The sequence below is a fragment of the Cellulosimicrobium sp. BMG9.23 genome (genome assembly GCF_059159985.1).
On sequence record NZ_JBZGBZ010000004.1, the window covers coordinates 169452 to 226860 of the forward strand.

The 57409-nt window shown below is 73.8% G+C and carries 52 protein-coding genes (2 of these 52 only partly in view); 18 read left to right on the forward strand and 34 right to left on the reverse strand.

Translation table 11 applies throughout. The features are described from left to right. Together AC4H2G_RS07410 and AC4H2G_RS07415 are read left to right on the forward strand one after the other, a co-directional pair. A protein-coding gene (locus AC4H2G_RS07410; protein WP_494365116.1) for a LacI family DNA-binding transcriptional regulator crosses the window boundary here: on the forward strand, window positions 1–225 show its end. 840 nt of this gene lie to the left of the window's left edge; only the last 225 of its 1065 coding nucleotides appear in the window; its start codon lies beyond the left edge, outside the window; it ends in the stop codon at window positions 223–225. Between the two features lie 142 nt (window positions 226–367). Beyond that, window positions 368–2206, forward strand: a complete 1839-nt coding sequence (locus tag AC4H2G_RS07415; protein ID WP_494365117.1) for a glycoside hydrolase family 13 protein — start codon at window positions 368–370, stop codon at window positions 2204–2206. A gap of 55 nt (window positions 2207–2261) precedes the next feature. Here the strand turns inward: AC4H2G_RS07415 and AC4H2G_RS07420 are convergent, their stop codons facing one another. The 5 genes from AC4H2G_RS07420 to dusB all read right to left on the reverse strand — a co-directional run bounded on the left by AC4H2G_RS07420 (window position 2262) and on the right by dusB (window position 7080). After that, window positions 2262–2666 (reverse strand): hypothetical protein, encoded by a 405-nt coding sequence (locus AC4H2G_RS07420; protein WP_494365118.1) that lies wholly within the window; start codon window positions 2664–2666, stop codon window positions 2262–2264. After that, complete coding sequence (locus tag AC4H2G_RS07425) at window positions 2666–4156, reverse strand: PGAP1-like alpha/beta domain-containing protein (protein WP_494365119.1); 1491 nt, start codon at window positions 4154–4156, stop codon at window positions 2666–2668. The genes AC4H2G_RS07420 and AC4H2G_RS07425 overlap by 1 nt, the downstream gene beginning before the upstream one ends. 17 nt (window positions 4157–4173) lie before the next feature. Continuing rightward, window positions 4174–4965: a hypothetical protein gene (locus AC4H2G_RS07430; RefSeq protein ID WP_494365120.1), complete on the reverse strand. Its 792-nt coding sequence runs from the start codon at window positions 4963–4965 to the stop codon at window positions 4174–4176. Window positions 4966–5147: 182 nt separating this feature from the next. Next, on the reverse strand, window positions 5148–5837 hold the full coding sequence (locus AC4H2G_RS07435) for a hypothetical protein (protein ID WP_494365121.1): 690 nt from the start codon (window positions 5835–5837) through the stop codon (window positions 5148–5150). A gap of 7 nt (window positions 5838–5844) precedes the next feature. After that, window positions 5845–7080 (reverse strand): tRNA dihydrouridine synthase DusB, encoded by a 1236-nt coding sequence (dusB, locus tag AC4H2G_RS07440; RefSeq protein WP_494365122.1) that lies wholly within the window; start codon window positions 7078–7080, stop codon window positions 5845–5847. A gap of 150 nt (window positions 7081–7230) precedes the next feature. On the opposite strand from dusB, the gene AC4H2G_RS07445 reads away from it, so the two are divergent. Continuing rightward, complete coding sequence (locus AC4H2G_RS07445; protein ID WP_494365123.1) at window positions 7231–7395, forward strand: hypothetical protein; 165 nt, start codon at window positions 7231–7233, stop codon at window positions 7393–7395. A gap of 119 nt (window positions 7396–7514) precedes the next feature. Here AC4H2G_RS07445 and AC4H2G_RS07450 read toward each other — a convergent pair whose 3' ends face one another. Beyond that, window positions 7515–8918 carry a glycine--tRNA ligase gene (locus AC4H2G_RS07450; RefSeq protein WP_494365124.1) on the reverse strand — a complete coding sequence of 468 codons (1404 nt, stop codon included), beginning with the start codon at window positions 8916–8918 and terminating at the stop codon, window positions 7515–7517. Between the two features lie 154 nt (window positions 8919–9072). On the opposite strand from AC4H2G_RS07450, the gene AC4H2G_RS07455 reads away from it, so the two are divergent. From AC4H2G_RS07455 to AC4H2G_RS07480, 6 genes are read left to right on the forward strand one after another with little or no spacing between them, the layout of a single operon-like run. Continuing rightward, on the forward strand, window positions 9073–10107 hold the full coding sequence (locus tag AC4H2G_RS07455) for a metal ABC transporter substrate-binding protein (RefSeq protein WP_494365125.1): 1035 nt from the start codon (window positions 9073–9075) through the stop codon (window positions 10105–10107). After that, window positions 10098–10931, forward strand: coding sequence for a metal ABC transporter ATP-binding protein (locus AC4H2G_RS07460; protein ID WP_494365374.1), 834 nt, complete (start codon window positions 10098–10100; stop codon window positions 10929–10931). Before AC4H2G_RS07455 ends, AC4H2G_RS07460 begins: the two co-directional genes overlap by 10 nt. After that, the gene (locus AC4H2G_RS07465) at window positions 10928–11926 is read left to right on the forward strand and encodes a metal ABC transporter permease (protein WP_494365126.1); all 999 of its coding nucleotides are present in this window, start codon (window positions 10928–10930) and stop codon (window positions 11924–11926) included. The genes AC4H2G_RS07460 and AC4H2G_RS07465 overlap by 4 nt, the downstream gene beginning before the upstream one ends. Then, complete coding sequence (locus AC4H2G_RS07470; RefSeq protein WP_494365127.1) at window positions 11923–12315, forward strand: Fur family transcriptional regulator; 393 nt, start codon at window positions 11923–11925, stop codon at window positions 12313–12315. Before AC4H2G_RS07465 ends, AC4H2G_RS07470 begins: the two co-directional genes overlap by 4 nt. Before the next feature lie 3 nt (window positions 12316–12318). After that, window positions 12319–12870, forward strand: a complete 552-nt coding sequence (locus AC4H2G_RS07475) for a DedA family protein (RefSeq protein ID WP_494365128.1) — start codon at window positions 12319–12321, stop codon at window positions 12868–12870. A gap of 55 nt (window positions 12871–12925) precedes the next feature. After that, window positions 12926–13630 (forward strand): alpha/beta fold hydrolase, encoded by a 705-nt coding sequence (locus AC4H2G_RS07480; RefSeq protein WP_494365129.1) that lies wholly within the window; start codon window positions 12926–12928, stop codon window positions 13628–13630. Between the two features lie 12 nt (window positions 13631–13642). On the opposite strand, the gene AC4H2G_RS07485 is transcribed toward AC4H2G_RS07480, so the two are convergent. The 4 genes from AC4H2G_RS07485 to AC4H2G_RS07500 form a co-directional block, all read right to left on the reverse strand. Next, the gene (locus tag AC4H2G_RS07485; protein ID WP_494365130.1) at window positions 13643–14440 is read right to left on the reverse strand and encodes an isoprenyl transferase; all 798 of its coding nucleotides are present in this window, start codon (window positions 14438–14440) and stop codon (window positions 13643–13645) included. Continuing rightward, window positions 14440–15174, reverse strand: coding sequence for a DNA repair protein RecO (gene recO, locus AC4H2G_RS07490; RefSeq protein ID WP_494365131.1), 735 nt, complete (start codon window positions 15172–15174; stop codon window positions 14440–14442). The genes AC4H2G_RS07485 and recO overlap by 1 nt, the downstream gene beginning before the upstream one ends. 160 nt (window positions 15175–15334) lie before the next feature. Further along, window positions 15335–16018 carry an ATP/GTP-binding protein gene (locus tag AC4H2G_RS07495; protein WP_494365132.1) on the reverse strand — a complete coding sequence of 228 codons (684 nt, stop codon included), beginning with the start codon at window positions 16016–16018 and terminating at the stop codon, window positions 15335–15337. Beyond that, window positions 16018–17040 (reverse strand): AvrD family protein, encoded by a 1023-nt coding sequence (locus AC4H2G_RS07500; protein WP_494365133.1) that lies wholly within the window; start codon window positions 17038–17040, stop codon window positions 16018–16020. Before AC4H2G_RS07500 ends, AC4H2G_RS07495 begins: the two co-directional genes overlap by 1 nt. 124 nt (window positions 17041–17164) lie before the next feature. Here AC4H2G_RS07500 and AC4H2G_RS07505 point away from each other — a divergent pair, with 124 nt between their 5' ends. Next, window positions 17165–17614, forward strand: coding sequence for a MarR family winged helix-turn-helix transcriptional regulator (locus tag AC4H2G_RS07505; RefSeq protein WP_494365134.1), 450 nt, complete (start codon window positions 17165–17167; stop codon window positions 17612–17614). 36 nt (window positions 17615–17650) lie between these two features. Here AC4H2G_RS07505 and leuA read toward each other — a convergent pair whose 3' ends face one another. The 13 genes from leuA to AC4H2G_RS07570 form a co-directional block, all read right to left on the reverse strand. Beyond that, window positions 17651–19366, reverse strand: coding sequence for a 2-isopropylmalate synthase (gene leuA / locus AC4H2G_RS07510; protein ID WP_494365375.1), 1716 nt, complete (start codon window positions 19364–19366; stop codon window positions 17651–17653). Between the two features lie 320 nt (window positions 19367–19686). Continuing rightward, window positions 19687–21759 carry a DUF7937 domain-containing protein gene (locus tag AC4H2G_RS07515; protein ID WP_494365135.1) on the reverse strand — a complete coding sequence of 691 codons (2073 nt, stop codon included), beginning with the start codon at window positions 21757–21759 and terminating at the stop codon, window positions 19687–19689. Window positions 21760–21872: 113 nt separating this feature from the next. Further along, window positions 21873–23375, reverse strand: a complete 1503-nt coding sequence (locus tag AC4H2G_RS07520; RefSeq protein ID WP_494365136.1) for an outer membrane protein assembly factor BamB family protein — start codon at window positions 23373–23375, stop codon at window positions 21873–21875. Between the two features lie 82 nt (window positions 23376–23457). Continuing rightward, window positions 23458–25035, reverse strand: coding sequence for an alpha/beta hydrolase family protein (locus tag AC4H2G_RS07525; protein WP_494365137.1), 1578 nt, complete (start codon window positions 25033–25035; stop codon window positions 23458–23460). Between the two features lie 96 nt (window positions 25036–25131). Next, complete coding sequence (era, locus tag AC4H2G_RS07530) at window positions 25132–26082, reverse strand: GTPase Era (RefSeq protein WP_494365138.1); 951 nt, start codon at window positions 26080–26082, stop codon at window positions 25132–25134. Beyond that, the gene (locus AC4H2G_RS07535) at window positions 26079–27401 is read right to left on the reverse strand and encodes a hemolysin family protein (RefSeq protein WP_494365139.1); all 1323 of its coding nucleotides are present in this window, start codon (window positions 27399–27401) and stop codon (window positions 26079–26081) included. Before AC4H2G_RS07535 ends, era begins: the two co-directional genes overlap by 4 nt. Then, entirely contained in the window at window positions 27398–27850 is a 453-nt protein-coding gene (ybeY, locus tag AC4H2G_RS07540) for an rRNA maturation RNase YbeY (protein WP_494365140.1), read from the reverse strand. Before ybeY ends, AC4H2G_RS07535 begins: the two co-directional genes overlap by 4 nt. Then, window positions 27847–28944: a PhoH family protein gene (locus AC4H2G_RS07545; RefSeq protein WP_494365141.1), complete on the reverse strand. Its 1098-nt coding sequence runs from the start codon at window positions 28942–28944 to the stop codon at window positions 27847–27849. Before AC4H2G_RS07545 ends, ybeY begins: the two co-directional genes overlap by 4 nt. A 146-nt stretch (window positions 28945–29090) precedes the next feature. Beyond that, window positions 29091–29441 (reverse strand): HIT domain-containing protein, encoded by a 351-nt coding sequence (locus tag AC4H2G_RS07550; RefSeq protein WP_494365142.1) that lies wholly within the window; start codon window positions 29439–29441, stop codon window positions 29091–29093. A gap of 41 nt (window positions 29442–29482) precedes the next feature. Continuing rightward, on the reverse strand, window positions 29483–30283 hold the full coding sequence (locus AC4H2G_RS07555) for a 16S rRNA (uracil(1498)-N(3))-methyltransferase (protein WP_494365143.1): 801 nt from the start codon (window positions 30281–30283) through the stop codon (window positions 29483–29485). Between the two features lie 26 nt (window positions 30284–30309). Continuing rightward, window positions 30310–31434, reverse strand: a complete 1125-nt coding sequence (dnaJ, locus tag AC4H2G_RS07560; RefSeq protein ID WP_494365144.1) for a molecular chaperone DnaJ — start codon at window positions 31432–31434, stop codon at window positions 30310–30312. A 126-nt stretch (window positions 31435–31560) separates the two neighbouring features. After that, complete coding sequence (gene hrcA / locus AC4H2G_RS07565; protein ID WP_494365145.1) at window positions 31561–32577, reverse strand: heat-inducible transcriptional repressor HrcA; 1017 nt, start codon at window positions 32575–32577, stop codon at window positions 31561–31563. Window positions 32578–32670: 93 nt separating this feature from the next. Then, a complete protein-coding gene (locus tag AC4H2G_RS07570; RefSeq protein WP_494365146.1) occupies window positions 32671–34116 on the reverse strand; it encodes an MFS transporter in 1446 nt (481 codons plus the stop codon). Window positions 34117–34217: 101 nt separating this feature from the next. On the opposite strand from AC4H2G_RS07570, the gene AC4H2G_RS07575 reads away from it, so the two are divergent. Further along, complete coding sequence (locus AC4H2G_RS07575) at window positions 34218–35078, forward strand: DUF3097 domain-containing protein (RefSeq protein ID WP_494365147.1); 861 nt, start codon at window positions 34218–34220, stop codon at window positions 35076–35078. Between the two features lie 76 nt (window positions 35079–35154). Here AC4H2G_RS07575 and AC4H2G_RS07580 read toward each other — a convergent pair whose 3' ends face one another. The 4 genes from AC4H2G_RS07580 to lepA all read right to left on the reverse strand — a co-directional run bounded on the left by AC4H2G_RS07580 (window position 35155) and on the right by lepA (window position 40786). Beyond that, complete coding sequence (locus AC4H2G_RS07580; RefSeq protein WP_494365148.1) at window positions 35155–36198, reverse strand: DUF2189 domain-containing protein; 1044 nt, start codon at window positions 36196–36198, stop codon at window positions 35155–35157. 161 nt (window positions 36199–36359) lie between these two features. Beyond that, window positions 36360–37355 (reverse strand): DUF2189 domain-containing protein, encoded by a 996-nt coding sequence (locus AC4H2G_RS07585; protein WP_494365149.1) that lies wholly within the window; start codon window positions 37353–37355, stop codon window positions 36360–36362. Window positions 37356–37551: 196 nt separating this feature from the next. Further along, complete coding sequence (hemW, locus tag AC4H2G_RS07590; RefSeq protein ID WP_494365150.1) at window positions 37552–38883, reverse strand: radical SAM family heme chaperone HemW; 1332 nt, start codon at window positions 38881–38883, stop codon at window positions 37552–37554. A gap of 7 nt (window positions 38884–38890) precedes the next feature. Beyond that, on the reverse strand, window positions 38891–40786 hold the full coding sequence (gene lepA, locus AC4H2G_RS07595; protein ID WP_494365151.1) for a translation elongation factor 4: 1896 nt from the start codon (window positions 40784–40786) through the stop codon (window positions 38891–38893). Between the two features lie 228 nt (window positions 40787–41014). On the opposite strand from lepA, the gene AC4H2G_RS07600 reads away from it, so the two are divergent. From AC4H2G_RS07600 to rpsT, 4 genes are all read left to right on the forward strand, one after another. Continuing rightward, entirely contained in the window at window positions 41015–41575 is a 561-nt protein-coding gene (locus tag AC4H2G_RS07600) for a type 1 glutamine amidotransferase domain-containing protein (RefSeq protein WP_494365152.1), read from the forward strand. A 75-nt stretch (window positions 41576–41650) separates the two neighbouring features. Next, entirely contained in the window at window positions 41651–42364 is a 714-nt protein-coding gene (locus AC4H2G_RS07605; RefSeq protein ID WP_494365153.1) for a maleylpyruvate isomerase family mycothiol-dependent enzyme, read from the forward strand. 138 nt (window positions 42365–42502) lie between these two features. Continuing rightward, window positions 42503–43096 carry a type II toxin-antitoxin system PemK/MazF family toxin gene (locus AC4H2G_RS07610; RefSeq protein WP_494365154.1) on the forward strand — a complete coding sequence of 198 codons (594 nt, stop codon included), beginning with the start codon at window positions 42503–42505 and terminating at the stop codon, window positions 43094–43096. A gap of 192 nt (window positions 43097–43288) precedes the next feature. Beyond that, window positions 43289–43549 carry a 30S ribosomal protein S20 gene (rpsT, locus tag AC4H2G_RS07615; RefSeq protein ID WP_454043497.1) on the forward strand — a complete coding sequence of 87 codons (261 nt, stop codon included), beginning with the start codon at window positions 43289–43291 and terminating at the stop codon, window positions 43547–43549. A gap of 78 nt (window positions 43550–43627) precedes the next feature. Here the strand turns inward: rpsT and holA are convergent, their stop codons facing one another. From holA to AC4H2G_RS07635, 4 genes are all read right to left on the reverse strand, one after another. After that, complete coding sequence (holA, locus tag AC4H2G_RS07620; protein ID WP_494365155.1) at window positions 43628–44635, reverse strand: DNA polymerase III subunit delta; 1008 nt, start codon at window positions 44633–44635, stop codon at window positions 43628–43630. A 53-nt stretch (window positions 44636–44688) separates the two neighbouring features. After that, entirely contained in the window at window positions 44689–47295 is a 2607-nt protein-coding gene (locus AC4H2G_RS07625) for a ComEC/Rec2 family competence protein (RefSeq protein WP_494365156.1), read from the reverse strand. Next, window positions 47292–48524, reverse strand: coding sequence for a ComEA family DNA-binding protein (locus AC4H2G_RS07630; protein ID WP_494365157.1), 1233 nt, complete (start codon window positions 48522–48524; stop codon window positions 47292–47294). Before AC4H2G_RS07630 ends, AC4H2G_RS07625 begins: the two co-directional genes overlap by 4 nt. A gap of 126 nt (window positions 48525–48650) precedes the next feature. Continuing rightward, entirely contained in the window at window positions 48651–49499 is an 849-nt protein-coding gene (locus AC4H2G_RS07635) for a DegV family protein (RefSeq protein WP_494365158.1), read from the reverse strand. Between the two features lie 85 nt (window positions 49500–49584). Between AC4H2G_RS07635 and AC4H2G_RS07640 the strand changes: the two genes are divergently transcribed. Together AC4H2G_RS07640 and AC4H2G_RS07645 are read left to right on the forward strand one after the other, a co-directional pair. After that, complete coding sequence (locus AC4H2G_RS07640; RefSeq protein WP_494365159.1) at window positions 49585–51552, forward strand: helicase HerA-like domain-containing protein; 1968 nt, start codon at window positions 49585–49587, stop codon at window positions 51550–51552. A 131-nt stretch (window positions 51553–51683) separates the two neighbouring features. Further along, complete coding sequence (locus AC4H2G_RS07645) at window positions 51684–52565, forward strand: putative endonuclease domain-containing protein (protein WP_494365160.1); 882 nt, start codon at window positions 51684–51686, stop codon at window positions 52563–52565. A gap of 72 nt (window positions 52566–52637) precedes the next feature. Here AC4H2G_RS07645 and leuS read toward each other — a convergent pair whose 3' ends face one another. Further along, window positions 52638–55688: a leucine--tRNA ligase gene (leuS, locus tag AC4H2G_RS07650; RefSeq protein WP_494365161.1), complete on the reverse strand. Its 3051-nt coding sequence runs from the start codon at window positions 55686–55688 to the stop codon at window positions 52638–52640. Between the two features lie 74 nt (window positions 55689–55762). Between leuS and AC4H2G_RS07655 the strand changes: the two genes are divergently transcribed. Then, window positions 55763–56203, forward strand: a complete 441-nt coding sequence (locus AC4H2G_RS07655; RefSeq protein WP_494365162.1) for a YbjQ family protein — start codon at window positions 55763–55765, stop codon at window positions 56201–56203. A gap of 7 nt (window positions 56204–56210) precedes the next feature. On the opposite strand, the gene AC4H2G_RS07660 is transcribed toward AC4H2G_RS07655, so the two are convergent. Together AC4H2G_RS07660 and AC4H2G_RS07665 are read right to left on the reverse strand one after the other, a co-directional pair. Then, window positions 56211–56870, reverse strand: a complete 660-nt coding sequence (locus AC4H2G_RS07660) for a vitamin K epoxide reductase family protein (RefSeq protein ID WP_494365163.1) — start codon at window positions 56868–56870, stop codon at window positions 56211–56213. Window positions 56871–57035: 165 nt separating this feature from the next. Then, on the reverse strand, window positions 57036–57409 hold the 3' portion of the coding sequence (locus tag AC4H2G_RS07665; RefSeq protein WP_494365164.1) for an MFS transporter. Its footprint extends 871 nt past the window's final position; only the last 374 of its 1245 coding nucleotides appear in the window; its start codon lies beyond the right edge, outside the window; its stop codon occupies window positions 57036–57038.

Sequence of the window (57409 nt, forward strand, 5' to 3'; positions counted from 1 at the left end):
CCGCTCATCGCGTTCACCGACCCGCCGCTCACGACCGTGCGCCAGCCCGTCACGGCCATGGCTCACGCGGCGATCAGCGCGCTGCTCACGGAGATCGCCGGCGAGCGGGCGCCCCGTTCGGAGCTGCTGTTCCAGCCCGAGCTCATCGTGCGCGACTCCACGGGCGCGGCCCCGTCGCGCCCGGCGCCCGGCACCGCGCCTCCTGCGGGGGCCCCGACCGTCTGACCGGCCTCGCGCCGTCGCACCTCGACCCGCCCGGACCGCAAGCGCTTACACTCGATGGCGGGTCGACGCGACCACGCCTCCGACGTCCCTCGACGCACCACGACCCCGACGCACGACCACTCACGTGAGGATCCACAGCTCGATGACTCGTATCGATTCGACGACGCCGACCACCACCGCCACCGTGCAGCCGCTCGCCGCGGGCGCGCTCGTGCACGCGGGCGCCGGCGAGGCACCCGAGTGGTGGCGTGACGCCGTGATCTACCAGGTCTACCCCCGCTCGTTCGCGGACGGCGACGGCGACGGCATCGGCGACCTGCCGGGCGTCACGTCGAAGCTCGACCACCTCGCCGAGCTGGGCGTCGACGCGGTGTGGCTCAGCCCGTTCTACCGCTCGCCCCAGAAGGACGCGGGGTACGACGTGGCGGACTACCGCGACGTCGACCCGCTTTTCGGCTCGCTCGCCGACTTCGACGAGCTCCTCGCGCAGGCCCACGTGCGCGGCATCCGCGTGATCGTCGACCTCGTGCCCAACCACACGTCCGACCAGCACGCCTGGTTCCAGGCCGCGCTCGCCGCCCCCGAGGGGTCCGCGGAGCGCGCCCGGTACGTGTTCCGCGAGGGCGAGGGCGAGCACGGCGAGCTGCCCCCGAACAACTGGCAGTCGATCTTCGGCGGACCGGCGTGGACCCGCGTCACCGCCGGCGCCGGGGCACGTCCCCTGACCGGAGCGGCCGACGAGGTGCCGGGCCAGTGGTACCTGCACCTCTTCGACTCCTCCCAGCCGGACCTCGACTGGGAGAACCCCGAGGTGCGCTCGGAGTTCGAGGACGTGCTGCGCTTCTGGCTCGACAAGGGCGTGGACGGCTTCCGCATCGACGTCGCGCACGGCATGGTCAAGGCCCCGGGTCTGCCCGACTGGGACGGCACCGTCTCGATGGTCGAGGGCACCGAGGGCGGCGGCGCGTCCGACGAGGCCGTCGACCCGGGCGCGCCCGAGGACGGCTCGACCGGCGCCGGCAACTCCGGGCCGATGTTCGACCAGGACGGCGTGCACGAGATCTACCGCGCCTGGCACCAGGTCCTCGCCGGGTACGACGGCGACCGCGCGCTCGTCGCCGAGGCCTGGGTCGAGCCGCTGTCCCGGCTCGCGCGGTACGTGCGTCCGGACGAGATGCACCAGGCGTTCAACTTCTCGTTCCTCACGACCCCGTGGTCCGCCGCGCCGCTGCGCACGGTCATCGCCGCGTCGCTGCACGCGAACGACGAGGTCGGCGCCCCCACGACGTGGGTCCTGTCGAACCACGACGTCGTGCGCCACGCGTCGCGCCTCGGTCTCGCCGAGCCGGGACTGCGGCCCAACGGGATCTTCGCCCACGAGCCGCAGCCGGACGAGGAGCTCGGCCTGCGCCGCGCCCGCGCCGCCTCGCTGCTCATGCTGGGCCTGCCCGGGTCGTCGTACCTCTACCAGGGCGAGGAGCTCGGTCTGCCGGAGCACACCGCGCTCCCGGACGACGTGCGCGAGGACCCCGCGTTCTTCCGCACGCAGGGTGCCGAGGCCGGCCGCGACGGCTGCCGCGTCCCGCTGCCGTGGCACGCCGACGCGCCCGGCCACGGGTTCGGCCCGACCGGCAAGACGTGGCTCCCCCAGCCCGAGTCCTACGCGCGCTACGCCGCCGACGTCCAGCGCGGCGTCGCGGGCTCGACGTACGAGACGTACCGTGCCGCGCTCGCGACGCGCCGCGCCGAGCGCCTCGGCACGGGCACGCTGGCGTGGGTCGAGGAGTACGCCGGCTCCGACGACGTCATCGCGCTGCGCAACCGCGACGTCGTCGTGCTGGCCAACCTCGGGAGCGACCCCGTGGTGCTGCCGCACGGCGTCAAGGTGCTCGTCGCGTCCGGTCCGGTCAGCACCGACCGGTCGGCCGACCCGCAGGTGCGCGTGCCGTCCGACACGACGGTCTGGCTGCGCGCGCTCTGACCTGACCCACGACCGGCCGGGTCCCGCCAGCGCGGGCCCGGCCGGTCGCCCGGCATCAGCCCGACGCGCCGTACAGGTCGCGCATCTCCCGCACGCTCGGCGTGCCGTTGAAGCCGAGCTCGTTCGTGTCGACGACGCCCGCCCCGCCACCGAGTCGGTAGACGGTCGCCGGCATCCACGCGGGCTCGATCTCCTGCTCCGCAGCGAAGGCCCGCAGCACCGCCTCGGTGACCTCCAGGCCCTCCGACGGGTCCGACGTCTCGAGCTGGACCTCGCCCTCCTGCAGCGACCCCTCGAGCTGGGACTCGCACGAGAACTGCGCCGACTCGACCCCGTCGACCCCTTCGGCCGTCCTGGTCAGCAGGTCCGCGCAGGACGAGTCGTCGCCCGAGCACCCGGCGAGCGCGAGGGCGAGCGCACCGACGAGGAACGGCACCGATCGCCGCGTGATCTGTCGCATCAGTCTCTCCTCCCGACGGTGACGTCAACCGCCGACGCAGACCCGCCGTCCTGCACGAAGAACCTCTGGGTCGAGGGGAGGTTCTGGTACTGGAGCAGGGAAGGGTCCGTGCTGGTGCGGATGGAGTCGGTGTAGTTCTGGTGGTCGTGGTTCGTGAGCGCCTCGGAGACACCGTACGGGACCGGCCCGAGATGTCCCCACCACGGCGTGGACTCGCGCGGGTTGTCGAGGGCGACGCTCGTGAAGTTCGGCTGGACGGGGTCGTTGAGACCCGATCCCAGCCGACCGAGCTGCTCGTCGCCCAGGTCGAGACGAGGCACGGCGTCCCCGGAGTGCTGGATCTCGAGAAGCTGCGTCCCGGGGGCGACGTCCACGCTGTCCACCGGCGAGCCGAAGGTCAGGACGTTCGAGACGTCGTACCGCGACGTGATCGACGGGTCGGACGCGAGCGCCGCGGCCGTCATCCCGCCCTGCGAGTGGCCGACGAGCATCACCGGAGCGCCTGCGGGTATGCCCGCGTTCTCCATGGCGAGCGCCACCGACTGCGTCATCGTCGACTCCCCGCCGCCGGCCGTCACCAGGTTCCCGGTGAGGTCCATCGGGTTCTCGTTCGTACCCGGCGCCCATCGCTCGGTGCCCGGGATCGAGACGATGTACGACGTCTCCTGGCCCGGGTTGTCCACCGCCGTGATCCGTACGGTCCCGTCGGTGCCGTAAGCGTCGGTCACGCTCGCCGTGAGGTCGCTCAGCTCGTGCGGCTCGCGCATCGCGTGCCCGCTCTCGGCGGCCGGCCGCGGTCGACCGGCATACGGCTCACCGTCGTCGAAGACGTCGAACTCGGTCGACCCGAGGGACTGGGTCGTCAGCAGCGCCCCGATCGTGGTGCCCCCGAGCAGCAGTCCGGACGCGATGACCTCGGTCGTGCGAGGCATGCGACCGTCCAGGATCGACCCTCCGGTCGCGTCCCAGAGCTGGCCGAGCCCGTCCCCGACGTTGAGCCAGTCGTCCGAGATCGCGTCCCACCGGTTCCCGACCTCGTCGAGAACGTCCGCGCCACGATCGCCCAGCCAGTCGACCGCGTCTCCGCCCGCGTCCCAGAGATCCTCTCCTCGGTCGCGCAGCCAGTCGAGGGGCCCGCCGCCACCGCCGTCGCCGTCGCCGTCGCCTCCGCCGTCGCCGTCCCCGCCACCGCCGTCCCCGCGGCCGCCGCCGTCCGGTCCGCGCCCGCCGCCGGACCCGCCGTCCGTTGACGCCGTGTCCTGCTGGTCCGCGTCGAGGCGAACGGCCCGCGCAGCCTCACGGAGGGTCGCGCACACGCGCGAGAGCGACGGCGCGAGCTCGGAGCTCCACCGACCGCGGAACTCGTCCATGTCGGGCCCGAAGCCGAACGACAGCGCCATCCGGGCCCCGACCTGGTCCCGGGCCGACTCGAGGTCGTCGGCCGCGCGCTCGAGGTCCGTGCCGAGCCGTCGCACCGCGGCGACGTCCATCCCCCACATCCCGGCGGTCACTGCTCGCCCCCCTCGCCGACCACGGCCCGGAGCGCTCCGGCGGTGACGTCGATCGCGCCCGCGAGGGCCCAGCGCAGCTCGGCCGCGACGGCACCCGGCGCGCGCTCGACGAGACGTACGCCGTCGTCGCGGAGCTGCACGTCCAGCAACCGGTCGCCCGCCACCGACCACCATCGCGACCACACGACGCTCGGCCCGGCCACCGTGGGCCAGGCCTCGACGACGACGGCGAGGCTCGCCTGCTCGTCCTCCACGACCGCACGCGCGGCGGCCGGGAGGGCGCCGACGTCGGTGCCCGTGCGCAGGCTCTCCACCTGAGCCCGGTCGAGCGGCGTCGTCGGGAGCGACGACGAGCGTCCCGACGGCCGTGCACCGGCGGTCAGCTGGTGGAGCGGCGGGAGGAAGCGCGTGATCGCGGGCCACAGGTCGTCGACGCGTACCAGGACGACGTCCACGTGCCGCGAGACCGCCGTGACCTCAGGCTCGTGCGGCCCCGGGTCGCGCCGGACGGCGTCGTGGACGAGCAGGACGCGGTCGTCGACGATCGTCAGGCCGGTCGTCGCGCCGACCGTTCCCGTGCTCGCCCGGAGCGTCGCCCGGACCGGCGACAGAAGGTGCTGCCCGATCGCGGCCGCCCACGCGGCCTCGACGTCCCCGTGCACGTCGCTGATCCCCAGCTCACGCAGCTCCGCCTCGACGTCGTCCGCGGACTCGGTGGGGGCGGCCGGCACGCGCACGCCGTCGGCCTCGATCCCCTCGGCGGCGAGCCGTTCCCGCACCCGTGCCACGGCCACAGCCCAGGCCTCTCGTGTCACGCTCAGCGCACGCATCGTCCCCCCGGTCCCGTCTTTGGTGGGGCAACCGTGCCGTCACCGTTCGGGAGGCTAGCACCGCACGACGCGGTGCGGACATGGGGACCGCTCCCCGACGACCGTCCGCACCACCTCGCGCTGCCCTGGCACCGGTGGTGTCAGACGCCGAGGCCCGACTCGAACGCGGCACGCAGCACGGCCTCCGCCCGGCTCCGGTCGAGCACGTCGGCGGAGCAGGCGACCGCTCCCGGGGCGACGGGCCGCCACCACGGCCCGTCGACGTCGAGCACGAGGACGGCACCGCGCAGCACTCCGGGCGCGACGCCGTGCTCGGCTGCGACCGCAGCGACGACGTCGCGGGCGGCGCCGGCGTACGACGGCACCGCCTGCCGCGAGCGGACGCTGCGCTCGCGCCGTTCGAGCTGGTCACGTGCCTCGCGGTACAGGCGTGCCGCGGCGCGCTGCAGCGCCGGGACGTCCCCGAGGCCGTCGTACTCCGGCGGTGCACCGAGTGCCTGGCGTTCGTCGTGCCGAGCTCCGACCCAGGCGCGGAACGCGTCGGGAGCCGAGGGCGCCTCGGCGAGACGGCCGGCCGCCTCGGACCGGAGGAGGTCGCGCCACCACGTGAGCCATCGCCGCGCCACGGCGGGGCGGTCTGCCGCGGGGACGAGGTCGGAACGGTCCGGCGGCGGATCCAGGAGCCGCGGCGGCACGTCGTCGGCCGCGTCGTCGACGGACCGGCCGAGGGTCAGGTCGAGCGACAACGCGTCCCGGAACCACAGGGCCTCGTCGAGCGGGCCACCGTCGGAGACCGACAGGCGCCAGGAGTCGTCCCCCGCGGTGCGCACGGCGCGGTCAGCCGCCGGAGACGCTCAGCTCCGCCTCGCGCAGCCGTTCGGCGAACTCGCCGTCGAGCTCGCGCGAGTCGAGCCAGCCGTAGGGCAGGTGCGGCTGCTTGGGCGACCCCGCGCGCCCGCGCGGTCCCTCCACCGCCTCCCCGGGGTACGGGGAGTCGAGGTCGAGCGCGTCGAGCAGTCCGCGCAGCTCGTCGAGGGTGGAGATCATGGCGAGAGAGCGACGCGCGTCGCCGCCCACGGGATAGCCCTTGAGGTACCAGGCCATGTGCTTGCGCAGGTCGCGCATGCCCTTGCCCTCGTCGCCGTCGAAGAAGTCGATCATGGCCTCGCCGTGCCGGTAGATCGTGTCGGCGACCTCGCGCAGGCCGGGCCGCACCCGCTCCGGCCGCCCGGCGAAGGCCGCGGCGAGGTCCGCGAACAGCCACGGCCGGCCCTGGCAGCCGCGCCCGACGACGACGCCGTCGCACCCGGTCTCGTCCACCATCCGCAGCGCGTCCTCGGCGGACCAGATGTCGCCGTTGCCCAGCACGGGCACGTGCTTGACCGTCTCCTTGAGCCGCGCGATCGCCGACCAGTCGGCCGTGCCCGAGTAGTGCTGGGCCGCGGTGCGCGCGTGCAGCGCGATCGACGCGACGCCCGCGTCCTGCGCGATGAGCGCCGCCTCGAGGTACGTCAGGTGGTCGTCGTCGATGCCCTTGCGCATCTTCACCGTCACTGGCACCCCGTACGGCCGGGCGGCCGCGACGGCCTCGCGCACGATCGCGGTGAACAGGTCGCGCTTCCACGGGAGCGCCGCTCCCCCGCCCTTGCGCGTCACCTTGGGCACGGGGCAGCCGAAGTTGAGGTCGACGTGGTCCGCGCGGTCCTCGGCGGCGATGATCCGCACGGCCTCGCGCACCGTCGCCGGGTCGACGCCGTACACCTGCGCAGAGCGGGGTCGCTCGTCCTCGCCGAACGTCACGATCCGCAGCGCCTCGGGGTTGCGCTCCACGAGCGCACGGCTGGTCACCATCTCCGCGACGTACAGGCCGGGGTGCTCGCCCGTGCTCGCCCCGGCCTCGCGGCACAGCGTGCGGAACGCGGTGTTGGTGACGCCCGCCATGGGCGCCAGCTCGACCGGGGTGTCGATCGTGTGCGGGCCGAGCTGCAGGGGCGGCAGGACGGGGGCGGGGAGGTTCGCCGTCGGGTCGACGGCGGTCGAGGGGTCCAGGGTCGCGGCACTCACGCGCTCCATTGTCCCATCCGTGCGGGACCGCGTGCTCCCGCAGCCCTCCGGACAGCCGTCCGACATCTGCTCGGCGCTCCGTCGCCGCGCGAGGAAGAGGGAGGTGTGGGAGGGTTCCCGGGTCGGCATTTCGGCCGACAACAGGACGAAAGGAACTCCATGCCTCTCTGGCTGATCCTCGTCATCGTCGGCGCCGTGCTGCTCATCCTGGGCGTGGCGATCGAGGCCGCGCAGGTGCTGCTCTGGATCGGTGTCGCGATCCTCGTCGTGAGCCTGGTGCTCGCGGTGCTCAACAGGGGCAAGGGCGCGGCGAAGAAGATCTAGCTCGACGGCAGGGGGCGGGTGCGCCGCCAAGGCGCACGACGACGGGGCGGGACCTTCACGGTCCCGCCCCGTCGTCGTCTGTCGTCGTCTGTCGTCGTCTGTCGTCGGCTGTCGCCGTGTCAGGCGCCGAGCAGGTGCCCGCCCAGGTACTCGGTCACCTTGTCGAGCGCGACGCGCTCCTGCGCCATCGAGTCGCGGTGGCGGATGGTCACGGCCTGGTCGTCGAGCGTGTCGAAGTCGACCGTGATGCAGAACGGCGTGCCGATCTCGTCCTGGCGGCGGTAGCGACGGCCGATCGCGCCGGCGTCGTCGAAGTCGACGTTCCAGTACTTCCGCAGCTCCGTGGCGAGGTCCTTCGCCTTGGGCGAGAGTTGCTCGTTGCGGCTCAGCGGCAGCACGGCGGCCTTGACCGGCGCCAGCCGGTGGTCCAGGCGCAGCACGGTGCGCTTGTCGACGCCACCCTTCGCGTTGGGTGCCTCGTCCTCCGTGTACGCCTCGACGAGGAACGCCATGAGCGAGCGGGTCAGGCCCGCGGCCGGCTCGATGACGTACGGGACCCAGCGCTCGTTCTTCGTCTGGTCGAAGTACGACAGGTCCTTCCCGGAGTGCTCGGCGTGGGTCTTGAGGTCGAAGTCGGTGCGGTTCGCGATGCCCTCGAGCTCGCCCCACTCGGAGCCCTGGAAGCCGAACCGGTACTCGATGTCGACCGTGCGCGTCGAGTAGTGCGACAGCTTCTCCTGCGGGTGCTCGAACAGGCGCAGGTTGTCGCGCGAGATGCCGAGGTCCACGTACCACTCGGTGCGCGCGTCGATCCAGTACTGGTGCCACTCGGCGTCCGTCCCGGGCTCGACGAAGAACTCCATCTCCATCTGCTCGAACTCGCGCGTGCGGAAGATGAAGTTGCCCGGCGTGATCTCGTTGCGGAACGACTTGCCGATCTGGCCGATGCCGAAAGGCGGCTTCTTGCGGCTCGCGCCCATGACGTTGGCGAAGTTCACGAAGATGCCCTGGGCGGTCTCGGGGCGCAGGTAGTGCAGCCCGGACTCGTCCTCGACGGGGCCGAGGTGCGTCTTGAGCATCATGTTGAAGTCGCGCGGCTCGGTCCACTGCCCGCGCGTGCCGCAGTTCGGGCAGGCGATCTCGGCGAGGCCGCCCTCGGGCGCGCGGCCCTTCTTCTCCTCGAACTCCTCGATCATCTGGTCCTCGCGGAACCGCTTGTGGCACGAGAGGCACTCGGTGAGCGGGTCGGTGAAGACGCCGACGTGGCCCGAGGCGACCCACACCTGGCGCGGCAGGATGACGGACGAGTCGAGGCCCACGACGTCGTCACGGCTCGTGACGGTCGAGCGCCACCACTGCTTCTTGATGTTCTCCTTGAGCTCGGTGCCGAGCGGCCCGTAGTCCCACGCGGAGCGCGTGCCTCCGTAGATCTCGCCCGACGGGAAGACGAACCCGCGCCGCTTGGCGAGGGACACGACGGCGTCGAGACGGGCGGTCGGTGAGGGCGCAGCGGCCACGGTCATCACTCCTGGAGATCGGCCCCGCACGTGGCTCGTGGAGGCTGGACGGGTGGGCGGACGCCCTCGCGGGCGCCGACCGACCAGCGTACCCCGGGCGTGAGCCGCCTCACCGTGAACGGTTTTGACATCCATTTTCACTAAGGAGGACACTGGAGGCATGCGCCCCTCCCCCCGCCTGCGCCGCCGCGCGCTCGCCGCCACCGCAGCCCTCGTCGCCACGGCGCTCGTCGCCGCCTGCTCGTCGGGCACGGGCGGGGCCGACGGCGCGTCGGAGGACGGGCGGGTCCAGGTCCTCGCGTCGTTCTACCCGCTCCAGTACGTCGCCGAGCAGGTGGGCGGGGACCTCGTGTCGGTCGACAACCTCACGCCCCCCGCCGCCGAGCCGCACGACCTCGAGCTCGCCCCCGCGCAGGTGCGCCTGATCGGCGACGCGGACCTCGTGGTCTACCAGTCGGGATTCCAGCCCGCGGTCGACGAGGGCGTCGCGCAGCGCGACCCCGAGCACGTCGTCGACGCCACCGAGGCGGCCGGTCTCGAGGAGCACCCGGGGTCCGGCACGGCAGCGGGCCACGAGGACGGTCATGAGGACGGTCACGAGGGAGAGAGCGCCGAGGAGCACGCCGAGCACACGGACGCCGACTCGGGCGAGGCCGCCGACGACGGGCACGACCACGGCACGCTGGACCCGCACTTCTGGCTCGACCCGACGCGCCTCGCGGCCGTCGGCGACCAGGTCGCGGCCGAGCTGTCGGCGATCGACCCGGAGCATGCCGAGGAGTACGAGGCGGGCGCCGCAGCCCTGACGGCCGACCTCGACGCGCTCGACGCCGAGTACGCCGACGCCCTCGCCCCGTGCGCCGGCGCGACGCTCGTCACGTCCCACGAGGCGTTCGGGTACCTCGCGGAGCGCTACGACCTCGTGCAGGTCGGCATCTCGGGCCTCGACCCCGAGGCCGAGCCGTCCCCCGCGCGGCTGCGCGAGGTGGGCGAGGTCGTGCGCGACAACGACGTGACGACGCTCTTCTTCGAGACCCTGACCAGCCCGAAGGTGACCCAGACGCTCGCCGACGACCTCGGCGTCGCCACCGCGGTCCTCGACCCGCTCGAGGGTCTGGCCGACGACACGACGGACTACCGTGGGGTCATGGAGTCCAACCTCGAGGCGCTCACGTCCGGGCTGGTCTGCTCGTGACGTCCACCGCCCCGCTCGTCGCCGCGCACGGCGTGCACGTGAGCCTCGGCGGCAGCGAGATCCTCCGGGGCATCGACCTCGTCGTGCCGTCGGGCGACGTCGTCGCGCTCCTCGGCGCGAACGGCTCGGGGAAGTCCACGCTCGTGCGCGCGCTCGTCGGCATCGTCCCCGTCTCCGCGGGCTCCGTCGACCTGTTCGGCGCGCCGCTCGGTCCGCGCGTCCCGTGGCGACGGCTCGGGTACGTCCCCCAGCGCGTCGCCGCGCCGTCGGGGATGCCGTCGACGGCCGCCGAGGTCGTCGCCTCGGGCCTGCTCGGCGGCGGGCGCCTGCGCCTGCCGCGCGACTGGCGTGCACGTGCCGTCGGGGCGCTCGACCAGGTGGGGCTCGCCGACCGCGCCGCGGACTCGACGGCCGAGCTCTCGGGCGGTCAGCAGCAGCGCGTCCTCATCGCCCGCGCGCTCGTCCGCCGACCCGACCTGCTGGTCCTCGACGAGCCCGTCGCGGGCGTCGACAAGTCGAGCCAGGAGTCGTTCGCCGCGACCATGACGCGGCTCGTCGGCGACGGCCTGACCGTGCTCGTCGTCCTGCACGAGCTCGGCGCCCTGGCGCCGCTCATCCGCCGCGCGGTCGTCCTGCGGCACGGGCGCGTGGTGCACGACGGCGCCCCGCCCCGCCCGTCCTCCACGCACGCCGGCACGACGCACCAGCACCAGCACCCCCACGAGCCCGCGCCCGACGGCGCCCCCACCGGTCCGACGACCGGGCTCGGCGACACCCTGTACCCCGACCCCGCCGCGGGTCACGCACCGAGGACGGCGTCATGACCGGGTCGATCACCTCCGAGCTCGCCGCGATGCTCACCGACCCGCTCATGCAGCGCGCCCTCGTCGCGGCCTTCCTCGTGGGCGTGAGCGCGCCCGTCGTCGGGACCTACCTCGTGCAGCGCAAGCTCTCGCTCCTCGGTGACGGCATCGGTCACGTCGCGCTCACGGGCGTGGCGCTCGGCTGGCTCGTCGGGTCCGCGATGGGCCTCGTCCCGAACGACGCCCTCGCGATCCCCGGGGCCGTCGTCGCCGCGGTGATCGGTTCCGTCGCCATCGAGCTCGTGCGCGAGCGCGGCCGCACGAGCGGGGACCTCGCGCTCGCCCTGCTCTTCTACGGCGGCATCGCGGGCGGCGTGCTGCTCATCGGGCTCGCGGGCGGCTCCGCGGGGAGCCTCATGCAGTACCTGTTCGGCTCGATCTCCACCGTGACGTCGTCCGACCTCGTCCTCACCGTCGTCCTGAGCGCCGTGATCCTGCTCGTCGGCCTCGGGCTGCGCGCCGCGCTGTTCTCCGTGAGCCACGACGAGGAGTTCGCGCGTGCCTCCGGCCTGCCGGTGCGTGCGCTCAACATCGCGGTCGCCGTCGTCGCCGCGCTCACGGTGACGGTGTCGATGCGCGTCGTCGGGCTGCTGCTCGTCAGCGCGCTGATGATCGTCCCCGTCGCGGTCGCCCAGCTCGTCACGCGGTCCTTCCGCCGCACGATGCTCGTCGCAAGCGTCGTCGGCGTCGTCGTGTGCGTCGTCGGGCTGTCGATCACGTACTGGAAGCTCCTGTCGCCGGGTGCGACGATCGTCGTCCTGGCGATCGCGACCTACCTCGTCGTGGCCCTCCTGCGCCCCCTGTGGGTGCGCCGTCGGCCGCGCGTCGCCCGCGACCCGCACCCTGACATCCCGGACGACGTCGACCTCCCCGAGGCCCGGCCCGTCCCCGCCGGCGCTCGCGGCCCAGCCGGCGCCGACCGCCCCACCACAGGAGGTGACACGTGCAGCGCATGACGCGCCAGCGCGCCGCGGTATCCGACGCCCTCGAGGACGTCGAGGACTTCCGCTCCGCCCAGCAGCTCCACGAGATCCTGCGCTCGCGCGGCGACTCCGTGGGCCTCGCGACCGTCTACCGCACGCTGCAGAGCCTCGCCGACGGCGGTGAGGTCGACGTCCTGCGCACCGAGGAGGGCGAGAACCTCTACCGTCGGTGCGAACGCCGCGAGCACCACCACCACCTCGTGTGCCGCACGTGCGGGCGGACCGTGGAGATCGACGGGCCCACCGTCGAGGCCTGGGCGACGCAGGTCGGCGCGACGCACGGGTTCGTCGACATCCAGCACACGATCGAGCTCTTCGGGACGTGCGAGAGCTGCTCGGCCCGCGGGTCCGAGCAGGGCTGAACCGTGCCCGACGCGCTGGACGGCGCACCGTTCGCAGCGCTGTTCGCCTTCTTCTTCGCCGTCGTCCTCGTGCGGACGCAGGCGACGTACTGGGTCGCGCGGCTCGTCACGGTCTGGACGCTCGACCGCACGCGGCCCGTGCGGCCCTGGGTCGCACGGGTCCACGCCTGGCTGTCGGGAAGCTCCACCGCGCGCGGTGTCGAGCTCCTGCGCCGCTGGGGTCTCGTCGCCGTCCCGGCGTCGTTCCTCGCGACGGGGACCAAGACGGTCGTCAACGCGGCCGCGGGCGTCGTCCGCATGCCGTTCGGCCGCTACCTGCCCGCCATGCTGGTCGGGTGCGCCCTGCACGCGACGATCTACGCGACCGTCGGCTGGGCCGCGTGGTCGGCCGCCCTCGCGGTCGCCGCGGGGTCGCCCTGGGGCGCCGTCGCGCTGCTCCTCCTCGTGGCCGGCGCGGTGGCCGTGGTCGTCGTCGCGGTCCGACGGCGCGCAGCGCGGTCGGTCGCCCACGTGTCGCCCGCCGCGGTCGAGGACGGGACGAGCCCGCAGCACTGAGCCGGAGAGGCGGCCGGTCCCGATGAGTCCCGGGCGGACCGGCGGTCTTCCCCCCATGACGACCTTCCTCCTCCTGCCCGGCGCCGGCGGTCACCCGGGGTACTGGCAGCGGCTCGTCCCCGAGCTCGCCGCGCGCGGGCACCACGCCGTACCGGTCGACCTCCCCCAGCACGACGAGGGCTACGGCTGGGAAGCACTCACGGACGTGGCGCTCGCGACGCTCCGCGCCTCATCCCCGCCCGACGACGCGCCGGTCGACGACGCGCTCGTCGTCGTCGCGCAGTCGATGGGTGCCTACGTCGGAGGGCTCGTCGCGGACCGGGTCCCCGTCGGCCTCCTCGTCCTGCTCAACCCGATGATCCCCGGCCCCGGAGAGACGGCCGGCGACTGGTGGGCGGCGACCGGGCACGAGGCCGCACGCGCCGCCGCAGGTCTCGGACCGTTCGACGGGGTCGAGGACTTCTTCCACGACGTCCCTGCCGACGTCACCGGCCGGGTCCTGGCCGGCGAGGACCGCGCACCGTCGACGCGATCGTTCGCGGAGCCGTGGCCGGCGACCGCCTGGCCTGCCGTGCCGACCGTCGTCCTGCAGGGTCGCGACGACCGCCTCTTCCCGCTCGCGTTCCAGCGCGCCGTGGCCCGGGACCGGCTCGGGCTCGGCGTCGAGGAGATGCCCGGAGGTCACCTCGTCGCGCTGAGCCGCCCCGCGCAGCTCGCGGACCGGCTCGAGGCGCTCACCGCGGCGGCGGCTCCCGCCTGAGGCGGCCTACCGTCAGGAACCCGTACCGACCGCGTCGACCGCGCCCCCGTACCGGCGGTCGCGCCGCGCGAACTCCTCGACCGCTCGCCACAAGTGGCGCCTGTCGACGTCCGGCCACGGCTCGGGGAGGAACACGAGCTCCGCGTAGGCGGCCTGCCACAGCATGAAGTTCGACGTGCGCTGCTCGCCGGAGCTGCGCAGGAACAGGTCCACGTCGGGCAGGTCGGGCTCGTCGAGGTACTTCTGGACGGTGCGCTCCGTGACCTTCGACGGGTCGAGACGCCCGGCCGCCGCCTCGCGGGCGATCGCTGCCGCGGCGTCCGCGATCTCGGCACGCCCGCCGTAGTTGACGCACATCGTGAGCGTGCACACGTCGTTGCCCCGGGTCTGCTCCTCGGCGACCTCGAGCTCCCTGATCACCGAGCCCCACAGCCGCGGTCGACGCCCCGCCCACCGCACGCGCACGCCCCACGAGTCCATCTCGTCACGACGACGACGGATGACGTCGCGGTTGAAGCCCATGAGGAAGCGCACCTCGTCGGGCGAGCGCTTCCAGTTCTCGGTGGAGAACGCGTACGCCGAGACGTGCTTCACGCCGATCTCGACGGCGCCCGCGACGACGTCGAGCAGCGCCGCCTCCCCCGCCTCGTGGCCCGCGGTGCGGGGCAGGCCGCGCGCGTTCGCCCACCGGCCGTTGCCGTCCATGACGACGGCGACGTGGTTCGGCACGAACTGCTGCGGGATCGCCGGGGGGCGTGCGCCCGAGGGGTGGGCGAACGGCGGGACGACGGGACGCGTGCGGCGCGCCATCAGGCGTCCCGCTCGACCATGCGCAGGGATCGCAACGTTCTCTCCAGGTGGTATTGGCCGTAGGCGGCGACGAGGCCGCTCGCCTCCTTGCGGTGCCGCGCCGTGGAGGCGTCGGCGGTCTCCCACTCCCCGGCCAGCAGCGCGGCGAGGAGGGCGAAGGTCTCGGGGGCGGGCGACGTCGAGCCCGGCGGGCGGCACCGCCCGCACACCGCCCCGCCCTGCGCGACGGCGAACGCGTGGTGCGGCCCCGGCTCGCCGCACCGCGCGCAGTCCGTGAACGACGGCGCCCAGCCGGCGACCGCGAGCGCCCGCAGAAGGTAGGAGTCGAGCACGAGGTTCGGGTCGTGCGCGCGCTCCGAGAGCGCGCGCAGCGCCCCGGCGAGGAGCCAGTACTGCTGCACCGCCGGCTCGCGCTCGTCGGCGACGAGCCGCTCGGCGGTCTCGAGCATGACCGTCCCGGCGGTGTACAGCGCGTAGTCCTCGCAGATGCGCCGCGCGTACGGTCCCACGGTCTCCGCCTGGGTCACGGTGTCGAGCGAGCGCCCGGCGTGGAGCTGGAGGTCGACGACCATGAACGGCTCGAGGCGTGCACCGAACCGCGACGACGTGCGCCGCACCCCCTTGCCGACCGCGCGCACCTTCCCGTGCTCGCGCGTCAGCAGGGTGATGATGCGGTCCGCCTCACCCAGCTTCTGGGTGCGCAGGACGATCGCGTCGTCTCGGTAGAGGACCACGCGCCCATTCTCCCGCATGCCACCGACGTCGCGGTCGTCGCACCCGCCGGGCACCAGACGAGCATGGACAGCACCGACGACGAGGGCCGCACGAGAGGGACCGTGCCGGAACAGGGTCGTGGGCGGTCTCCCCCTGCGCGACCGCCCACGACCCGACGGCTCAGAGGCGAGCCGTCTCCACGCGCACGTCCATCGCGGCGAGGTCCGCGTACGCCCTCGCCGCCGCGGCGGCGACCGAGGTGACGCGCGGCAGGCCGAGCTCGTCGACGATCCGCTCGAGCCGGTGCTCGAGGGTCCCCCCGACGACGATGCACGGGATGCCGAGCGAGCCCAGCGTCGTGCGCAGCATGGTGTCGGACCGTTCACGGAACCGCTCCGACACCGGTCGGTGCCCGTCTATGACGAGCGGGAACTCGACCGGCAGGTGGACGAAGAGGTCGTACGACCGCAGCGCGTGCCGTCGCACGACACCCCCGAACGCCGCCATCGCGGACGCGAGGAACTCGCGCTCCGCGGTCCGGGCGTCGTCCTGGCCGTGGTCGCTCGGGACGATGCCCGTCTCCGCGCGGACCGCCCCGTACACCCACTCGTGCAGGGACGACCCGTCCGAGAGGAACGCGTCCCCGGCGTGGCTCTCGTGCACCGCCCGCTCGGTGTACCGAACGATCCCGAGCTCGACCAGCTCGACCGCGGTGCAGTCCTCCAGCCGACGCCCCGGAAAGACCTCCGGAAGGATCTCGCGCATCGAGCGCGCGTGCGTGCGCGGCAGACCGGTGAGGTGGCTCAGGGCGAGCGACGTCGTGGTCTTCCCCGCGGAGTAGGTCCCCGAGACCGCGATGCGCATCAGGCGGCCGCGCCCGGAGCGACGGGGGGACGCACGACGGTCCGGTCGTCGTCCGTCGGCAGCTCGTGGGCGAGCGCGTAGCGCGCCGAGAAGGCGTGGTAGGTGGCCGACATCTCGACCGCGCGCCACGTGGCGCCGTGCAGAGGCACCAGACGCGCGGTCCGGAGGTCGGCGTGCGTGCGGAACGGCTCGCGCGGCACGTCGGGGACGGGTGTCTCGAGCCGGACGCGGCGCATCCACATCGTGTGCGAGCGGGCACGGTCGACCGCGTCGAGCGCGTAGAGGAGCACCTCGGAGACCTGGGCGAGACCGACGATCGCGTCGATGAACGTCACGCCCGGCCGGTACGACCCGCCGAGGTCGCACCAGTGCGGCGCGGCGCGGTCCGCCGACGGGACGACGACGGCACGGACGCCGCGTGCGTCGTCCACCTCGACGTCGACGATCTCCTGCGACGACGCGGTGTACCCGCCCGCGTGGAACCTCTCGGGCGCGGGGCCGAGGAGGTCGTCGAGGACCACCGGGCCGTCCACGGGACGGCCGCGTGCGCCGGGCGGGTGCGCCACGACCAGGACGGTCGTGAGCGTGCCCACCCTCGCCTCGACGGTCGAGACCGCCTCCCGAGAACCGCTCGAGGTGGCGACGACCCGAGCGCTCAGCGGGATGGCCTCCAGGTCCTCCTGCGGCTGCGTGCCCGACCGCAGGTCCACCGAGCGCACCCACGCGCGCGTGCGTTCCTCGTCGCGGAGCCCGAGCGACAGGGCGAGCAGGACCTCGGCGAGCTGGGCGGCGAGGACGAACGCGTCGATCGACGACACGTGCGGGACGAGTGCGCGCCCGGCCTTGCTGGACCAGGACCGCGGGTAGCTGAGAGCGGCGGACCCGCGCACCTCGGACGCTCCCGTCGGACCGCTCCCGTGCACGAGGTCGCGGACCTCGTGACGCACCGCGCGGTACCCCGACCCGAAGAAGCGCGCCGAGGCCGGACCCAGCAGGTCGTCGATCGACGCAGCGGTGCTCATGCGGCTCCTCCGGGCGGGCGTCGTGCCGGTCGGCACGTCAGGTCTCGCAGTCTAGCGCTGCCACTGCACGATCTGACCACCTTTCACCCGTACTCCCGCGCAGGTGGGGGACTACGATGCCGTCATGGTCCGTTCCCACGACCGCGACGACCGCACGCGGGATGTACGCATCCTGCTCGATGCGGTAGCGGAACAGTCGGAGCGGGCGATCAGGGGGATGTACGAGCCGTACGGGCTCACGTGCACGCAGGCGTGCGCCGTCCGCGACCTGGTCGACCCGCTCACGCCCAGCCAGCTCGCCGTGCTCCTCGAGTGCGAGCCGTCCAACGTGACGTTCGTCGTCTCCAGGCTCGTGTCGCTCGGCTATGCCGAACGCCGACCGCACCCGACCGACCGCCGTTCCAAGCTCGTCGCGCTCACCCCGCGAGGACAGGAGGTACGCCGGGCGATGCTCGACCGGCTGAGCGCCGAGTCGCCCCTGGAACGCCTCGACGACGAGGACCTCGCGCAGCTCCAGGTGCTGCTGGAACGCGTGACGGCGCACGACCGGGCCGCGGCACCCACGGTGGTGTGAGCACCGCGACCCGGTGGTCGTGGATCGTCCGGACGCTCAGCCTGCGGTGCGCTCCGCGCGGTTGACCGCCGACACGATCGCCTTGAGCGAGGCCGTCGTGATCGAGGGGTCGATGCCGACGCCCCACAGGACGTCGTCGCCCACCTGGCACTCGACGTAGGCCGCCGCCGTCGCGTCGCCGCCCTCGGACAGCGCGTGCTCCGCGTAGTCCAGGACCCGGACGTCGACCCCCACCTGGGCGACCGCGTCGACGAACGCGGCCACCGGCCCGTTGCCGGTGCCCTCGAGCGTGAGCTCCTCGCCACGGTCGACGACGTCGACGCTCAGCGTGTCCGGACCGTGCTCGCTCGAGGACGCACGCGTCGCGCGCAGCTTGAGGCGTCCCCACGGCTCCAGGCCGGAGCCCGGCTCGACAGGCAGGTACTCGTCGGAGAAGATCCGCCAGATGTCCTCGCCCGTGACCTCGGAGCCGTGCTCGTCGGTGTGGGTCTGGACCGACTTCGAGAACTCGATCTGCAGCCGGCGGGGCAGGTCCAGGTGGCGCTCGGTCTTCAGCAGGTACGCGATGCCGCCCTTGCCCGACTGCGAGTTGACCCGGATCACGGCCTCGTACGAGCGCCCGACGTCCTTCGGGTCGATCGGCAGGTACGGCACCGCCCAGACCAGGTCGTCGACGGTCGTGCCCTCCGCCTCGGCGTGGACCGCCATGGCGTCGAAGCCCTTCTTGATCGCGTCCTGGTGGGAGCCGGAGAACGCCGTGAAGACGAGGTCGCCCGCGTAGGGGTGACGCTCCGGGACGCCGAGCTGGTTGCAGTGCTCGACCGTGCGGCGCACGTGGTCGATGTCGGAGAAGTCGATCTGCGGGTCGATGCCCTGGCTGAACAGGTTCATCCCGAGCGTGACCAGGCAGACGTTCCCGGTGCGCTCGCCGTTGCCGAACAGGCAGCCCTCGATGCGGTCAGCACCGGCCTGGTACCCCAGCTCGGCGGCAGCCACCGCCGTGCCGCGGTCGTTGTGCGGGTGCAGCGACAGGACGACGTTCTCGCGGTGGTTCAGGTGCCGGTTCATCCACTCGATCGAGTCCGCGTAGACGTTCGGCGTCGCCATCTCGACCGTCGCGGGCAGGTTGATGATGACCTTGCGCTCGGGCGTGGGCTCGAAGACCTCGAGCACCTCGTTGCAGATGCGGGCGGCGAACTCGAGTTCGGTGCCCGTGTAGGACTCGGGCGAGTACTCGTAGTACACCGTGGTCCCGGGGACCGTCTCCTCGAACTTCCGGCACAGCTTCGCGCCGTCCACGGCGATGCCCACGATGCCGTCGGGGTCCGAGCGGAACACCACCTCGCGCTGCAGGACCGACGTGGAGTTGTACAGGTGCACGATCGCCTGCTTGGCGCCCTGGATCGCCTCGTACGTCCGCGCGATGAGGTGCTCGCGGGACTGCGTCAGCACCTGGATGACGACGTCGTCCGGGATGCGGTCCTCCTCGATGAGCATCCGCACGAAGTCGAAGTCGGTCTGCGAGGCGGAGGGGAAACCGACCTCGATCTCCTTGTAGCCCATCTCGACGAGCAGCTCGAACATGCGCAGCTTGCGCTCGGGGTTCATCGGCTCGATGAGGGCCTGGTTGCCGTCCCGCAGGTCGACGGCGCACCAGCGCGGCGCCTGCGTGATGCGCCGGTCGGGCCAGGTCCGGTCCGGGACCGTGACGTCGAACTGGCGGTGGAACGGCAGGTACTTGTGGATCGGCATGCCCGACGGCTGCTGCGGGTTCGCCTGCGCGGCGGCTGCGACGGCTGCGGCGGCGGCGGCGGCGGTGGTGGTGGTGGTGGTGGTGCTGCTGGTGCTGGTCGAGGCGTTCATCATGGGTCCTTCAGGTCGTCCTGATCGGTGTCAGCCGGCACACCAACCACCGCGACGAGGGACCGGCTAGAGGGCCTCGCCGCGGCAACGAAGGAGGAGCCGCCGCATCAGGTGCACGCGTTCACTGTACCCCGACCGCGTGCGGGTGGCCGGGACGTCCACGCCCCGGGCACCCGCACGCTCGGCGAGAGCTCCGCTCTCCGCGACGGTCAGCCCCGCCGGGAGCGGAGCGCGGCGTCCACCGCGGGGTCGCCGAGGTTCCCGAGCCACTCGAGCAGGGCGGGGTACGTCGACGGGTTGGCCGCGACCTGCGGACGCAGGTGGGGGGCGTCCTGCACGATCTGGGCGAGCACCTCGAGCGGGGTCGACGGGTCGAGCGCCTGCTGGGGCGTGAAGCCCGGCTGGGGCGCGTACGCCTGCTGGCCCTGCTGACCCTGCTGGCCGTAACCCTGCTGGCCCTGCTGGGCGTAGCCCTGCGGCGTCTGCTGACCGTACCCCTGCTGCTGCGCGTAGCCCTGCTGCGCCTGCTGGCCGTAGCCCTGCTGCGCCGTCTGCCCGGGAGCGGCGTTGTGCTGCTGCGGGTCGCCGCCCTGCTGAGGCGTCGCGTAGCCCTGCTGCGCGGTCTGGCCCGGGACGTCGCGCGAGCCGTCGGTGACCGCCGGCATCACCGCGGTCGTCTGGGAGTCCACGGGCGTGAGACCCGGGCGGGCGGCGTACCCGCTGCGCTCGGGCTGCACGGTCTGGACCGGCAGGACCTCGGTCCCGCCGGCAGCTGCCGACCACGTGGCCGGCCCCTGGTGCTCCGCGGTCGCCGGAGGCCCGGCGACGGGCGCGGGGGCAGGCTTCGCCGGGCGCGGCGCCTTGGGCGCGGCAGGCTGCCAGACGTAGGCGGCGGTCGCGGCGGCACCGGCAGCCGCCGGGTCGGGCCGGTGCTCGGCGAAGTAGTCCCGGACCTCCTGCGGGACCGTCAGCGCGTACACGACGAGGAGCGGGAGCCCGAAGGCGAGGAGCAGGTGCTCGACGCTGCCGCCGTAGGCCACGCGGCTCGCGGTCACGACGAGCAGCACGATGCCGAGCAGCGCCACGACGCCCGTGGCCCCGAGTGCGAGCGGGCGCCCCGTCGCCGCGTCGCGGGCGAGCGAGCGGCGCGCGACGAGGGCGACGCCCGCGACGAGCAGGCCGATGACGACGGCGAGGACCACGGGGACGCCCCGCATGCCGTCCGCCAGCCCGAGGACACCGTGCAGGGCGAGGAAGGCACCGACGACGACCACGAGGTCCAGGCCGCGGGCCGCGACCCCCAGCCACGCCTCGACGGGCGGGACCGCGGCCATGGCACGCCGCACCGCGGGTGAGGACGCCACCGCCGCGAGCGCGGGCACGAGCACGAGGCCGAAGCGGCCGAGGTGCGTCCCCTCCATCGTGAGGATGCCGTTGTCGCCGGAACCGAGGACGAACGCCGCGGCCACGATGATGCCCAGGCCGACGAGCGTGAGCCGCGCGGCCTCGGAGCGACGCCAGGTGCCGAGCGCGGGGAGGCCCGCGAGGGCGACGACGAAGGCCGCGATGGCCAGCAGGTCGATCACCTCGACCGGACCGACCTCGGACGCGCTGAGCACCGTGAGGATCACGGTCAGGAGCGCGCCGACGGCGAGGACGGCCGACAGCACGAGATGGACCCGCAGCCACTGCCCCGTCACGGCGCGGTCGAGGTCCTCCGGGCCGAGCTCGCTCTGGCGTGGCTGTGCCGCGAGCAGTGCACCGGCGAGCCCGAGGGCGACCGCCGATCCGATGCCGCCCCATCCGTCCGACAGGTCGCCACCGCCCACGACGTCGACGACGAGGTAGACGACGACGAGCAGCGCGTAGGGCGCGTTGGCGAGCAGGCGCACCTGACGCGTCGTGTGGACCGTCCAGGTCGCGGGCAGCACCCCGGTCCGGGCGAGGTACGGCAGAGCGAGCGACAGCAGGGACAGGATCGTCAGCAGGACGACCTCGACCTTGTCGGACGCGCGGTGGGCGACGTCCCAGGGCAGCGCCAGCGAGACGAGGAGCAGGAAGGCTGCCACGCCGTCGCGCACGAAGTCGCTCACCGGGATGCCGGCGAAGGGCGAGAGCCCGGCCGGCTCCGACGCCTCGGCGGCCTGCTCGCCGGCACCCGCGCCCCGCGGACGCGGCTCGGAGGTCGCCGCCTCGTCGCCGGACGTCCCCGGCGTCTCCCCGGTCACGGGCCCCGGATCGTCGGTCTGCGGCTCGCCGACCGCTGGGCTCTCGTTGGTCATCGTGGCTCCCTACGCTGTCGCGCGGTGCAGGACGCACCCCGCCGGGGCCCGGAAAGGCCCCGACCGTTTCTACCGTTTCCTCACGCCGCGCTCAACCTGCCACGCGGCGCCGCTCAGGACACCGCCGTCAGACGGTCGGTGCCGAGCAGGAACAGCCGCCCCTCGGACGTGAACGCGTGGTAGGTGCGTTCCGGGATCGGCCACCGCCACTCGACGGTACCGTCCGCGAGCGCGATCGAGACGAGGTGCTGGCGTCGTCCGCCCTCCCCCTCGGCCACGAGCAGCGAGCGGCCGTCGGTGAGCGCGGGCCACGTCGCCCCGTCCGTGAGGGGCGTCTCCCAGCGCAGCGCGCCCGACGCGACGTCGATCCCGTGCAGGGTCGTGTCCGTCCGCAGCACGACCAGGCCCTCGATGCGCACGACGGGACGGGAGCCGGCGCTCGCGAGCGTCCAGAGCGGGGCGCCGGTGACGGCGTCGACGCCGGCGACACCGCGGAACGTGTTCATCAGGAGGACCCCGGGGAACGACCCGTCGCTCAGGGGTGCCTCGACGGCCCTCCCCCGGACCTCGACCCGCGGGTCGCCCGCCGCCGTGAACACGGTCGTCGTCCCGCTCCCGTACTCGTTGCCGACGTACCGCCCGTCGGGCAGGCGCACGACGGACCACACGTCGCCCTCCTTCAGCACCGTCCCGTCCTCGGTGAGGGTCGCGACGACGCCCGGGGCCACGAGGGTCACGACCCCGCGGTTCACGTCCAGCAGGATCCCGCTCCCCGACGAGCGCACCACGAGACCGAGGCTGCCCGACCGTTCGCGCTCGACGCGCCGCTCCCACCGCACGGCGCCCGTGGCGGCCTCCTCGCGCACGAGGACGACGTCGCCGTCGGCCCACCGTGCGCGCACGACGTCGGCGTCGCCCACCGGCGCGACCGCCTGCCCCGCCACCTCGACGTCGCGCTCCCCGAGGGTCCGGCCCGACGCGGCCTGCACGACGGTGAGCCGGGCTCCCGGGCCGCCTCGCGGCGTCAGGCACACGACGACCTCGGTCGGGGACCGGTCTGCCCGGGGGACGCACGTCGCGAGCTCGCCCACCGCGTCGGAGCGCCACACGGGAGTGCCGTCGTCGACCGCGTACGCGGTCAGCCCGTCGCCGTGCGTCACGACGACGCCCGGCCCGGCGATCACCGCCCCGCCCGGGTCGACCGGCACCGACCAGCTCACCTCCAGGGGCGCCTCGATCGGCCGCAGACCGCCCTCGAGCGCCGCGACCTCGACGCGCTGGGCCGCCTCGAGGGCGCGCGTCGCGAGGAACGACCCGCCGAGCGCGACGACGACCACCGCCGCGACCCACGGGACGGGGTGCGCGTACCAGCGCCGCCGCGGGCGCGGGTCGTCGTCTCTGCCCGGTATCGGGACGACGGCGTGCGCGCGCGGCCTCGCGGGGGGCCCGTCATCCGCGCGGTGCTCGTCCACGGGTCCGTCGTCCGCGAGGTCGTCGTCCGCGACGAGCTCGAACCGCAGCGGGGCGTGCTCGTCGGCCGCAGCGGCGCCCGGCGGACCGCCCGCCCGACCTCGGACGTGGCCCGCTCCGTCGTGGCCGCGCCGACGAGGCCTCACCCGTCCACGGTAGGCGTACCGGCTCGGCGGCGCCGCTCAGGTGCCCGCCAGTGGTCACTCAGATGCCCGCACAGATGCCCGTTCAGATGCCGAGCTGGTACACGCCCCAGTACGCGAGGACGACGAGGAGGATCGTCGCGCCGGTGAGCACGCTCCAGAGCATCAGGTGCGCCGTGACGCCCTCCGCGACGCGCACCGCAGCGCCGCGCTCGGCCGGACCGTCGGCGGGCACGCTGCCGGCGAAGCCCTTGCGCGCCGCCCGGACCTCGGCCCAGCGGTTGATGAGCAGCGCAGCAGCCACCAGGGTCGCGAGCCCCGCGAGCCGCACCGCGACCCAGCCGCCCTGCACGACCCACGCGTCCTTCTCGTAGTCGAGCGCGAGCCGCGCGACCGCCACGAGGTAGACGACGAGCCCGACGACCGTCGCCAGAGCGCCGACACCGAGCCCGGTCAGCGGCCCGCGGAAGCCCGGGGCGAGCCCCGCCGGGCGGGCGCTGCGCCCGACGACCTGGCGCAGCCGCGAGACGAGGCTCGCGACGAGCCGGATCGTCGGCCCGACGACGAGCAGGCCGACGGCGACGAGGACGAGCGCGACCGAGAGGTCGCCGTTGCCGAACCAGCGCGGCGTGGGGACGGGCCCGGCGAGGTACTGCTGGTTCGGCCGGGCACCGGCGACCTGGGGCGACGCGTCGGCGCTGTCCGGGAGCGACGTCACCCACGCGGCCGTGTCCCGGGGGAAGTCGGGAACCAGGACGTCGTCGATCTTGATGCCGTGGTTCGCGCCGTCGTAGAAGCGGACCGTCGTGCCGGCCCCGGGCTGTTCCGCGGTCGCATCGAGGACCTGCTGCGCGCCCTGCTCGACCGGCATCGACGGGTCGGCGGTCCCGTAGACGACGAGCACGGGTTGCGTCAGCCGCTCGAGGAAGGGCTCGACGTCGAAGTCCGCGTACTCGAACCCACCACCGGGGATGGCCATGCCGACGGCCCGGGGGATGGCGCGGAAGACACCGTGCGGGACGTCGGTGTTGCGCAGGTAGCTGTCGACCGCGAACGCGGCCTGCTGCCGCGGCGGGACGACGGGCGCGGAGACGAGCACGGAGAAGGCGATGCCGGTGTCGCCCGCGGCCATGACGGGCACGATCCACGTGCCCTCCGACTCGCCGTAGAGCCCGACGGCGTCGGGGTCCACGCCGGGCCGCGCGCGCAGGAGGTCGACGGAGTGCGCGTAGTCGCGCGCCATCGCCTCGTAGTCGCGGTGGCGCGTCGTGTAGGTGTCGAGCCGCTTGTCCGGCACGAGCGTCACCACGCCGGCGCTCGCAAGATCGCTCGCGACGTCGACGAACGCCTCGGAGGCCAGACCGGTGCCCGCGCCGTGGACGAACACCACGCCGGGTCGGTCCCCCGGCGCGTCGACGGGCTCGCGCAGGACGCCGCCCACGGACGCGCCGTCGAGCCGCACCGTGACGTCGGTCGCGCGCACGTCGTAGGTGCCGACCGGGTCGGCGCCGCCCGGAGGCTGGCCGCCGATCGTCGTGTCCGACGTCTCCGGCTCGAGGTGCTCGGACACAGGTACCGGGTCCCACTGCGGCCCGGTGACCGCGCCGAGGACCGCGAGCACGATCGCGAGAGCGGCCGTCGTCGCCGCGGTCCGGAAGATCACCGAAGGATCGTACGCCGCGGCGTGCGCCGGGCTCCCTGGGACGAACCCGCCGGCCGGGCGGGGGTGCTCCCCCGCCCCCGCGTCGCGGGCACGCCCTCAGAACCCGAGACGGTGCAGCTGCTTGGGGTCGCGCTGCCAGTCCTTCGCGACCTTGACGTGCAGGTCGAGGTAGACACGCGTGCCGAGCAGCGCCTCGATGCCGTGCCGGGCCCGGGTGCCGACGTCGCGCAGCCGCGAGCCGCCGCGGCCGATGATGATCGCCTTCTGGCTGTCGCGCTCGACGAAGAGGTTGACGCGCACGTCGAGCAGCGGGGGCTTGCCCGAGGCCTCGTCCCCGGAGCCCTCGCGCGGGAGGATCTCCTCCACCTGGACCGCGAGAGAGTGGGGCAGCTCGTCGCGCACGCCCTCGAGCGCCGCCTCGCGCACGAGCTCGGCGACCATGACGGCCTCGGGCTCGTCCGTGAGCTCACCCCCGGGGTAGAGGTCGGGCCCCTCGGGCAGGTGGGTGACGAGCACGTCCGTGAGGACGTCGACCTGGTAGCCGTCCTGCGCGGAGACCGGGACGATGTCCGCCCAGCCACCCGCCTGCTCCCCGAGGCGGTCGACGGCGAGCAGGTGCGCGGCGAGCGTCCCCCGGTCCACGAGGTCGGCCTTCGTCACGACGGCGACGACCGGCGTGCGGTGGCGCCCGTGCCGGACCTCGGCGAGCTCGTTCGCGATGTACCGGTCGCCCGGGCCGATCTTCTGGTCCGCGGGCAGGCAGAACGCGATGACGTCGACCTCCGTCAGCGTGCCGCGCACGAGGTCGTTGAGCCGTTCGCCCAGCAGCGTGCGCGGGCGGTGCAGCCCCGGGGTGTCCACGAGGACGAGCTGGGCGTCGGCGCGGTGCACGATGCCGCGGATCGTGTGCCGCGTCGTCTGCGGCCGACCGGAGGTGATCGCGACCTTCTGGCCGACGAGCGCGTTCGTCAGCGTCGACTTGCCGGCGTTGGGCCGTCCCACGAGGCAGGCGAACCCGGAACGGTGCTCGGGCAGGGGGGTGCTCATGGGGTGTCCTTCGTGGTGGGGGATGCGTGGTCGAGGGAGGCGACCCGGGAGCCGGCACGGGTGTCGGAACGAGTGCGGGCTCGTGTGTCGGCCCGGGAGGCGACGAGCGTCGCGAGCTGCTTGCGGCGGCCCTGCACGCGGTCGGCCTCGAGGTGCAGGCCGTGCACGTCGGCCGAGGAGCCGGGCAGCGGGACCTTGCCGAGCGCCTTGGCGAGCAGACCGCCCGCAGTGTCGACGTCGTCGTCGTCGAGGTCGAGGTCGAACAGCTCGCCGAGCTCGGTGACCCCGAGACGCGCCGGCACGCGGAGCCGTCCCTCGCCGAGGTCCTCGACCTCGGGCTCGGGACGGTCGTGCTCGTCGGTGAGCTCGCCGACGATCTCCTCGAGCGCGTCCTCGATCGTCACGAGACCGGCGATGCCGCCGTACTCGTCGACGACCATGGCCATGTGCGACGACGACGCCTGCATCTCGCGCAGGAGGTCGTCCGCGGGCTTGGACTCGGGGACGAAGATCGCGGGGCGCGCGACCTCCCCCACCGGTCGCGCGCCGTCGCCCGGTGCGGTCTCCAGGACGCGCACGACGTCCTTGAAGTACGCGACGCCCACGAGGTCGTCGGCCGACGTCCCCGTGACGGGGATGCGCGAGAAGCCCGAGCGCAGGAAGAGCGACAGCGCCTTGCGCAGGGAGGTGTCGCGCGAGGTCGTCACCATGTCCGTGCGCGGCACCATGACCTCGCGCGCGAGCGTGCTGCCGAGCTCGAAGACCGACCGGATGAGCTCGCGCTCCTCGTCCTCGATGACCTCGGACTCGTTGACGCGGTCCACCATGTCCTGCAGCTCGCGCTCGTGCGCCCCCGCGTCCGGAGCCGGCGCGAGCCGGGTGAGCCAGCGCGTCGCGGCGACGACCGCCGCCAGGACCCCCGACAGCGCGAGCAGCACCCGCACGGCGTGACGCCGCCCGAGCGAGCGCGGGCTCACCCGCACCACGACGAGCCCGACGACGACGCTCGCCGCGAGCGCGACGAGCAGGACCTGCCACCACGGCTCGAGCCACGCCGCGACGAGGAGGGTCAGGCACGTGACGGCCACCATCTCGACGACGACGCGCGCGAACCCGACGGACCGCGCCGTCGCGGCCGGGTCGGCGAGCAGCGCGAGCGCGCGTCGCGCGCGCGGGGACGCGACGCCGGGCTCGCCCTCCTCGGCGACCGCGGCGCGCGTGACGCGCGGGACCGCGGCCTCGGCCGCGCTGAGCGCGGCAGCGAGCAGGACCGCCACGACGGTCAGCGCCGCGAGGAGCGCGACGGGTTCGCCGCTCACCGGCCCGCGAGGAACGTCAGGAGAAGCTTGCGCTGCAGCGCGAACATCTCCTTCTCCTCCTCGGGCTCCACGTGGTCGTAGCCGAGCAGGTGGAGGATGCCGTGCGTCGTGAGGAGCAGCATCTCCTCCGCGGTCGAGTGCCCCGCGACGCGCGCCTGCTGCGCCGCGACGTCCGGGCACAGCACGACGTCGCCCAGCTGACCGGGGCCCGAGACCTCGCCGTCGCGACCGGGCCGCAGCTCGTCCATGGGGAACGACAGCACGTCGGTGGGCCCCGGCTCGTCCATCCACCGCACGTGCAGCTCGGTCATGACGTCGGTGTCGACGAAGAGGATCGACACCTCGCTCTGCGGGTGCACGCGCATCGCGTCGAGCACGTACCGCGCGAGCGCGGCGAACTCGGCCTCGTCGACCTGCGTCTCGGTCTCGTTGTTGACCTCGATGCTCATCGTCCGCCTGCCCGTCCGTCGTTCCGCTGGTGGTCCGCCTGGCGGCCGCCGCGCGGTGCCTCACGGTCCCGTGCGGGCGCCGTCGCGACGTCCCAGCGGGCGTACGCGTCGATGATGTCGCTCACGAGCCGGTGCCGCACGACGTCGGACGACGTCAGCCGGCAGAACTCGACGTCGTCGACACCCGTGAGGACGTCCTCGATGACCCGCAGGCCCGACGCCGTGCCGCCCGGGAGGTCGACCTGCGTCGAGTCCCCCGTGATGACCATCCGTGAGGCGAACCCGAGGCGCGTGAGGAACATCTTCATCTGCTCGGAGGTCGTGTTCTGGGCCTCGTCGAGGATGATGAACGAGTCGTTGAGCGAGCGCCCCCGCATGAATGCCAGGGGCGCGACCTCGATGGTGCCGGCGTCGATGAGCTTGGGGATCGCGTCCGGGTCCATCATGTCGTGGAGCGCGTCGTAGAGCGGGCGCAGGTACGGGTCGATCTTCTCCGTGAGCGAGCCGGGGAGGAAGCCCAGGCGCTCGCCCGCCTCGACGGCCGGTCGCGTGAGGATGATCCGGTTGACCTGCTTCGACTGCAGCGCCTGCACGGCCTTGGCCATCGCAAGGTACGTCTTGCCCGTGCCCGCCGGACCGATGCCGAACGTGATGGTGTTCGCGTCGATCGCGTCGACGTAGCGCTTCTGGCCGACGGTCTTCGGACGGATGGTGCGCCCGCGGCTGGACAGGATGTTGAACGTGAGCACCTCGGCCGGTCGCGACGCCGTCGCCGCGGTGAGCATGCGGATCGACCGTCGGACGACGTCGCCCGTGAGCTGGGTACCAGCCTCGACGACCTCGACGAGCTCGTCGAGCAGCCGGGACGCGAGGGCGACGTCGCCGGCCGGCCCGGTGACGGCGATCTCGTTGCCGCGGACATGGACGTCCACGGCGGGGAACCCGTCCTCGACGGCGCGGAGCACGGAGTCGCCGCTGCCGAGGAGCGCGACCATCGGGACGTGGCCCGGGATGACGATGCGGTGCTCGACCCGGTGTTCGGAGGTTCCTCCGTCCGGCGAGCCGGGTGCGGTGTCTCGTGGCAGGGATGTCATGAGCCGGCTTGCGCCGCTGTGCTCCTTCGTTCGGACGGTGGTACGGCGGGTACGAGGTAGGACGGGTGCCGTGGGGCACCTCCATCGTACCGAGCGGCGGATGGCCTCACACGCGCTTTCCCCGGCCCGCGCGACGCGGGCGGTGATCAGGCAGGTGACCAACCCAGCTCGGTGCCGGCGATGACGTGCCCGTGGACGTGGAACACGCTCTGCCCGGCCCGCGGGCCGGAGTTGAAGATCAGGCGGAACTGCCCGTCCGCGAGGTCGCCCGCGACCTCGTCGGCGAGCGCGACGACGTCGCTCAGCAGCTCCGGGTCGGCCGCGGCCAGCTGCGCGATGTCCCCGTGGTGGTCGCGCGGGACGACGAGGACGTGCACGGGCGCCTGCGGGTCGATGTCCCGGAACGCGATCGAGCGCTCGCTCGTCGCGACGACGTCCGCGGGGACCTCTCCCGCGACGATCCGGCAGAAGAGGCAGTCGGTCTCGGTGCTCGTCATGCGGCCGAGGCTAGTCCACGCCCCCGCTCCTCGCGCGGGCGTCAGGCGCGGTCGACGCCCCACCGCCCGAGCCGCTGCGCGAGGAGGGCGACGGCCACCGGACCGGCCGTGGAGGTCCTCAGGACGTGGGGACCCAGCCGGGCCGCGACCGCGCCCGCGGCGGTCAGCGTGTCGAGCTCGCGGTCGGAGATCCCGCCCTCGGGCCCGACGACGACGAGCACCTCCGGTGCCGCGGCGTCCGCCGCCGTCGCGCCGCCCGCGGGTGCCGGCAGAGGCACGTCGGCGAGCGCCGTCGTCGCCTCCTCGTGGAGGACGAGCACGATCCCGCCCGCAGCGACCACCTCCGTCGCGCGCGCCGCGAGACCGCGCGAGTCGACGGCCTCCGCGACGAGCGGCAGGCGCGCCCGGCGGGCCTGCTTCGTCGCGGTGCGCACGGTCGCGAGCCAGCGGGCGCGCGACCTCGCCGCGCGCTCCCCGCGCCACACCACGACGGAGCGCTCCGCCTGCCACGGGACCACGGCGTCGACGCCGACCTCGGTCGCCGCCTCGATCGCCATCTCGTCGCGGTCGCCCTTGGCGAGAGCCTGCACGAGCGTCAGGACGACGTCCGGCGCCGGCTCGCGGTCCACCTCCTGGACGAGCAACGTCACCGTGCCCGCGTCGGAGTCCTCGACGACACAGCGCAGGCGCACGCCGTCGCCGTCCACGACGTCGATCCGCTCGCCGCGCGCCTTGCGCTGCACGACCCCCGCGTGGCGCCCCTCGGCGCCGTCGAGGACGTACCGGTCGCCGGGGGCGACGCGGTCGATGCCGGTCTCGGCGAGGAAGACGGGGGCGCTCATCGGCACGACTCGCTCACGAGCGGCCCTCAGCGTCCGGAGAGCTTGTCGCGCAGGCGCGAGAACACGCCCGGGTGCGCGGCGGACAGACGCGGGTCGGGGCGTTCCTCGCCCCGCAGCGACGCGAGCGAGCGCAGGAGCTGCTCCTGCTCCTCGTCGAGCGCCGTGGGGACCTGGACCTCGATGTGCACGTTGAGGTCGCCGCGACCCGTGCCGTGGAGGTGCCCGACGCCCAGGCTCTTCAGGGTGACGATCTGCCCCGGCTGCGTGCCGGGGCGCAGGTCGATCTCCTGCGCGCCGTCGAGGGTCTCGAGCTCCAGGACGGTGCCGAGCGCGGCCGCCGTCATGGGGACCTGGAGCGTGCAGTGCAGGTCGTCGCCGCGGCGCACGAACGTGTCGTGGTTGCGCTCGCGGATCTCGACGTACAGGTCGCCGGCAGGACCGCCGGCCGGGCCGACCTCGCCCTGCGACGTGAGCTTGATGCGGGTCCCGGTGTCGACGCCCGCGGGCACGTTGATGCTGATCGTGCGGCGGCTGCGGACACGGCCCTCGCCCGAGCACTCCGCGCACGGCTCCGGGATGACGGTGCCGAAGCCCTGGCACGCGGCGCACGGGGCGCTCGTCATGACCTGGCCGAGGAACGAGCGCGCGACGCGCTGGACCGTGCCGCGACCGTGGCACACCTCGCACGTGCGCGGCGAGGTGCCGGGGCGGCAGCACGAGCCGCCGCACGTGCCGCACACGACCGCGGTGTCGACCTGGAGCTCGCGCTTGGCGCCGAACGTGGCCTCCGCGAGGTCGATGTCGAGGCGGACGAGAGCGTCCTGGCCGCGGCGCGCGCGCGGGATCGGGCCCTGCTGCGCCTGGCCGCCGCCGAAGAAGGTCTCGAAGATGTCCTGGAAGCCGAAGCCGCCGCCCATCGGGCCACCGGCCCCGCCGCCGGGGGCGGTCGGGTCCACGCCGAGGTCGTACTGCTGACGCTTCTCCGGGTTGGACAGCACCTCGTAGGCGCGCGCGACGTCCTTGAACCGGTCGCCCGACTCCTCCCCCGCGACGTCGGGGTGCAGCTCGCGGGCGAGCTTGCGGTAGGCCTTCTTGATCTGCTCCGGGCTGGCGTCGCGGGCCACGCCGAGGATCTCGTAGTAGTCGCTCACACGTCACTCTCTGCTGGTGCCGGGCGCCGGAGTCGGGCCCGGCGGGTTCGGTGGTCGTCGGTCGGTCGTCTGTGGTCGTCGGTGCGGTGCCGGTCAGGCGCCGGTCAGGCGCCGGTCAGGTGCCGGTCACGTGCCGAGCGCCCGCGACAGGTACCGGGCGACCGCGCGGACTGCCGCGATCGTCCCGGGATAGTCCATGCGCGTGGGACCGATGGAGCCGACCAGGGCGACCGTGTCCCCGTCGTTACCGTAGCCCGTCGTCACGACGGACGTCTCCACGAGCCCTTCGAGCCGGTTCTCGTGACCGATGCGGATGTTGACGCCGGACTCGGCGGCCATCTCCGTGAGGAGGCCCAGGAGCACGACCTGCTCCTCGAGGGCCTCGAGCACGGGGCGCAGCGCGTGCTCGAAGCGCATGCCTGCACGCGCGAGGTTCGCGGTCCCGGCGAGGACGAGCCGTTCCTCGCTCTCCTCCGCGAGCGTCTGCGCGACGAGCTCGCCGACCGCCCGCACGAGCGGGGCGTCGTCGGGGTGGAACGTCTCGGCGATCTCCGCGAGACCCGGGATGAGGTCGGCGAGCCGCTTGCCCGCGGCGGCCGCGTTGAGCCGGGCGCGGGCCTCGGCGAGCGTGCCCTCGTCCGGGACGCTGCCCACCTCGAGCGTGCGCTGCTCGACGCGACCCGTGTCGGTGATGATGACGACGAGCAGACGGTCCTGCCCGACGGGGACCAGCTCCAGGTGGCGCAGTCCCGAGCGGCGCAACGACGGGTACTGCACGACGGCGACCTGGCCCGTGATCTGCGCGAGCAGCCGCCCGGCGCGGGCGATGACGTCGTCGAGGTCGACGCCCTCGGACAGGAACGTCTCGATCGCGCGCTTCTCCGGGGCCGAGAGCGGCTTGACGCCCGAGAGCCGGTCGACGAAGAGCCGGTAGCCCTTGTCCGTCGGGATGCGGCCCGCCGACGTGTGCGGCTGCGCGATGTACCCGGCGTCCTCGAGCGCAGCCATGTCGTTGCGGATCGTGGCCGGGGAGACGCCAAGCCCGTGGCGCTCCGTGAGGACGCGCGATCCCACGGGCTCGCGCGTCAGGACGTAGTCCTCGACGATCGCCCGCAGGACCTCCAGCCGGCGTTCCTCGCTCACGTCCACCTCCTGCGCACCCACGTACCTGCGGATCGCGCGACGCCACCGGGCTGCACCCGGGACGTCGGCACTCTCGCCCGTCGAGTGCTAATCCTACGCGGCCGGTGCCCGGGTCGAGGCGGCCTCCGCTCCGCGCGAACGCAGGTCGACCAGACCGACGACCAGCGCGACGCCCACGAGTCCGATGGTCACGAGCATCGCGCTCCCCGTCGCCCGGGCGGCGTCGGTCCCCGCGGCCAGGCCGCCGTAGTACACCGAGAGGATCACCGAGATGCCGACGGCGGACCCGATGCGCTGCCCCACCTGGATCATGCTGCCGGCGACGCCTCCGCTCGCGACGGGGACCTCGGCGAGCGCGAGCGTCTGGTTGGGCGCGATGACCATGCCGCTGCCCGTCCCGGCGACGAGCAGCGCCGCGGCGAGCGCCCACCCGATGACCGAGGGCTCGTCGCCGAGCGTCCGGACCAGGGTGTCCGCGGCGACCATGCCGGTCAGGACGAGCACCAGGCCGAGCACGACCAGCCGGCGTCCGAGGCGCGCGACCGCGCGACCGGCCAGCCAGGCCGAGACGCCGGACGCCGCCGCGAACGGCATCCCGACGAGCCCTGCCTGGAGCGGCGTGTACCCGACCTCGTCCTGCAGGTAGAGCGTGACGACGAGGAAGATCCCGGTGAAGCCGGCGAAGTACGCCATGCCGAGCAGCGCGCCGTTGCGGAAGGACGAGAGCCCGAGCACCTGCGGGTCGAGCACGGCGGCCCCGGTCCGCCGCTGGTAGCCCCGCTCCCACACCACCGCCACGACCCCGGCGGCCGCGCCCAGGACGAGCCACCACCACCGTGAGGGGTCGTCGCCTCGGCCCGTCGTCGTGACGAACGGCAGCATGACCGCGACCGTCATCACCGCGAGCAGGGAGAGCCCGACCGGGTCGAGTCGCCGCGGGCCGCGCTGTCGCACGGGCGTCGGGACGAGACGCCACGCGAACGGCAGCAGCACGGCGATCACCGGGATGTTGACGAGAAAGATCCAGCGCCAGCCGTCGGCGGAGCCGGCGATCGCGAGGATGAGACCGCCGAGCAGCGGGCCGATCGCCGTCGAGACGCCGACGGTCGCCCCGAACATCCCGAACGCCCGGCCGCGCTCCGCACCGGCGAAGAGCTGCTGGATCAGGCCCACGACCTGCGGGTTCAGCAGCCCGGCGCTCACGCCCTGGAGCAGGCGCGCGACGCCGAGAAGATCGTCGGTGGGCGCGAGCCCCGACGCGAGGCTGAACACCGCGAACCCGACCAGACCGGCGATGAAGAGCCGACGGCGCCCGCCCGCGTCCCCGAGCCGGCCCGCCGGGACGAGCGCCAGACCGAACGCGAGCGTGTACCCGGCGACGATGAGCTGCAGCTGGCTCGGCCCGGCGTCGAGCGACTCCTCGATCGAGGGCAGGGCCACGTTGACGATGGACACGTCGAGCGTCGTGACGAACCCCACGGAGAGGCACACGGCCAGGACGCGCCAGCGCTGCCGATCGGGCTCCGAGGTCGCGGTCATCGGTCCGTCGTACCACCCGGCACGCCGGTCCGCGCGTCCTGGACCATACGGCGCGTGTCGCAGCGCAGGGTGGCGCTCCGGGCGAACCTAGGGTGGTCGTCGTGCCTGCAGACCGCTACGGATCCGACGTCCTCGGGGGCCCCGCGACGCCCCACCACCGCGCGCGGCGCGTCTCGCGCCCCCAGGCTGCCGAGCGCGGCCTCGTCGTCGAGGAGGTGCAGACGGGCTGGGTCGGGGCCGTCGTGCGCGTCGAGAAGTCCGGCGGGATGCACGTCGTCGTCCTCGAGGACCGGTCCGGCCGCACGCGGACGTTCCCGCTCGGCCCGGGGTTCTGGGTCGACGGCGAGCCCGTCGAGCTGACCGCGCCCGTGACGTCCCGGGCGCCCGCCGCACCCGCGCGGACCGCGTCGGGATCGCGAGCGGTCGTTGGTCAGCGGGCCCGCGTGGCGCGCGGGAGCCGCATCTGGGTCGAGGGGAAGCACGACGCCGAGCTCGTCGAGAAGGTGTGGGGCGACGACCTGCGCGTCGAGGGCGTCGTCGTCGAGCTGCTCGACGGCGTCGACAACCTCGCCGACGCGCTCGCGGACTTCGGCCCGACGCCGCAGCAGCGGGTGGGCGTCCTCGTCGACCACCTCGTGCCGGGCAGCAAGGAGCAGCGGATCGCCGACGCGGCGCTGCGCACGGTGCCGTCGGGGACCGTGCTCGTCCTGGGTCACCCGTACGTCGACGTCTGGCAGGCGGTGAAGCCCGGACGGGTGGGGCTCGAGCGGTGGCCCGTCATCGAGCGCGGCACGGAGTGGAAGCGCGGCATCCTGCGCGAGCTCGGCTGGCCGGCGTCGTCCCAGGCCGACGTCGCGCGCGCGTGGCAACGCATCCTCGGCACGGTCCGGAGCTACGCGGACCTCGAGCCATCGCTGCTCGGCCGGGTCGAGGAGCTCATCGACTTCGTGACGGCGCCCTGACCTGTCGGTGACGGTCGCGGCACGGGACCGGCCGGGACCCCGGGGGGTGTCCGGCCGGGTCGGTGGACGACGTCGGTCAGGCGGGCACCTGGCCGACGAGGCGGCGGTAGGCGAACGCGACGGCGACGTAGCTCAGCGGGATCGTCACGAACAGACCGAGCCCGCACGGGATCGCGCCGAGGATGTTGATGCCGAGCAGTGCGAGCAGGAGGAGGAAGACCGACCCGAAGTTCTTCGCGACGACCGACCAGCTCGACCGGATCGCGGAGATGGCGTCCTGCCCCTGGTCGAGCGCGAAGTAGTACACGAACGCCGAGAAGATCGCCACGGCGATGCCCGGGAGGATGCACAGGACAAGGCCGATCCCGGTGAGCAGCCCCACGATCAGCGCGGCGAGCAGGACGTTGACGAGGTTCCCGATCCGGAAGAAGGCCGCGACGTCCGGTCGCCGGCCGGCCGACTCGTCGAGCGCGCCGCGCGTGAGGAACGCGGTGATGAGGTAGCTGATGACCGTCCCGACGACCGAGAGCACGAGGCTCGTGACGGTGATCCCGCCGAGCGCCGCGAAGCTGGTGTCGTCGAAGTCGTACCCCTCCCGGAACTGGTCGAAGCTGCCGGTGATGAGGTTCCACGCCACGGTGACCGCGATGAGGATCAGCGCGACGAGGATCCACGGCAGGAGGTTCGACGTCACCTTGCGCCACCCGTAGGAGATCGCCTCGCCGACGGAGAAGGCGGGTCCTGCGTACCCGCCGCCCACGGGGCTCGCGGGCGGCGGGTACCCCGGCGTGGCGCCCGGCGGGTACCCGGCCCCGGGGGCGGAGGTCGGAGGCGGGTACCCGGCGCCCGGCGGCGGGTAGCCCGCCTGCGCCCCCGCGACGGGCGGGGGGTAGCCCGCGGCAGGCGGGGTGCCGGTGGTCTCGGGGGTGCCCGTGTCCGCCGGGGTGCCGTACGGGGACGCCGGCGGAGCGGCCTCCGGCGACGGTTCGCCCGGGAGGGGCTCTGCGGGCGAGGGCCCGGCCGGCGACCGTTCCGGCGACGCAGCGTCGTCGGGGCCGTCGGCCCGCTCGGGGCCGTCGCGGCGTGGCTCGTCGCCGGTGCCGGCGGGGTCCTGCGTCATGGGTCCACCTCGTTCTCGTCTCGGAGGACGTGCTCGGTCCTACGATGACCGCTCCTGCCGACCACCGCTCGACGGCGCGCCGGGCCGGCCTCGAGAGCCGGCTCCGCACGACGAGGGTGAGGCGTCCGCAGGCACCTCCCCTCCTCGTGCGTGAAGACCCGTCAGACGGGCTGCTCCTGGTTGAGCCGTCGGTAGACGAACGCGGTGGCGATCTGCGCGACGGGCAGGGCGACGAGCAGACCGACGTAGCAGAGCAGCGTCCCGACGATCTGCGCGGCGTAGACCGCGAGGAACAGCAGCACGACCGTCCCCAGGTTCCGGCTCACGACCGTGAAGCTCGCCTTGAACGCGTCGAACACCCCGAGGTTCTTGTCGATGACGTAGAACATCGTGAAGAGGGCGAAGAACGCGAAGACGAGCCCCCCGACGAAAGTGATGCTGAGGATGCCGATCGCCAGCCCCATGAGCAGGGCGGTGAGGATGACGTTGCCGATGTTCGGCAGGCGGAAGAAGTCCGCGTACTCGAGCTTCTTGCCGCGCGTGACCAGCAGCGAGACGTTGACGACGACACCCTGCACGAGCAGCGCGAGCACGGCCATGACGGCGATGAACACGAAGAGGCCGAACCCGAAGGCGAGGCCGCCGGTGGTGCTGATCTCGTTCGTCACGGGGTCGATGCTGGTCGCGGCCGTGCCGATCAGCAGGGCGTAGAACAGGATGCTCAGGACCGCGAGCGCGGCGACGTACGTGAGCACGCCGCCGATGATCACGCCCGCGTTCTGCGTGAACTTGTTCCAGCCGTACGTGAACGCCTCGCCGATCTGCACCGGCTGGTCGACCTGTCCGTAGGGCGACCCGGGCGGCGGGTAGCCGGGCTGTCCGTACGGCTGTCCAGGCGGCGGCTGCTGGCCGTACGGCGACCCGGGCGGCGGGTAGCCGGGCTGGCCGTACGGCTGTCCGGGCGGCGGCGGCTGGCCGTACGGTGGGCCTGCGGGCTCCCCGCCGGGCGGTGCCGGGGCCGCCGGGCGGTCCGCTGCGTACGGGTCCTGCGGTGCCTCGGGCTGCGCCGGGCCGGGCAGTTCGGGGCTCCCCGGCTCCGGCGGCACGCCCGGGTCGTTCTCGTCGCGCGGCGGGCCGCCGGCGCTCGTGTCGCTCATCGCGTCTCCTCGTTCGGTGCGTCGACCGCCGGTGCGCACGTCGCCCGTCGTGTGGAGGACTCGTGCCATTCGCACATCCCGGCGGCCGGGTACACCCTGTCGGGTATCCGCGTGGTGCGCTAGAGGAAACGCCGGGTTCGTCGTCGGTTCGACCGCGTTGCGGGCCGGCCGGGGTCGCGGGTCGCGGCCCGGGACGTCACTCGTCCGTGATCGCCCGGACCACCGTGTCGGCCAGCAACCGTCCTCGCAGGGTGAGCACGCCGCGACCCGTGACCGCGGCCCGGCCGTCCAGGAGCCCGTTCGCGACGAGACCCGCGACGGCGTGACGTCCCGCCGTCGAGAGCACCGACAGGTCCAGTCCCTCGCGCAGCCGCACCTGCAGCATCACGCGTTCGAGGTGCGACTCTCCGCGCGTCAGGAGCTCGCGCCCCGCGGCGGGGCTCGACCCCGCCTCGAGCAGCGCCGCGTACCGACGCGGGTGCTTCACGTTCCACCAGCGCACGCCGGTCCGGCCGTCCTCCGGCACCGCGCCCGGGCCGCCGGTGCCGGGCAGTGCCGACGCCGGACGGGGCGACGCGGCCGCGACGTACGAGTGGGCGCCGGGGCCGATCCCCCACCAGTCGTCGCCGCGCCAGTAGGCGAGGTTGTGCCGGCAGCGGTCCTCGTCGGTGCGGGCCCAGTTGCTCACCTCGTACCAGCCGAGGCCCGCGGCGGTGAGCAGCTCGTCGGCGAGCTCGTACTTCGTCGCCTGGTCGTCCTCGCTCGGCAGGGCGAGGTCTCCTCGCCGCACCTGGGCGGCCATCTTCGTGCCGGCCTCGACGACGAGCGCGTAGGCCGAGACGTGGTCGACGCCCGTCGCGAGCGCCGTCTCGAGGCTCGTGCGCCAGTCGTCGACGCTCTCCCCCGGCGTGCCGTAGATGAGGTCGAGCGAGACCTTGAGCCCTGCCTCGGTCGCCCAGCGCACGACGTCGGGGATGCGCCGCGGGTCGTGCGTGCGCTCGAGGGTCGCGAGCACGTGCGGGACGGCGGACTGCATACCGAACGACACGCGCGTGAACCCCGCGGCGGCGAGCTCGGCGAGCGACGCGGGCGTGACCGAGTCCGGGTTCGCCTCGGTCGTGATCTCGGCACCGGGCGCGAGTCCCCACGCCGCGCGGACGCCCGCGACGAGGCGCCCCAGGTCGCCCGCGGGGAGCAGGGTCGGGGTCCCGCCGCCCACGAACACCGTCGAGACCTGGCGCTCCGGGACATGGGCGTCACGCAGCACGCGTGCCGCGAGGTCGATCTCGCGCAGCGCCGTGCTCGCGTACGACGCCTGGCTCGCCCCGCCGCCGAGCTCCGAGGCGGTGTACGTGTTGAAGTCGCAGTATCCGCAGCGCACCGAGCAGAACGGGACGTGCAGGTAGACGCCGAACGCTCGCGCCGTCGCGCCGGCGTGCGCCGGGTCGCCGGGACCGGGGTGACCGACCCACGCGGGGAGGGCACCGTCGTCGGGCACGGGCTCGCCGTCCGGGAGGGCCGGGCTCACCGCGACGTCACTTCTTCGTCTTGTCCTTCGTCTCCTTGCCGCCCGCGCCGTCCGAGGAGAGCGCGGCGATGAAGGCGTCCTTCGGGACCTCGACGGACCCGATGTTCTTCATCCGCTTCTTGCCCTCCTTCTGCTTCTCGAGCAGCTTGCGCTTGCGGCTGATGTCGCCGCCGTAGCACTTGGCGAGGACGTCCTTGCGCATGGCCCGCACCGTCTCGCGCGCGATGACCCGGGCGCCGACGGCCGCCTGGATCGGCACCTCGAACTGCTGGCGCGGGATGATCTCCTTGAGCTTGGCGGTCATCATCACGCCGTAGTCGTACGCCTTGTCCTTGTGCACGATCGCGCTGAACGCGTCCACCTGGTCGCCCTGGAGCAGGATGTCGACCTTGACGAGGTCGGCGGCCTGGTCGCCCGAGGGCTCGTAGTCGAGCGACGCGTACCCGCGCGTGCGGGACTTGAGGTGGTCGAAGAAGTCGAACACGATCTCGGCGAGCGGCAGCGTGAAGCGCAGCTCGACGCGGTCCTCCGACAGGTAGTCCATGCCGAGCATCTGCCCGCGCCGGTCGTTGCACAGGCCCATGACCGTGCCCACGAACTCGCTCGGCGCCAGGATGGTCGCGCGCACGACCGGCTCGACGACCTCCTTGATCTTGCCGCCCGGGAACTCCGACGGGTTGGTCACCTTGACGACCGTGCCGTCCTCGAGCGTGACGTCGTAGACGACGTTCGGCGCGGTCGAGATGAGGTCGAGGTCGAACTCGCGCTCGAGGCGCTCGCGCACGATCTCCAGGTGCAGCAGGCCGAGGAACCCGACGCGGAAGCCGAAGCCGAGCGCGACGGACGTCTCGGGCTCGTAGTTGAGCGCGGCGTCGTTGAGCTTGAGCTTGTCCAGTGCGTCGCGCAGCGTCGGGTAGTCCGAGCCGTCGACCGGGTACAGGCCCGAGAAGACCATCGGCTTCGGGTCGGAGTACCCGCCGAGGGCGTCGGTCGCGGGCTTCGCGGCGTTGGTCACCGTGTCGCCCACCTTCGACTGCCGCACGTCCTTCACGCCGGTGATGAGGTAGCCGACCTCGCCGACCCCGAGGCCCTTCGTGATGTGCGGCTCGGGCGAGATGACGCCGATCTCCAGGAGCTCGTGCGTCGCGCGCGTCGACATCATGACGATGCGCTCGCGCGGGTTGAGGTTGCCGTCGATGACACGCACGTACGTCACGACGCCGCGGTACGTGTCGTAGACCGAGTCGAAGATCATCGCGCGGGCGGGGGCGTCGGCGTCGCCGACCGGGGCCGGGACGCGCTCGACGATCCGGTCGAGCAGCACCTCGACGCCCGCACCCGTCTTGCCGGAGACCCGCAGGACGTCGGCCGGGTCCCCGCCGACGAGCCGCGCGATCTCCTCCGCGTACTTCTCCGGCTGCGCCGCCGGCAGGTCGATCTTGTTGAGGACGGGGATGATCTCGAGCTCGTTCTCCATCGCGAGGTAGAGGTTCGCGAGCGTCTGCGCCTCGATGCCCTGCGCCGCGTCGACGAGCAGCACCGCGCCCTCGCACGCCGCGAGCGACCGCGAGACCTCGTAGGTGAAGTCGACGTGGCCCGGCGTGTCGATCATGTTGAGCGCGTAGGCCTGGTCGGTCCCCGACTCGTCGGTGCGCCCCCACGGCATGCGCACGGCCTGCGACTTGATGGTGATGCCGCGCTCGCGCTCGATGTCCATGCGGTCGAGGTACTGCGCGCGCATGGCCCGCGGCTCGACGACGCCGGTGAGCTGCAGCATGCGATCGGCGAGGGTCGACTTGCCGTGGTCGATGTGCGCGATGATGCAGAAGTTGCGGATCAGCTCGGGCGGCGTGGCCGCCGGCTGGATCCGGGTGCTCAGCTCGGTGCTGGGGATCGGGGACAACGCGGGTGCGCTCCTGTGACGTGGGCTGTGGCGTGAGTGGCGTGAGGGGTGTGGCTGGCGTGCGGCCGGGCCGCCGTGGGCTGGTCTCGGCGGTCACGCCCGCTGCCCGGCGACACGGACGTCCATTGTCCCACGCGTGCCCCGGCCGTCGGGACCGACCGCCACGTCCTGCGAGACCGGGGGCGCCGACCTAGCGTGGAGGACGAACCCCCACGAGAGGAGACCACCGTGCCCGCAACGGACCTGACCGGCCGCCGCGTGCTGGCGATCGTCACCAACTACGGCGTCGAGCAGGACGAGCTCGTCGTCCCGCTCGACCACCTGCGCGGCGAGGGCGTCCGCGTGGACGTCGCCGCCGTCTCCACCGACGACGTCCAGACGCTCGTGGGCGACAAGGACCCCGGCCGCGCCGTGACGCCGGAGCTCACGTTCGGGGACGTCGACGCCGCCTCCTACGACCTGCTGCTCGTGCCCGGCGGGACGCTCAACGCCGACTCCTTGCGTCTCGACGACGACGCGATGGAGATCGTGCGGACCTTCACCACTGCCGGCAAGCCCGTCGCCGCGATCTGTCACGGCCCGTGGGCCCTCGTGGAGACGGCGGCGGTCGAGGGCAAGACCCTCACGAGCTACCCGTCGCTCGAGACCGACGTCCTCAACGCCGGCGGGGCGTGGGTCGACCGCGAGGTCGTGCGCGACGACGAGGGCGGCTACACGCTCGTGACCTCCCGCAAGCCCGACGACCTCGACGCGTTCCTGCGCGAGGTGGACGCGGTGCTCGCCGCCTGACCACATACGCGACGAGCAGGGCGTGCGTGCGAGCCCGCGTGCATGTGTGTCCGCGGCGCGGTGCATACTCCCCGCATGGACGACCAGCTCGCTCTCCTCGGACGGCTGCAGGACGCGTTCCTCGCAGACGTGCCGGGAGCAGACCCCCGGGCACCCGTCCCGGCGTGCGGACGGTGGCGCGTGCGGAACCTCGTCGAGCACCTCGGGCGCATCCACCACTGGGCCGCGGCACAGGCGCGGCGCCGGCAGGAGACGCCGCTCGGCCGCGGCCCGTTCGACCTCGCGCCGTTCTACGCCGAGCAGGCCGCCGAGCTGCGCGAGACGCTCACGTCGCTCGACCCGCACGCGCGTGCGTGGACGCTCCTCGAGACCGACGACCCCGGCTCGACCGCGCGGTTCTGGCACCGACGGCAGGTCCACGAGACGCTCGTGCACCTGCACGACCTGCGCGCCGCGACGGGGCGAACGGTGGACGACGTCGCGCCGCACGTGTGGGCCGACACGGTCGACGAGGTGGTCACGGTCATGCAGCCGCGCCAGGTGCGCCTGGGGCGCATGGCACCCCTGGAGCGGCCCGTGACGCTGGTCGCCACCGACGCGCCCCGCACGTGGGTCCTCGGTGCCGCGGAGGGCACGCCGACCGCGGTGCGCGTCTCGGCACCCGCGCGAGAGCTCGCCCTCGTCCTCTGGGGGCGCGTCGCCCCCGACCCGGCTGCCGTCACGGGACTGACGCTGGACGGCGACGCCACAGCGCTCGACGCCGCCCTCGCCGAGCGCATCACCCCGTGAGCCCGGTGATCCCCGGGAGCCCTGCGCCTGACGCCCCCGGTCCGGGAAGCGTCCGCTGACGCGACCATACCGGTTGCTGCCGGTTGCTGCCGGTTGCTGCCGGTGGCTGCCGGTGGCCCCGCGTGTAGGGTGCCGCGCGTGGCACGCAACCGATGGCTGGGACTGCTCACCGACGCGGCGCGCTCCGTCGTGCGCGGGATCTCGCGTCCGTCCGGGAGGTCCGGCACCACCGGGACCCGTGGACCCCGGCCCGCACCGCGACCGGCGCCCCCGCGCTCGTCGGGCCCGACGCCGCGGGGCCCGGCGCGCCCGGCAGCCCGTCCAGGTGGGGCGTACCCCGGCGACTACACGGGGGCGGTGCGCGCGGCGTACGCACCCCGGCTCGACGGCGCTCCGGACCCGGGCGAGATCGTCTGGACCTGGGTCCCTTACGAGGAGGACCACGCCCAGGGCAAGGACCGCCCGGTGCTGCTCGTCGGTAGGGACGGACGCTGGCTGCTCGGGGTGATGCTCACGAGCAAGGACCACTCGCGCGACGCGCGCGACGAGGCACGGTGGGGCCGGCACTGGCTCGACATCGGCTCCGGGCCGTGGGACGCGAAGGGACGGGACAGCGAGGTGCGGCTGGACCGCGTGCTGCGCGTCGACCCCGACGTGGTGCGACGTGAGGGGGCCGTCGTCGGGCGTGCCGTCTTCGACCGTGTCGTGGCGGGCGTCGCGGCCCACCGCTGACAGCGACTGGACGACTCCGGCCGACTGGATCGAGAGGGGTCCGGGCTGGTAGTCTCGTTGGTCGCGTGTCCGCCCAGGTCGGCGGGCACCGCTCCAGCACCTCTCCACGGGTTCCCCACCCCAGTCCCGGAGCTGGAGCCGCCCTCTACGACCTATCCGCTCGCTTCGGCGAACACACCAGAAAGCTCACACGTGGCCAACATCAAGTCCCAGATCAAGCGCATCCGCACGAACGAGAAGGCTCGCCTGCGCAACAAGGCGGTCAAGTCCGAGCTCAAGACGTACGTGCGCCGCGTGCGCGAGGCCGTCGCCGCCGGCGACAAGGACGCGGCGAGCACCGCGCTCCAGGCTGCCTCGCGCAAGCTCGACAAGGCCGTCTCGAAGGGCGTCATCCACGCGAACCAGGCCGCGAACCGCAAGTCGGCCATCGCGAAGACGGTCAACGCGCTCTGAACGACGCGTCGCCCCTGAGGCGACCACAGGCTCTCCACGAGGGGCGCCGACCCGGACGGGTCGGCGCCCCTCGGCGGCTCAGCGCCCGCGCGAGCCCGCGATCGTCAGGACGGCCCGCTCGACGGCGAACACGGGGTCACGCCCCGCGCCCTTGACCTCGGCGTCGGCCTGGGCCACGGCGCTGATCGCCGTGGCGAGCCCCTCGGGCGACCATCCGGCGAGCTCGCGCTTCGCGCGGTCGACCTGCCAGGGCGCCATGCCCAGCTCCTTCGCGGACGCGCCGCCCCGGCCGCGCATCGCACCGACCTTCGCGAGCGCGCGGAGCTTCATCGCGAGCGCTGCCACGAGCGGCACCGGGTCTGCGCCCGTCGCGAGCGCGTGCCGCAGCAGGGCGACGGCCTCCCCCGCGTGACCGGCGACGGCGGCGTCGGCGACGCGGAAGCCCGTCGCCTCGACGCGCCCGCCGTAGTAGCGGTCGACCACCTGCTCCGTGACGGTGCCGTCGGTGTCGGTGATCAGCTGGGAGCAGGCTGCCGCGAGCTCGCGCAGGTCGTTGCCGAGCGCCTCGACCAGGGCGCGGACACCCGTTCCGTCGATGCGCCGACGAGCACGACGGAACTCCGCGGTGACGAACGTGGCCTTGTCAGCGTCCTTCTTGATCGCCTCGACCGCGACGACGGGCGCGCCGCTCGCCCGGATCGCGTCGAGCATGCGCTTGCCGCGCACGCCGCCACCGTGCACGACGACGACCGTCGTCGCCGGGTCCGCGACCGGCACGTACGCGACCACGTCGGTGACGAGCGCGTCGGTCGCGCCCTCCGCCCCGCGCACGACGACGATCTTCGCCTCGCCGAACAGCGACGGGCTCGCCGCCACCGTGAGCATCCCCGGCTGGTACGTCGCGGCCTCCAGCTCGACCTTCTCGACCTCGGGGTCGCGCTCGCGCGCGAGGTCGATCACCGCGTCCACGGCACGCTCCGCGAGCAACGACTCCGGTCCCTGCACCAGCATGACCGGCGCGAGCCGGACGTCGTCCCACGCGGTCGCGGCGGACGGGCGGGCGGAGGACCGGGACGGCGCGGGCATGCGCCAAGCCTGCCACGGCCCACCCACCGGGCGAACCGGTCGCGCCGGTCGCGTCAGCCGCAACCCGCCGCGCCGAGCAGGCCGTCGCGCACGACGAGGGCGAACGTGCCGCACGTGTCCGTCCGCAGGACCGTGGAGCCGACGCCGCGGTAGAGGTCCAGCGCGTGGTCGGTCGGGTGCCCGTAGGTGTTCTCACCCGAGCTGACGAGCGCGACGGCCGGGGAGAGCTCCGCGGCGAGCCGCTCCGCCTGCGTCCGCGAGCCGTGGTGGGCCATCTTCACGACGTCGACCTCGGCGTCGCCGCGCTCGTCGAGCACTCGTGCGAGCGACTCCTGGCCGGCGTCCTCCAGGTCGCCGAGCGCCACGACGTCGACCCCCTGCACCTGGGCGAGGAGCACCACGCTCGCGTCGTTCGCCGCGCCCTCCTCCCCCGTGCCCTCCTCACCGCTGTCCTCCCCGCGGGCCGGCGACGTGCGGCCGTGCTCCGCGACGGGACCGGGACCCGCCTGGAGCACTTCCCATCGCACCCCGTCCGCCCCGCCCGCGAGCGCGGCGTCTCCGGGCCGCGCGACGTCGACGGGCACGCCGGCGGCCTCGAGGAGCCCCAGCGCGCGGTCTGCCTGCGCGACGGGATCGCGCGTCCCCGTGACGAGCGCACGCTCGACGACACGGTCCCGCAGGACCGCGTCGAGGCCCCCGACGTGGTCGGCGTGGAAGTGGCTGAGGACGAGCAGGTCGACCCGGTCGACATCGAGGTCGTCGAGGCACCGGTCGGCCGCGGCACCGGGCGGGCCGACGTCGACGACCACCGCCGACGACGGACCCGAGCGCAGCACGAGCGCGTCGCCCTGGCCGACGTCGCACGCCACGACCGCCCAGTCGGCCGGTACCCCGTCGTCGACGACCGCCAGCCCGCGCCCCACGAGCACGACGACGAGGACCACCGCGGCGATCCCGGCGAGGCCCGCGAGCAGCGCCGGGAGGGAGGCCCTGCGCACGGCACGCAGGTGCCCGCGCAGGCGGCTGCGCCACGGCCGGCGGCGGTCTCGCCGCAGCTCGCGCCGCTCCCCGGCACGTCGCAGGACCCGCGAGCGCAGGAGCACCGTGAGGCCGATCGCCGTGAGGGCCGCGAGCACGAGCAGCCCGCCCACGCCGCCGGGCCACGGCAGGCGTGCGCCCGGGAGCCCGGCGAAGACCTCCGCCACGCCCGCGATCCAGCCCGTGAAGATCCCCGCGAGGGCGGCGACGGCGGTCGCCGCCGCGGGCCAGACCGGCGCCAGGAGCGTCGCGACCACACCGAGCACCGTCGCCGGACCGAGCGCCGGCGCGGCGACCAGGTTCGCGGGCACGGAGTACACGCTCACCGACGGCTCGAGCAGCACGAGGATCGGGGCGCACGCGACCTGGGCCGCGACCGGGACGGCGAGGACGTGCGCCGCCGTGCGGCCGCACCACGGCGCGATCGTGCGTGCGAGGGGCGTCGTGCCGAGGGCGAGGCCCGCGGTCGCCGCCACGGAGAGCACGAAGCCGTAGGACCGCGCGAGCCACGGGTCGAGCACCAGGAGAACCACGACGGCTGCCCCGAGCGCCGCGACCGCCCGCGAGGGTCGACCCAGCAGGACGCCCGTCAGCCCGACGACGCCCATCCCGGCCGCGCGCAGCACGCTCGGCTCCGGATGGACGAGCACGACGAACCCGGCCATCGCGGCGCCCGTGACGAGCACGCGGACCGTGCGCGACGCGCGCAGCGCGACGCAGAGCGCGGCGACGCACGCGACGATGATCGCGAAGTGGCCGCCCGACACCGCGGTGACGTGCGTGAGGGACGTCGTGCGCATCGCCTCGTCGAGCTCCGGGTCGAGGCGCGACGTGTCCCCGACCGCGACGCCGGGCACCAGGCCGCGCGCCTGCGGGGAGAGCCCTGCGGTGGCGTCGAGAAGTCCCTGCCGCATCGAGTGCACCGCACGCAGTGGTGGCGAGGCCGGTTCGAGCACGTGCGGAGCCTCGTCGACACGGAGGAACGTGCGGTCGCCGTCGACGGACAGCGTGCCCACGGCCTCGACCGTCGCCCCGTAGGCGAGGCCGTCCCACGCGCCGCCGCCACCTGCCACGACGAGCGGGCCCGACGCGGGGGTCGTGACGCCGCGCGCCGTCAGACGGACCGCCTCGACCCGGACCTCGCGACGGTCCTCCTGCCCCGTCCACGGGTTCGCCCGCGGGACGACGGCCGAGCGCACGGTCGCCGTGACGCGCGCCGTGGCACCGTCGCGCGCGAGGTCGGGGAGCCCCGACCCGGCGCGCTCGACCACCTGGGCACCGCACGAGAGGAGCACCGCCGTCACGCACGCGAGGACGAGCACCGCCTGCCCCACGATCCCGCCACGACGGCCCGGCTCGCGCGTCGGCCCGTCCGGTCTCGTCGTTCGTCGCTCGGTCGCGGCGCCGAGCTCGGTCGCGGCGCCGACACGGCGTGTGCCGTTCGACAGCCTCGCCGTCCTCCTGGCCGCGACGGCGCGGCCGAGGACCGCGAGGCACATCAGACCGAGGGCCGCCGCCCCGAGCGCCGCCGCTCCCAGGACAGCACCGGGCGCTCCTCCGACGCCGACCGCGGCCGCGGTCCACGCCGCGAGCGCCGCCGGGGCGAGCCGCAGGTCCGTCACACGCGGACGAGATCGCGCAGGTCGGTGAGGATCGCGGGCCCGATGCCCTTGACCTCCCCGAGCTCGTCGACCGACGTGAAGCGGCCGTTGGCGTCGCGCCACGCCACGATGCGCTCCGCGAGCACCGGGCCGATGCCCGGGAGGCCGTCGAGCGCCGCCGCGTCGGCGGTGTTGAGGTCGACGGGCACCGCCGGTGCCGTCCCGGCGGTCGACCCGCCCACGGTCGACCCGGCCACGGTCGACCCGGCGGTGGAGGGCGCGGCGGCGACCGCTTCGCCGGGGCGGGGCACGACGATCTGCTCGCCGTCCACGACGGTCCGGGCGAGGTTGAGGGCGGTGAGATCGGCGTCAGGCGCCGCCCCGCCCGCCGCCGTGAGTGCGTCCGCGACCCGTGCGCCCGCAGGAACGCTCACGAGGCCCGGCGTCGCGACCTGTCCCACGACGTGCACGACGACGGCCGTCCCGCTCCCGGCCGAGGGGTCCTCGGCGGACGACGTGCCCGCGCCCGTCATGTCGTCGTGCGCGCCACCGGCGTGGTCCGTCGTCGCCGTGTCGTCCGTCGTCGCCGTGTCGCCCGTCGTCGCCGCCGGGCCGGCCTCGCCCGAGGGCTCACCGGCATCCTGCACCGGAGCGTCCTCCACCGGGGCGAGCGCGGCCACCGGCTCGGGTCGCAGGGTGAGCGCCGCCGTCACCCCGCCGAGGACGAGGACGAGCAAGGAACCCGCGACGGCGACGCGCACCGAAACCCCGGCCCGCACCCGCCGGGTCCCGCGCTCCCCGGCCTCGTCGGGCGTGTCGAGCGCGGCGAAGCCCGAGTGCGTCGTCGGGTGGCCGTGCGCCGCGGCGTACGCGTGCGCGACGGTCGTGGCGGCCCGCCGCCGCGCGCGCAAACCGAGCGCTTCCGCCGCCGTGCTGTCCTCGGCCTCCGTGGCGGCGGCACGATCGGGCCACGGGTCGTCCTCCCTCCCGGCAGGGCCAGGGCGAACCGGGAGCCACCCGTCCGGCGCGGGCTCCGTCGCGACGCGATGCTCCGGCTCCGGCTCCGGCTCCGGGCCCGGGACCGGGACCACCTCGACCGCCTCGGTCGCCGGGTGCCAGGCGAGCGCCGGCCGGGTCCCGCCGGCGACCGCTCGCAGCCGCTGTCGCACGACGACGTCGCTGCGGCGCGGGGCCCGGGCGACCGACGACCGGGACGGGAGAGGCTGCGGGGCGTGGCGAGGCGTGGTCATGCCCGCACGGTATGGACCATCCACGGGGGCACGGGGCTCGCCGGACGACGCCTGTGGACGGGACTGCGCGACGTCGGGCCTGTGCACGGCCCGGGCGCCCGGAAGCCGGGACGCGCGGCCGGCAACCTAGGGCGCGAGGTCCGCGACGACGACCGCCAGGACGCCCGGGCCGACGTGAGCCCCGAGGACGGCGCTCACCGGCGTCACCGTGACGTCGAGCCCTGTCCGCGCCGTGAGCTCGGACGCGAGGCGCCGGGCGCCGTCGTCGTCTCCCACGTGGTGCACCGCGAGCACGGGGGCGTGGCGACGGCCCGCCGACTCCACGGCGACGGTCGTCAGGCGTTCGACGGCGGCCGCCTTCGTCCGGACCTTCTGGACGACCTCGATCCGTCCGTCCCGCACCGCGAGCAGCGGTCGCACGCCGAGGACCGTGCCGAGCGCCGCCGAGGCCGCGCTCAGGCGGCCCCCGCGCCGCAGGTGGTCGAGCGAGTCGACGAGGAAGACGGCGCGGCTCGTGTCGGCGACCGCAAGAGCCCGGCGCGCGACGGTGTCGACGTCCGCGCCCTCGAGTCCCACCTCCGCCGCCGCCCTCGCGGCGAAGCCGAGCCCCATCGCCACCGTCCGCGAGTCGACGACCCGCACCGGAACCGGGGCGTCTGCCGCCGCGAGGGCCGCGGCGTGGACGGTCCCCGAGAGCTCGCCCGACAGGTGGACGGACACGATCGCGCGGGCGCCGGCGTCGACCGCCGCGGCGTAGGCGTCGGCGAACGCGCGCGGCGAGGGCTGCGACGTCGTGACGCGGCGTCCTTCGCCGAGGCGCGCGGCGACGTCGTCGGCGGTGATGTCCACGCCCTCGAGGGACGACTCGTCGTCGACCACGACGTGCAGCGGCACCGAGCGCAGGCGCGGCGAGCCGTCGCTCGGCAGGGACGCCGTCGAGTCGGTGACGACGTGGACGTGGTGGTCGTGGGTCATGGCCGCGCCACCCTACGGCGTCGGGCGGGCCGCCCGCATCCTCGGCCCGGCTGCGGTGCGCCGCCGCCGAACCTACGATCCGAGCATGCCCGACGACGCCGCCCGGACCGACCAGGAGCTCGCCGCCCTGCGCGCGGCCGCCGCGCAGGCGGCCGCAGAGGCCGCCGAGGCGCGCGCCGCCGCGGCCCAGGCCGCGCTGGAGGCGGCCGAGGCCGCCCGGGGCACGCCCGGCCCCGAGGCACCGGCGACCGAGGGCGGCGCGCCGGCACCGGCGCCGCCGACCGCGCACGCCGCGACGGAGGGACGCGCACCGGCGACGGCCGGGGACGAGGAGGCTGCGACGTCGGGCGCGAGCACGCTCGGCGGCTACGCCGCAGAGGTGGCCGCGGGGTACGCGTCCGAGGGCGGCACGCTGCCGCTCGGGGCGCTCCTCGAGGGTGAGCCCGGTGGCGACCCCGTGCCGCGCGCGGACGTCCAGGTCGGGTTCGCGCTCGGCATGCTCAACCGGCACGGACTCGTCGCGGGCGCGACCGGCACCGGGAAGACGAAGACGCTCCAGGGGATGGCCGAAGGGCTCTCCGCGGCGGGCGTCCCGGTGTTCCTCGCGGACATCAAGGGCGACCTGTCGGGCCTGACGCGGCCCGGTGCGTCGAACGAGAAGATCGTGGAGCGGTCGCGCTCGATCGGGCAGGACTGGGCGCCCACCGCGTTCCCCGTCGAGCTGTACACGCTCGGCGGGCTGGGGACTGGCGTGCCGATCCGGACCACGGTCACCGACTTCGGACCGCTCCTGCTGTCGAAGGTGCTCGGGCTCAACGAGACCCAGGAGTCCAGCCTCGGGCTCGTGTTCCACTGGGCCGACGCGCAGGGGCTGGCGCTGTTCGACCTCAAGGACCTGCAGTCCACCATCACGTACCTCACGTCGGACGAGGGCAGGGTCGAGCTCAAGGCCATCGGTGGCGTCTCTGCCGCGACCGCCGGCGTGATCCTGCGGGAGATCGTCGCGCTCCAGGCGCAGGGCGCGGACGTGTTCTTCGGCGAGCCGGCGTTCGCGACGTCGGACCTGCTGCGGGTGGGACCGGACGGACGAGGCGTGATCTCGGCGCTCGAGCTTCCTGCCGTCCAGGACCGGCCCGCGCTCTTCTCGACCTTCCTCATGTGGCTGCTCGCCGACCTGTTCCAGGAGCTGCCGGAGGTCGGCGACGCCGACAGGCCACGGCTCGTGTTCTTCTTCGACGAGGCGCACCTGCTGTTCACGGGCGCGTCGAAGGAGTTCCTCCAGCAGGTCGTGCAGACCGTCCGGCTGATCCGGTCCAAGGGCGTCGGCGTGTTCTTCGTGACGCAGAGCCCCAAGGACGTCCCCGCCGACGTGCTCGCCCAGCTCGGCAACCGCGTGCAGCACGCGCTGCGCGCGTTCACGCCCGACGACGCGGCGGCCCTGCGCGCCGCCGCCCGGACCTTCCCCCACTCGCCGTACGACCTCGAGCGCCTCCTGCAGTCGCTCGGCACCGGCGAGGCCGTGGTCACCGTGCTCAGCGAGAACGGCGCGCCGACGCCGGTCGCGTGGACGCGGGTCCGGGCGCCGCAGTCCTCGATGGACCCGGCGCCGTCGGACGTGCTCGAGGCGGTCGTCGCCGCGTCACCTGCGCAGGCGCGCTACGGGGTGCCGGTCGACGCCGAGTCCGCGTTCGAGCTGCTGCAGCTGCGCGTCCAGGAGCAGGCGGCGGCGCGCGCCGCCGAGGAGGCGGCCGAGGTCGAGGCGGCGACGCAGGAGAAGGTCGCGAAACAGGCGGCGAAGGAGGCCGAGCGCACGGCGCGCACGGAACAGGCGGAGCTCGAGAAGATGCGCGCAAAGCTCGAGCGCGACGCCGAGAAGGCCCGCTCGGGCACGGGCGGGACGGGTTCCGGCGGGTCAGAGGGCCGGTCGGGCGGGTCAGAGGGCCGGTCGGGCGGGTCGCGTGCGTCGAACCCGCTGGACGCGTTCCTGCGCTCGGCGGGCACGCAGCTCGGCCGTGAGCTCACGCGCACGATCTTCGGCACCCGCCGCCGCTGACCGTCTGCTGAGTGCTGGGTATTTGTCGTTCCGACCGACTCCTGACGACAAATACCCAGCACTCAGCGACGGTTGTCCACAGTTCTCGGCATTCGGGCCCGCAGACGTCTGCGAGTCACCATCCTCGGCGCATGGACTCCAGGATCCTCACCACGTCCGAAGCGTTGGCCCAGGGGGTGTCGCCCGGCATCCTGCGTGGGCCGTCGATGCTCGCTCCGACGTCGGGAGTCCGGATCGACGACGTCGGCGCCACCCTCGTGGACCGTTGCCAGGCGATCGCGCGCAAGCTCGACGGGACCACCGCGTTCGCGCGGACGACGGCGCTCCGGCTTCTCGGTGTCGAGGTGCCGTGGCAGCTCGAGCACGACGACCGGATCCATGTGGTGGTGCCGCGTCGCGGTGCTCGACCGCAGCGGGCCGCCGTGACATCGCACTTCTGCGGGCAGGAACGTCTCGACGTCGTCCACGTCGACGGGCTGCGCGTCACGTCCCCAGCGCAGACGTGGCTCCATCTCGCCCACGCGCTCCCACCCGACGCCGTCGTCGTGCTCGGGGACGCGATGATGCGGCGCACGAATCCCCGGACCACGGTGCACGACCTGCGTCGCCTCATGGAGCGGACGTACAAGATGCGAGGGCTGACGAGATGCCGCCTCGCGATCGACCTGCTGCGGCCAGGCACCGACTCGAGCATGGAGACGAGGGCACGGCTGCTCCTCGTCCAGGCCGGTCTGCCGTGCCCGCAGGTCAACCGGCCCGCCCTCGACGCCTCTGGGCGGTTCCTCGCCCTCCCCGACCTCTCGTACCCCGAGCTCCGCATCGCGATCGAGTACGACGGCGACATCCACCGCACCGACCCGGCGACATGGCGGCGCGACGTGGAGCGGCGGCAGCGGCTGGAGGACGCGGGCTGGATCATCATCACGGCGACCGCCGACGACGTGATCCGCCACCCAGAACGTCTGGTGAGCCGGGTGCGAGCGGCGAGGGCACGCCGTCGTCTCCTGGCCTGAGAGCGCTGAGTGCTGGGTATTTGTCGTCGCGATCGGCCGACGACGACAAATACCCAGCACTCAGCGAGTGGGTCAGACGACGATGTTGACCAGCTTCGGGGCGCGGACGATCACCTTGCGGACCTCGGCGCCGTCGATCGCGCGCACGACGTTCGGCTCGGCGAGCGCGGCTGCCTCCAGGTCGGCTTCGGAGATCGACGGCGGCACCTCGAGCCGGCCGCGGACCTTCCCCTTGACCTGCACGACGCACGTGACGGTGTCCTCGACGAGGTGCTGCGGGTCGGCCGTCGGGAACGGCGCGTGCGCGAGCGAGCTCTCGTGGCCCAGGCGCTCCCAGAGCTCCTCCGCGAGGTGCGGCGCGACGGGCGCCGTCATGAGCACGAGCGGTTCGACGGCCTCGCGCGGCACGCGGTCGAGCGACGTGAGGTGGTTGTTCAGCGTGATGAGCTTCGCGATCGCCGTGTTGGGGCGCATGTGCTCCATCTCGACCCGCACGTCCGCGATGGCGCGGTGGACGGCGCGCAGCGTCTCGGGCGACGCAGGCTCGTCCGAGACGGTCGTCTCCCCCGTGTCTTCACTGACGACGTTGCGCCACAGCCGCTGCAGGAAACGCTGCGACCCGACGACGGCGCGCGTCTCCCACGGGCGCGACAGGTCGAGCGGACCCATCGACATCTCGTAGACGCGGAAGGTGTCGGCGCCGTACTCGGCGTACATGTCGTCGGGCGTGACGACGTTCTTCAGCGACTTGCCCATCTTGCCGTACTCGCGCTGCACGACCTCGCCGTTCCAGCGGTACACGACCTCGCCCGAGCCGTCCGACGCGGGCTCCTCCATGACCTCGGCGGCGGGCACGTACTGGCCGCGGGCGTCGGTGAACGCGTACGCCTGGACGTAGCCCTGGTTGAAGAGCTGGTGGAACGGCTCGATGCTCGACACGTGCCCCAGGTCGTAGAGGACCTTGTGCCAGAACCGTGCGTAGAGCAGGTGCAGCACCGCGTGCTCCACGCCGCCGACGTACAGGTCGACGCCGCCCGCGCGCCCGGCGGTCGGGTTGTGCTCCGGACCCATCCAGTAGCGCTCGAGCTCGGGGTCGACCACGGTGGGCCCGTCAGCGCCGGTCGCGGCACCGTCGGTCGCCGCACCGCCGTCCTCCGACCCGCCCGCTGTCGAACCGGTCCACGTCGGGTCGAGGTAGCGCAGGTAGTACCAGCACGACCCCGCCCAGTTGGGCATGGTGTTGGTGTCGCGGCGGTACTGCTGCGGCCCGTCGCCCAGGTCGAGCGTGACGTTCACCCACTCGTCGTTGCGACCGAGCGGCGCCTCGGGCGAGGACCCGGCGTCGTCGGGCTCGAACGTGCGCGGCGCGTAGTCGGGCACGTCGGGCAGGTCGACGGGCAGCATCGCGTCCGGGATCGCGACCGGCTGGTCGTTCGAGTCCCACACGATGGGGAACGGCTCGCCCCAGTAGCGCTGGCGGCTGAACAGCCAGTCGCGCAGGCGGTAGGTCGTGGTGCCCTCGCCGAGTCCCTTCGCGACGAGCCACTCGGTGATCGTCCGCTTGGCGGCCAGCACGTCGAGCCCGTCGAGCGACACCTCGTCGTTGGACGACGCCACGATCTCGCCGTCGCCCGTCCACGCGCCCGTGAAGTCCTCGGGGAACCCCTCGGCGGGTCGGACGGTGTGCACGACCGGCAGCCCGAACGCCTCCGCGAACGCGAAGTCGCGCTCGTCGCCCCCGGGGACGGCCATGATCGCGCCGGTGCCGTAACCCATGAGGACGTAGTCGGCGGTGAAGACGGGGATCGTCGCACCGTTGACCGGGTTGACCGCGAGGTGGCCCGTGAAGACGCCGGTCTTCTTCCCCGCGTCGGCCTGACGCTCGACGGCGGTCTTCGCCGCGGCCTCGCGCCGGTAGGCGGCGACGGCCTCGACCGGCGAGCGGTGCCCGCCCGTCCACGCCGACGACGTCCCGTCCGGCCAGTGCGCAGGGACCTCGTCGAGCAGCGGGTGCTCGGGCGAGACCACCATGAACGTTGCGCCGAACAGCGTGTCCGGGCGCGTCGTGAAGACCTCGACCTGCGTCCCCGACTCCGCGGCGGCGTCGTTGGCGCCGTCCGCGCTGCCGAGCACCGCGAAGCGCACCAGAGCGCCCTCGCTGCGACCGATCCAGTTGCGCTGCATCGCCGTGACCTTTTCGGGCCAGTCGATGAGATCCAGGTCGTCTGCCAGGCGGTCCGCGTACGCCGTGATGCGCATCTTCCACTGGCGCAGGCTGCGCTGGAAGACCGGGAAGTTGCCGCGCTCCGAGCGGCCGTCCGAGGTGACTTCCTCGTTCGCGAGCACGGTCCCGAGTCCGGGGGCCCAGTTCACCGGCGACTCGTCGACGTACGCGAGGCGCTGCGGGTCGATCACCGCGCGGCGCTGCACGTCCGACAGGGACGCCCAGTCCGCGCCCTCCTCGACGCCGTCGACGCCACCGGGCACGGGGCGAGACCCGGCCGCGTACTCGGCCTCGAGCTCGGCGATCGGCCGTGCGCGACCCTTCCGACCGGTGACCCCGTCGACCGGCTCCGCGTCCGGGTCGTACCAGGAGTCGAAGATCTGCAGGAAGATCCACTGCGTCCAGCGCACGTACTCGGGGTCGATCGTCGCGAACGAGCGACGCGAGTCGTGCGCGAGGCCCAGGCGGCGCAGCTGACGGCGCATGTTGAGGATGTTGGCCTCGGTCGTCGTGCGCGGGTGCTGGCCCGTCTGCACCGCGTACTGCTCGGCGGGCAGGCCGAACGCGTCGTAGCCCAGAGCATGCAGCACGTTGTCGCCGCACATGCGCCGGAAGCGCCCGACGACGTCGGTCGCGATGTACCCGAGGGGGTGCCCGACGTGCAGCCCCGCCCCCGACGGGTACGGGAACATGTCCATGATGAAGTACGGGCTCCCGCCGTCGGGGGCGTTCCCCTCGCCGTCGGTGAGGTCACCCGTCGGGTTCGCGGCGAAGAACGTGCCGCGCTGCTCCCACAGCTCCTGCCACTTGAGCTCGATCTGCTCCGCGAGCGCCGGGGTGTACCGGAAGGCGGGCTGGCCGGAGGCGTGCGTGATCTCGGTGGTGTCAGGGGTGGTCACGCGGCCGATTCTACCGACCGCCCGCGTGCCCGACGGCGGTCCCCCGACCGGCTGCACCGTGGCAGGATGTGCGCGTGATCGTGGTGACGACCAACGAGGTCCCCGGGTACCGCATCGACGCCGTCCTCGGCGAGGTGATGGGATTGACCGTGCGCAGCGCCAACATCGGCGCCAACTTCGTCGCGGGGTTCCGCGCGATCGGCGGCGGAGAGGTCAAGGAGTACACGCAGCTCGTGTACGAGTCGCGCCAGGAGGTCATGCACCGCATGGTCCAGGAGGCGCAGCGGCGCGGCGGGAACGCCGTCGTCGGCATGCGGTTCGACACGGGCGAGATCGCGCAGTCGTTCTCCGAGGTGTGCGCGTACGGGACGGCCGTCGTCGTCTCGCCGATCCCAGCGGGCCAGCCCGGCGCGACGTCGCAGTCCGCGCACCAGGCGTCGGCCGCACCGGCCCCCGCGTACGGCAGCCAGGGCGGGCCGCAGGACAGCGCCCCGGACCAGCCGGCCTGGCGCTGAGGACCGCTCAGAAGCTCGTGAGGATGTACTGGCCCATGACCAGGAAGACCCACGCGACGAGCGCCACGTAGCCGATCGCGAGGAACAGGTGCCGGTTGCCGACGATCGTCCGGCGCACGCCGTCGCTCGCGGGCAGGAAGCCCTCCTGCACCGCGTGGACCACCTGGTACCAGAACAGCGGCAGGACGACGGCCCACACGACCATGCACCACGGGCACAGGCGCACGAGGGAGTACAGGCTCGTCCAGACGAGGAAGACGATGAACGCGAGCGCGAGCGTCGTCACGGCGAGGAGCGACAGCCAGTACCAGCGCGGGAGTCGTGCCCCCGCCAGGACGACGACGCCGGTCGTGATGACGACCGAGAAGCCCGCGATCCCGAGCAACGGGTTCGGGAACCCGAGGAGCGACCCCTGCCAGGACCCCATGGCCGGGCCGCAGTCCACGAACACGCTGAGCGTGCAGGACAGGGCGTGGTCGGGGTCGATCAGCGTCAGGTAGCGCTCGACGGTCAGGTCGGCGGAGGCGAAGAAGCCGATCGCCCCCAGGACGACGAGCAACCAGCCGATCGTGCGCGCGCTCATCGGGCGCGGTCCGTCGGGCTGCAGCCGCTCGAGCTCGTCGGGGCCGGACTCGTCCGTCGCGTCGACAGGGGCGCTCTTGCTCACGGGGACGCTCCTCGTGGGTCGCCGGCTCGCGCCGGACCGTCGTGGTCGCGCCGACGGCGCGGTGCGCACAACCTATCGCGACTCGCTGGGACGCGGCTGTGAGCTCCGAGGGACAACCGCGGTCCGCCGACGGAGAGCCTGGGCCCGCCTCGCGACACCACGGTTCTACCTCGCGCTGCCCAGGTTCTCGCTCGGCGTGGTGACCTGGTCCACGGCGGGTGACCGGGCGTCGTCGGGCAGGGTGGCGACGACGACGCCAGCCGGGCGGCGACCGAACGCCAGGATGATCGCGAGGCCGGCGAGCGTGAGCGCCACGCCCGTCCACGCGGGAGCGAGGTAGCCCCAGCCGGCCGCGATGACGAGCCCGCCGAGGAACGCGCCGTTGGCGTTGCCGACGTTGAGCGCGGAGTGGCACAGCGCCGCACCGAGCGACGGGGCGGACGGCGAGAGGTCCATGAGGCGCGTCTGGAGCGAGAGACCGAGCACCTGCGAGGTGACGCCGAGCAGGAAGAGCGCGAGCACCGCCGGGACGGGATGCT

Coding starts and splice junctions, on each gene's coding strand:
- AC4H2G_RS07415 (WP_494365117.1), top strand. CDS start 368: ATGACTCGTATCGATTCGACGACGCCGACCACCACCGCCACCGTGCAG.
- AC4H2G_RS07420 (WP_494365118.1), bottom strand. CDS start 2,666: ATGCGACAGATCACGCGGCGATCGGTGCCGTTCCTCGTCGGTGCGCTC.
- AC4H2G_RS07425 (WP_494365119.1), bottom strand. CDS start 4,156: ATGGACGTCGCCGCGGTGCGACGGCTCGGCACGGACCTCGAGCGCGCG.
- dusB (WP_494365122.1), bottom strand. CDS start 7,080: ATGGAGCGCGTGAGTGCCGCGACCCTGGACCCCTCGACCGCCGTCGAC.
- AC4H2G_RS07445 (WP_494365123.1), top strand. CDS start 7,231: ATGCCTCTCTGGCTGATCCTCGTCATCGTCGGCGCCGTGCTGCTCATC.
- AC4H2G_RS07450 (WP_494365124.1), bottom strand. CDS start 8,918: ATGACCGTGGCCGCTGCGCCCTCACCGACCGCCCGTCTCGACGCCGTC.
- AC4H2G_RS07455 (WP_494365125.1), top strand. CDS start 9,073: ATGCGCCCCTCCCCCCGCCTGCGCCGCCGCGCGCTCGCCGCCACCGCA.
- AC4H2G_RS07465 (WP_494365126.1), top strand. CDS start 10,928: ATGACCGGGTCGATCACCTCCGAGCTCGCCGCGATGCTCACCGACCCG.
- AC4H2G_RS07470 (WP_494365127.1), top strand. CDS start 11,923: ATGACGCGCCAGCGCGCCGCGGTATCCGACGCCCTCGAGGACGTCGAG.
- AC4H2G_RS07480 (WP_494365129.1), top strand. CDS start 12,926: ATGACGACCTTCCTCCTCCTGCCCGGCGCCGGCGGTCACCCGGGGTAC.
- AC4H2G_RS07485 (WP_494365130.1), bottom strand. CDS start 14,440: ATGGCGCGCCGCACGCGTCCCGTCGTCCCGCCGTTCGCCCACCCCTCG.
- AC4H2G_RS07495 (WP_494365132.1), bottom strand. CDS start 16,018: ATGCGCATCGCGGTCTCGGGGACCTACTCCGCGGGGAAGACCACGACG.
- AC4H2G_RS07500 (WP_494365133.1), bottom strand. CDS start 17,040: ATGAGCACCGCTGCGTCGATCGACGACCTGCTGGGTCCGGCCTCGGCG.
- AC4H2G_RS07505 (WP_494365134.1), top strand. CDS start 17,165: ATGGTCCGTTCCCACGACCGCGACGACCGCACGCGGGATGTACGCATC.
- leuA (WP_494365375.1), bottom strand. CDS start 19,366: ATGCCGATCCACAAGTACCTGCCGTTCCACCGCCAGTTCGACGTCACG.
- AC4H2G_RS07515 (WP_494365135.1), bottom strand. CDS start 21,759: ATGACCAACGAGAGCCCAGCGGTCGGCGAGCCGCAGACCGACGATCCG.
- era (WP_494365138.1), bottom strand. CDS start 26,082: ATGAGCACCCCCCTGCCCGAGCACCGTTCCGGGTTCGCCTGCCTCGTG.
- ybeY (WP_494365140.1), bottom strand. CDS start 27,850: ATGAGCATCGAGGTCAACAACGAGACCGAGACGCAGGTCGACGAGGCC.
- AC4H2G_RS07545 (WP_494365141.1), bottom strand. CDS start 28,944: ATGACATCCCTGCCACGAGACACCGCACCCGGCTCGCCGGACGGAGGA.
- AC4H2G_RS07550 (WP_494365142.1), bottom strand. CDS start 29,441: ATGACGAGCACCGAGACCGACTGCCTCTTCTGCCGGATCGTCGCGGGA.
- AC4H2G_RS07555 (WP_494365143.1), bottom strand. CDS start 30,283: ATGAGCGCCCCCGTCTTCCTCGCCGAGACCGGCATCGACCGCGTCGCC.
- AC4H2G_RS07570 (WP_494365146.1), bottom strand. CDS start 34,116: ATGACCGCGACCTCGGAGCCCGATCGGCAGCGCTGGCGCGTCCTGGCC.
- AC4H2G_RS07580 (WP_494365148.1), bottom strand. CDS start 36,198: ATGACGCAGGACCCCGCCGGCACCGGCGACGAGCCACGCCGCGACGGC.
- AC4H2G_RS07585 (WP_494365149.1), bottom strand. CDS start 37,355: ATGAGCGACACGAGCGCCGGCGGCCCGCCGCGCGACGAGAACGACCCG.
- AC4H2G_RS07605 (WP_494365153.1), top strand. CDS start 41,651: ATGGACGACCAGCTCGCTCTCCTCGGACGGCTGCAGGACGCGTTCCTC.
- holA (WP_494365155.1), bottom strand. CDS start 44,635: ATGCCCGCGCCGTCCCGGTCCTCCGCCCGCCCGTCCGCCGCGACCGCG.
- AC4H2G_RS07630 (WP_494365157.1), bottom strand. CDS start 48,524: ATGACCACGCCTCGCCACGCCCCGCAGCCTCTCCCGTCCCGGTCGTCG.
- AC4H2G_RS07635 (WP_494365158.1), bottom strand. CDS start 49,499: ATGACCCACGACCACCACGTCCACGTCGTCACCGACTCGACGGCGTCC.
- AC4H2G_RS07640 (WP_494365159.1), top strand. CDS start 49,585: ATGCCCGACGACGCCGCCCGGACCGACCAGGAGCTCGCCGCCCTGCGC.
- AC4H2G_RS07645 (WP_494365160.1), top strand. CDS start 51,684: ATGGACTCCAGGATCCTCACCACGTCCGAAGCGTTGGCCCAGGGGGTG.